The 57671-nt window shown below is 39.4% G+C and carries 53 protein-coding genes and 2 pseudogenes (1 of these 55 running past the window's edge); 23 read left to right on the top strand and 32 right to left on the bottom strand.

Annotated features, from left to right (window positions below):
* The 3 genes from rplC to ACXM0J_RS12875 form a co-directional block, all read right to left on the bottom strand.
* A protein-coding gene (gene rplC / locus ACXM0J_RS12885) for a 50S ribosomal protein L3 (RefSeq protein ID WP_002117051.1) crosses the window boundary here: on the bottom strand, nt 1-245 show its beginning. It extends 394 nt beyond the left edge of the window; the window shows 245 of its 639 coding nt (coding positions 1-245); its start codon is at nt 243-245; its stop codon lies beyond the left edge, outside the window.
* Between the two features lie 58 nt (nt 246-303).
* Nucleotides 304-615, bottom strand: coding sequence for a 30S ribosomal protein S10 (gene rpsJ, locus ACXM0J_RS12880; protein ID WP_000070912.1), 312 nt, complete (start codon nt 613-615; stop codon nt 304-306).
* A gap of 253 nt (nt 616-868) precedes the next feature.
* Entirely contained in the window at nt 869-1597 is a 729-nt protein-coding gene (locus tag ACXM0J_RS12875) for a type 1 glutamine amidotransferase (RefSeq protein WP_044099980.1), read from the bottom strand.
* Nucleotides 1598-1765: 168 nt separating this feature from the next.
* Here ACXM0J_RS12875 and ACXM0J_RS12870 point away from each other — a divergent pair.
* From ACXM0J_RS12870 to ACXM0J_RS12840, 7 genes and pseudogenes are all read left to right on the top strand, one after another.
* A pseudogene (locus tag ACXM0J_RS12870) lies at nt 1766-2956 on the top strand (PLP-dependent transferase).
* Nucleotides 2957-2998: 42 nt separating this feature from the next.
* Nucleotides 2999-4546 carry a helicase HerA-like domain-containing protein gene (locus tag ACXM0J_RS12865; protein WP_086265774.1) on the top strand — a complete coding sequence of 516 codons (1548 nt, stop codon included), beginning with the start codon at nt 2999-3001 and terminating at the stop codon, nt 4544-4546.
* Nucleotides 4536-4687 (top strand): annotated as a pseudogene (locus ACXM0J_RS12860) (hypothetical protein). Before ACXM0J_RS12865 ends, ACXM0J_RS12860 begins: the two are co-directional and overlap by 11 nt.
* A gap of 2 nt (nt 4688-4689) precedes the next feature.
* A complete protein-coding gene (locus tag ACXM0J_RS12855; protein ID WP_014207751.1) occupies nt 4690-5454 on the top strand; it encodes a globin domain-containing protein in 765 nt (254 codons plus the stop codon).
* Between the two features lie 87 nt (nt 5455-5541).
* On the top strand, nt 5542-5979 hold the full coding sequence (locus ACXM0J_RS12850) for an RrF2 family transcriptional regulator (protein WP_086265773.1): 438 nt from the start codon (nt 5542-5544) through the stop codon (nt 5977-5979).
* Between the two features lie 100 nt (nt 5980-6079).
* Nucleotides 6080-6856 (top strand): ribosome biogenesis GTP-binding protein YihA/YsxC, encoded by a 777-nt coding sequence (gene yihA, locus ACXM0J_RS12845; protein ID WP_005067265.1) that lies wholly within the window; start codon nt 6080-6082, stop codon nt 6854-6856.
* Between the two features lie 124 nt (nt 6857-6980).
* Entirely contained in the window at nt 6981-7931 is a 951-nt protein-coding gene (locus ACXM0J_RS12840) for a metal-dependent hydrolase (RefSeq protein ID WP_086265772.1), read from the top strand.
* 45 nt (nt 7932-7976) lie between these two features.
* On the opposite strand, the gene ACXM0J_RS12835 is transcribed toward ACXM0J_RS12840, so the two are convergent.
* Together ACXM0J_RS12835 and ACXM0J_RS12830 are read right to left on the bottom strand one after the other, a co-directional pair.
* On the bottom strand, nt 7977-9242 hold the full coding sequence (locus ACXM0J_RS12835; protein ID WP_086265771.1) for a dicarboxylate/amino acid:cation symporter: 1266 nt from the start codon (nt 9240-9242) through the stop codon (nt 7977-7979).
* Nucleotides 9243-9351: 109 nt separating this feature from the next.
* Complete coding sequence (locus ACXM0J_RS12830; protein WP_002116924.1) at nt 9352-10224, bottom strand: acyl-CoA thioesterase; 873 nt, start codon at nt 10222-10224, stop codon at nt 9352-9354.
* Between the two features lie 276 nt (nt 10225-10500).
* Here ACXM0J_RS12830 and plsB point away from each other — a divergent pair, with 276 nt between their 5' ends.
* On the top strand, nt 10501-13074 hold the full coding sequence (gene plsB, locus ACXM0J_RS12825) for a glycerol-3-phosphate 1-O-acyltransferase PlsB (RefSeq protein WP_086265770.1): 2574 nt from the start codon (nt 10501-10503) through the stop codon (nt 13072-13074).
* A 46-nt stretch (nt 13075-13120) separates the two neighbouring features.
* Here plsB and ACXM0J_RS12820 read toward each other — a convergent pair whose 3' ends face one another.
* Nucleotides 13121-14104 carry a putative solute-binding protein gene (locus tag ACXM0J_RS12820; RefSeq protein ID WP_086265769.1) on the bottom strand — a complete coding sequence of 328 codons (984 nt, stop codon included), beginning with the start codon at nt 14102-14104 and terminating at the stop codon, nt 13121-13123.
* A gap of 79 nt (nt 14105-14183) precedes the next feature.
* Complete coding sequence (locus ACXM0J_RS12815; protein WP_086376071.1) at nt 14184-14999, bottom strand: NAD-dependent epimerase/dehydratase family protein; 816 nt, start codon at nt 14997-14999, stop codon at nt 14184-14186.
* Nucleotides 15000-15019: 20 nt separating this feature from the next.
* Here ACXM0J_RS12815 and recG point away from each other — a divergent pair, with 20 nt between their 5' ends.
* Both recG and ACXM0J_RS12805 read left to right on the top strand, forming a co-directional pair.
* Nucleotides 15020-17065, top strand: a complete 2046-nt coding sequence (recG, locus tag ACXM0J_RS12810; RefSeq protein ID WP_046811835.1) for an ATP-dependent DNA helicase RecG — start codon at nt 15020-15022, stop codon at nt 17063-17065.
* On the top strand, nt 17058-17687 hold the full coding sequence (locus ACXM0J_RS12805; RefSeq protein WP_086265767.1) for a ComF family protein: 630 nt from the start codon (nt 17058-17060) through the stop codon (nt 17685-17687). Before recG ends, ACXM0J_RS12805 begins: the two co-directional genes overlap by 8 nt.
* Nucleotide 17688: 1 nt before the next feature.
* On the opposite strand, the gene ACXM0J_RS12800 is transcribed toward ACXM0J_RS12805, so the two are convergent.
* Together ACXM0J_RS12800 and ACXM0J_RS12795 are read right to left on the bottom strand one after the other, a co-directional pair.
* Nucleotides 17689-18090, bottom strand: coding sequence for an NUDIX hydrolase (locus ACXM0J_RS12800; protein WP_068563866.1), 402 nt, complete (start codon nt 18088-18090; stop codon nt 17689-17691).
* Nucleotides 18091-18104: 14 nt separating this feature from the next.
* Nucleotides 18105-18686, bottom strand: a complete 582-nt coding sequence (locus ACXM0J_RS12795; protein ID WP_068563868.1) for an LOG family protein — start codon at nt 18684-18686, stop codon at nt 18105-18107.
* Between the two features lie 158 nt (nt 18687-18844).
* Here ACXM0J_RS12795 and ACXM0J_RS12790 point away from each other — a divergent pair, with 158 nt between their 5' ends.
* On the top strand, nt 18845-19858 hold the full coding sequence (locus ACXM0J_RS12790; RefSeq protein WP_068563869.1) for a magnesium and cobalt transport protein CorA: 1014 nt from the start codon (nt 18845-18847) through the stop codon (nt 19856-19858).
* 72 nt (nt 19859-19930) lie between these two features.
* Here ACXM0J_RS12790 and ACXM0J_RS12785 read toward each other — a convergent pair whose 3' ends face one another.
* From ACXM0J_RS12785 to dxs, 9 genes are all read right to left on the bottom strand, one after another.
* Nucleotides 19931-20218, bottom strand: a complete 288-nt coding sequence (locus ACXM0J_RS12785; protein ID WP_005078357.1) for an STAS domain-containing protein — start codon at nt 20216-20218, stop codon at nt 19931-19933.
* A gap of 11 nt (nt 20219-20229) precedes the next feature.
* Complete coding sequence (locus tag ACXM0J_RS12780; RefSeq protein WP_002116826.1) at nt 20230-20871, bottom strand: MlaC/ttg2D family ABC transporter substrate-binding protein; 642 nt, start codon at nt 20869-20871, stop codon at nt 20230-20232.
* 26 nt (nt 20872-20897) lie between these two features.
* Entirely contained in the window at nt 20898-21578 is a 681-nt protein-coding gene (gene mlaD / locus ACXM0J_RS12775) for an outer membrane lipid asymmetry maintenance protein MlaD (protein ID WP_005067241.1), read from the bottom strand.
* Complete coding sequence (mlaE, locus tag ACXM0J_RS12770) at nt 21578-22354, bottom strand: lipid asymmetry maintenance ABC transporter permease subunit MlaE (protein WP_002117010.1); 777 nt, start codon at nt 22352-22354, stop codon at nt 21578-21580. The genes mlaD and mlaE overlap by 1 nt, the downstream gene beginning before the upstream one ends.
* Nucleotides 22351-23169 (bottom strand): ABC transporter ATP-binding protein, encoded by an 819-nt coding sequence (locus ACXM0J_RS12765; RefSeq protein WP_002116999.1) that lies wholly within the window; start codon nt 23167-23169, stop codon nt 22351-22353. The genes mlaE and ACXM0J_RS12765 overlap by 4 nt, the downstream gene beginning before the upstream one ends.
* Nucleotides 23170-23259: 90 nt before the next feature.
* Nucleotides 23260-23469 (bottom strand): hypothetical protein, encoded by a 210-nt coding sequence (locus ACXM0J_RS12760; RefSeq protein ID WP_086265766.1) that lies wholly within the window; start codon nt 23467-23469, stop codon nt 23260-23262.
* Nucleotides 23470-23575: 106 nt separating this feature from the next.
* Nucleotides 23576-25411: a DEAD/DEAH box helicase gene (locus tag ACXM0J_RS12755; RefSeq protein ID WP_086265765.1), complete on the bottom strand. Its 1836-nt coding sequence runs from the start codon at nt 25409-25411 to the stop codon at nt 23576-23578.
* A gap of 405 nt (nt 25412-25816) precedes the next feature.
* Nucleotides 25817-26647 (bottom strand): inositol monophosphatase family protein, encoded by an 831-nt coding sequence (locus ACXM0J_RS12750; RefSeq protein WP_005078362.1) that lies wholly within the window; start codon nt 26645-26647, stop codon nt 25817-25819.
* A gap of 121 nt (nt 26648-26768) precedes the next feature.
* Nucleotides 26769-28673 (bottom strand): 1-deoxy-D-xylulose-5-phosphate synthase, encoded by a 1905-nt coding sequence (dxs, locus tag ACXM0J_RS12745; RefSeq protein ID WP_046811839.1) that lies wholly within the window; start codon nt 28671-28673, stop codon nt 26769-26771.
* A 303-nt stretch (nt 28674-28976) separates the two neighbouring features.
* On the opposite strand from dxs, the gene ribA reads away from it, so the two are divergent.
* The 3 genes from ribA (at nt 28977) to aroE (ending at nt 31626) form a co-directional block, all read left to right on the top strand.
* Entirely contained in the window at nt 28977-29579 is a 603-nt protein-coding gene (ribA, locus tag ACXM0J_RS12740) for a GTP cyclohydrolase II (RefSeq protein ID WP_002116908.1), read from the top strand.
* Nucleotides 29580-29707: 128 nt separating this feature from the next.
* The gene (hemF, locus tag ACXM0J_RS12735) at nt 29708-30658 is read left to right on the top strand and encodes an oxygen-dependent coproporphyrinogen oxidase (protein WP_086265764.1); all 951 of its coding nucleotides are present in this window, start codon (nt 29708-29710) and stop codon (nt 30656-30658) included.
* A 179-nt stretch (nt 30659-30837) separates the two neighbouring features.
* Nucleotides 30838-31626, top strand: a complete 789-nt coding sequence (gene aroE, locus ACXM0J_RS12730) for a shikimate dehydrogenase (RefSeq protein WP_086265763.1) — start codon at nt 30838-30840, stop codon at nt 31624-31626.
* Nucleotides 31627-31670: 44 nt separating this feature from the next.
* Here aroE and ACXM0J_RS12725 read toward each other — a convergent pair whose 3' ends face one another.
* Nucleotides 31671-33974, bottom strand: coding sequence for a hypothetical protein (locus ACXM0J_RS12725; RefSeq protein WP_086265762.1), 2304 nt, complete (start codon nt 33972-33974; stop codon nt 31671-31673).
* Between the two features lie 257 nt (nt 33975-34231).
* On the opposite strand from ACXM0J_RS12725, the gene ACXM0J_RS12720 reads away from it, so the two are divergent.
* Nucleotides 34232-36055 carry an acyl-CoA dehydrogenase C-terminal domain-containing protein gene (locus tag ACXM0J_RS12720; RefSeq protein WP_064786488.1) on the top strand — a complete coding sequence of 608 codons (1824 nt, stop codon included), beginning with the start codon at nt 34232-34234 and terminating at the stop codon, nt 36053-36055.
* A 67-nt stretch (nt 36056-36122) separates the two neighbouring features.
* On the opposite strand, the gene ACXM0J_RS12715 is transcribed toward ACXM0J_RS12720, so the two are convergent.
* Nucleotides 36123-36764: a hypothetical protein gene (locus tag ACXM0J_RS12715; protein ID WP_086265783.1), complete on the bottom strand. Its 642-nt coding sequence runs from the start codon at nt 36762-36764 to the stop codon at nt 36123-36125.
* A 248-nt stretch (nt 36765-37012) separates the two neighbouring features.
* Here ACXM0J_RS12715 and ACXM0J_RS12710 point away from each other — a divergent pair, with 248 nt between their 5' ends.
* Complete coding sequence (locus tag ACXM0J_RS12710) at nt 37013-37267, top strand: PspC domain-containing protein (protein ID WP_002116779.1); 255 nt, start codon at nt 37013-37015, stop codon at nt 37265-37267.
* 63 nt (nt 37268-37330) lie between these two features.
* On the opposite strand, the gene ACXM0J_RS12705 is transcribed toward ACXM0J_RS12710, so the two are convergent.
* From ACXM0J_RS12705 to ACXM0J_RS12695, 3 genes are all read right to left on the bottom strand, one after another.
* A complete protein-coding gene (locus ACXM0J_RS12705) occupies nt 37331-38431 on the bottom strand; it encodes an HPP family protein (RefSeq protein WP_086265761.1) in 1101 nt (366 codons plus the stop codon).
* Between the two features lie 132 nt (nt 38432-38563).
* Nucleotides 38564-39361 (bottom strand): TIGR03915 family putative DNA repair protein, encoded by a 798-nt coding sequence (locus ACXM0J_RS12700; RefSeq protein WP_086265760.1) that lies wholly within the window; start codon nt 39359-39361, stop codon nt 38564-38566.
* Between the two features lie 2 nt (nt 39362-39363).
* Nucleotides 39364-40626 carry a putative DNA modification/repair radical SAM protein gene (locus tag ACXM0J_RS12695; protein WP_002116722.1) on the bottom strand — a complete coding sequence of 421 codons (1263 nt, stop codon included), beginning with the start codon at nt 40624-40626 and terminating at the stop codon, nt 39364-39366.
* Between the two features lie 772 nt (nt 40627-41398).
* Here ACXM0J_RS12695 and glyQ point away from each other — a divergent pair.
* The 3 genes from glyQ to ACXM0J_RS12680 all read left to right on the top strand — a co-directional run bounded on the left by glyQ (nt 41399) and on the right by ACXM0J_RS12680 (nt 45499).
* Nucleotides 41399-42376: a glycine--tRNA ligase subunit alpha gene (gene glyQ, locus ACXM0J_RS12690; protein ID WP_086265759.1), complete on the top strand. Its 978-nt coding sequence runs from the start codon at nt 41399-41401 to the stop codon at nt 42374-42376.
* Nucleotides 42376-44445: a glycine--tRNA ligase subunit beta gene (gene glyS / locus ACXM0J_RS12685; RefSeq protein WP_086265758.1), complete on the top strand. Its 2070-nt coding sequence runs from the start codon at nt 42376-42378 to the stop codon at nt 44443-44445. The genes glyQ and glyS overlap by 1 nt, the downstream gene beginning before the upstream one ends.
* Nucleotides 44446-44668: 223 nt before the next feature.
* Nucleotides 44669-45499, top strand: a complete 831-nt coding sequence (locus ACXM0J_RS12680; RefSeq protein WP_000793438.1) for a hypothetical protein — start codon at nt 44669-44671, stop codon at nt 45497-45499.
* 58 nt (nt 45500-45557) lie between these two features.
* Here the strand turns inward: ACXM0J_RS12680 and ACXM0J_RS12675 are convergent, their stop codons facing one another.
* A complete protein-coding gene (locus tag ACXM0J_RS12675; protein ID WP_086265757.1) occupies nt 45558-45842 on the bottom strand; it encodes a YciI family protein in 285 nt (94 codons plus the stop codon).
* A 67-nt stretch (nt 45843-45909) separates the two neighbouring features.
* Entirely contained in the window at nt 45910-46812 is a 903-nt protein-coding gene (locus tag ACXM0J_RS12670) for a DMT family transporter (protein WP_086265756.1), read from the bottom strand.
* A 108-nt stretch (nt 46813-46920) separates the two neighbouring features.
* Here ACXM0J_RS12670 and ACXM0J_RS12665 point away from each other — a divergent pair, with 108 nt between their 5' ends.
* The 3 genes from ACXM0J_RS12665 (at nt 46921) to ACXM0J_RS12655 (ending at nt 48884) form a co-directional block, all read left to right on the top strand.
* Complete coding sequence (locus ACXM0J_RS12665; protein ID WP_086265755.1) at nt 46921-47787, top strand: LysR family transcriptional regulator; 867 nt, start codon at nt 46921-46923, stop codon at nt 47785-47787.
* A gap of 147 nt (nt 47788-47934) precedes the next feature.
* Entirely contained in the window at nt 47935-48354 is a 420-nt protein-coding gene (locus ACXM0J_RS12660) for a hypothetical protein (protein WP_086265754.1), read from the top strand.
* Nucleotides 48355-48449: 95 nt separating this feature from the next.
* Nucleotides 48450-48884, top strand: a complete 435-nt coding sequence (locus ACXM0J_RS12655; protein ID WP_068530122.1) for a hypothetical protein — start codon at nt 48450-48452, stop codon at nt 48882-48884.
* Between the two features lie 100 nt (nt 48885-48984).
* Here ACXM0J_RS12655 and ACXM0J_RS12650 read toward each other — a convergent pair whose 3' ends face one another.
* Nucleotides 48985-50340: a S8 family peptidase gene (locus ACXM0J_RS12650; RefSeq protein ID WP_086265753.1), complete on the bottom strand. Its 1356-nt coding sequence runs from the start codon at nt 50338-50340 to the stop codon at nt 48985-48987.
* 35 nt (nt 50341-50375) lie between these two features.
* Nucleotides 50376-50684 carry a hypothetical protein gene (locus ACXM0J_RS12645; protein WP_046811856.1) on the bottom strand — a complete coding sequence of 103 codons (309 nt, stop codon included), beginning with the start codon at nt 50682-50684 and terminating at the stop codon, nt 50376-50378.
* Between the two features lie 585 nt (nt 50685-51269).
* On the opposite strand from ACXM0J_RS12645, the gene ACXM0J_RS12640 reads away from it, so the two are divergent.
* Nucleotides 51270-52070: a hypothetical protein gene (locus tag ACXM0J_RS12640; protein WP_086265752.1), complete on the top strand. Its 801-nt coding sequence runs from the start codon at nt 51270-51272 to the stop codon at nt 52068-52070.
* A 60-nt stretch (nt 52071-52130) separates the two neighbouring features.
* Here ACXM0J_RS12640 and astE read toward each other — a convergent pair whose 3' ends face one another.
* From astE to ACXM0J_RS12615, 5 genes are all read right to left on the bottom strand, one after another.
* Nucleotides 52131-53105 (bottom strand): succinylglutamate desuccinylase, encoded by a 975-nt coding sequence (astE, locus tag ACXM0J_RS12635; RefSeq protein ID WP_086265751.1) that lies wholly within the window; start codon nt 53103-53105, stop codon nt 52131-52133.
* Nucleotides 53106-53117: 12 nt separating this feature from the next.
* Nucleotides 53118-54461 carry an N-succinylarginine dihydrolase gene (astB, locus tag ACXM0J_RS12630; protein WP_086265750.1) on the bottom strand — a complete coding sequence of 448 codons (1344 nt, stop codon included), beginning with the start codon at nt 54459-54461 and terminating at the stop codon, nt 53118-53120.
* Between the two features lie 18 nt (nt 54462-54479).
* A complete protein-coding gene (astD, locus tag ACXM0J_RS12625) occupies nt 54480-55949 on the bottom strand; it encodes a succinylglutamate-semialdehyde dehydrogenase (RefSeq protein WP_086265749.1) in 1470 nt (489 codons plus the stop codon).
* Nucleotides 55949-56980: an arginine N-succinyltransferase gene (astA, locus tag ACXM0J_RS12620; protein ID WP_002116871.1), complete on the bottom strand. Its 1032-nt coding sequence runs from the start codon at nt 56978-56980 to the stop codon at nt 55949-55951. The genes astD and astA overlap by 1 nt, the downstream gene beginning before the upstream one ends.
* Nucleotides 56981-56998: 18 nt before the next feature.
* A partial coding sequence (locus tag ACXM0J_RS12615) for an aminotransferase class III-fold pyridoxal phosphate-dependent enzyme (RefSeq protein WP_304457360.1) occupies nt 56999-57671 on the bottom strand: 673 nt, incomplete at its 5' end.

Here is a 57671-nt window from a genome sequence, read left to right as displayed (position 1 = left end):
TCTTTAACTAAACGACCAGCAGCAACACCAGCTTTCGCGAAGTGACCTTTCTGAGCGTTAGTTACGCGAGATTCGCGACGTTCACCAGTAGTTACTTGAACAGCTTGATAACCATCAGTTTCAAGTGTTTTGATTTGCGTAATGCGGTTTGGATCGACTTCGATGACTGTAACAGGTACAGAAACACCTGCATCTGTAAAGATGCGAGTCATACCACATTTGCGACCGACTAAACCAATAGCCATGTGCATAAACCTCTAAAAAAGCGGCCTAATTAACTTAGAAGTTAATCAACCGAAAGCCTTAACCCAAAGCGATCTGAACATCAACACCAGCCGCAAGATCTAATTTCATCAATGCATCAACAGTTTTATCTGTAGGTTGAACGATGTCAATCAAACGTTTATAGGTGCGGATTTCGTACTGGTCACGCGCATCTTTGTTAACGTGCGGTGAAGTAAGAACGTTGAAGCGTTCGATGCGAGTAGGCATCGGAATTGGACCACAAACTTGTGCGCCAGTACGCTTAGCGGTTTCTACGATCTCTTGAGCAGATTGATCAATCAGACGATGATCAAAAGACTTCAAACGGATACGAATTCTCTGGTTAGACATACCAGTAAACTCCAAGCCAAACATATAAAGAATCACCCTTGACGCATCTCACCCATTGGTAAGTGTCAAAGGCAGTGAAAATCACTAAGGTCATGATCGATGCCACGACTGTAATGCACATTTACTACTTTCTTCGCAGTAAATGCCCCTCCTTTTGAGGGTCGCCCATTATAACGATTGTTTAAGTCTTATGCAATTCTCTTTTTCTATTTTTTGTTCAAAACACACTTTAACCTAGTATTCTCAACTCACTCTAGGCGTTTATGACAAATTCAATCGCTTTATTTAAGAGTTGATTACCTTGTTCAAATTTTTGTGCTTCTGAATATTGTAGTTCACTCACAGGCTGCACATATTCTCCATTAAAAATAGATAGCTCTTCTTCATTTTCAAGTAAGAGTTCTAAAGCTGCCGGTGTCATTTCTGGATGAAATTGAAAACCCAGCACATTTTTTCCAATTTGATACATCTGATTACGACAAGCTATATTCTCGGCTAAGTGTATGGCACCCTTGGGTATTTCAAATGTTTCGCTATGCCACTGCATCACCTTTATCTTTTCAGGCAATGGAAAACTGTCTTGAGGTAAATTTGCCACCCTCTGAACTGTTGACCAGCCAAGTTCCTGATAGCGGTTTCGACTGACTGCGGCGCCTAGTGCATTAGCAATTAGCTGCCCACCCAAACAGAGACCTATAGCAGGCTTTCCTGCTGCTAAATAACGACGCAACCATCTTTTCTCTATCTTAAGCCATGGATAATTCGCTTCATCATTTACACTCATGGTGCCACCCATGACTAATAATAAGTCAACCTCATCAATTTGTGGTAAAGCTTCTATTTCAAGTGACCGATCAACCGGAAGTGCAAAAAACTCCGTAGAACTAATAGTCGCGTGGTGGGCTTTTAAAAATGAATAACAACTCCCAAAACCCTCACCCGCGATATGTTGAAAATAATGAACTCTTAAATGCGACTTCATGCGCTTAAACCTATTGTTGTTAGAATGTTGTAGTGGTCTTTGCAAAAATAAAGCCAAGTTTTTGTTTTATAGGTCTACTGTAACGAAACCTCTTACAAAACTTTATAAATCTAGCGAAGAGTTTAAATTTCTCTTAATCTAACTTTATCATTTAAAACATAACGCACTATGAAAAAGCATAACGATTTCCAGACTCGCCTCATTCATGCCCCAAGAAAGGCTCCGCAATTCATTGAAACAGTGCAACCTCCCTTATTTCGCGCATCAACCATTATTTTCAAATCAACTTCGCACCTTTTTGATCGCCACTGGACTGACGAATATGACTATAGCTATGGAACACATGGCACCCCCACTACCTTCACCCTAGGCGACAATATTGCGCAAATTGAAGGTGGTTTGCATTGTTTGCTTGCACCGAGTGGCCTATCCGCAATTAATATTGTGAATTCAGCATTTTTAAGCACTAATGATGAAGTATGGGTCCCAGACAATATATATGGACCAAATCTAGAACACTTAACCTATCTACAAAGTCAATATGGCATTATTGTTAAAGTATATAACCCCATTGACGCTGCAAGTTTTCAACCCACCGAAAGAAGTAAACTATTATGGTTGGAGGCTGCAGGTTCGGTTACTTTAGAATTCCCTGATCTTAAAAATCTAGTCAAGAAAGCTAAAAAACATGGGGTATTGACTGCTCTAGATAACACTTGGGGAGCTGGGCTTGCGTTTAATGCTTTTAATTTTTCTGATGAACATCTATCTATCGATTTAACCGTTCACGCACTCACCAAATATCCAAGTGGTGGTGGTGATATATTAATGGGTAGCATTGTAACTCGTGATGAGAAGCTTCATCATCGCCTATTCCGTACCCATGCTATTTTAGGTATTGCAGTTTCAGGAGATGATGCGGCTCAAGTTCAGCGCAGTCTTGCTCATATGTCTTTACGCTATGAACAACAATCAGCCAATGCTTAAACTTTACTTAAGTGGCTAAAGGACCAACGCCAATTTGCACAAGTTCTACACCCAAGTGATAAATCCTCACCAGGTCATCAATACTGGCAAGAAATATGCACAACTGGTCAAAGTGCAGGCTTAGTGAGTATTATTTTTAAACCTGAATATGACATTACAGCAGTACGTCGTTTCTGCGATGCATTAGAGTTATTTAAGCTCGGCTTTAGCTGGGGTGGTCCCGTTAGCCTGATTATGCTTTATGATTTAAAAATGATGAGAAAACTTAAGAATACACATTTACAACAAGGTTTATTGGTTCGATTCTGTATAGGACTAGAAGATCCGCAAGATTTGATACAAGATATCGAAAATGCACTGAAACAACTGTAAAACGACAACATTATAGTGACTCAAACCATAGGATAAAAATATATGGGTACACCGATTGTTATTGCTAAAAATATTAATGACACATCAAAAGAAATTGTTTTACTTCCCCAGTTTGCTAACCGTCATGGACTTATTGCAGGCGCCACAGGTACAGGTAAAACAGTTACGTTAAAAGTTCTAGCAGAGAGTTTCTCTCGAATCGGTGTGCCGGTATTTCTTGCCGATGCTAAAGGCGATGTTTCGAGTCTCGCAAAAGCTGGTGAAGCTTCCGATAAATTTAATGAACGCTTAAAACTTTTACAAATTGATAGTGTTCCATTCGCAGCGAACCCAGTTGTTTTTTGGGATTTATTTGGTCAGCAAGGTCATCCTATCCGAACCACCATTTCAGAAATAGGGCCAATTTTATTAGCACGCATACTCAACTTAAATGATACCCAAGAAGGTGTTTTATCTGCTGTATTCCGTATTGCAGATGACCAAGGGTTACTTTTAGTCGACTTTAAAGATTTAAAAGCCATGATCACTTTTGTGAGTGAACATGCAGCTGAGTTTAAAGCCGAGTATGGCAATTTATCTCCAGCCAGCCTAGGCGCCATTCAACGCAACTTAATCGCTCTTGCCGACCAAGGTGGAGAACAGTTCTTTGGGGAACCAGCTTTAAATATTCTGGATTTTATCCAAACCGATGCAAACGGACACGGCTATATCAATATTCTTGCTGCCGACAAGCTCATGAATACGCCTAAGTTATATGCCACTTTCCTCTTATGGATGCTTTCAGAGCTATTTGAACAGCTACCAGAAGTCGGTGATATGGATAAGCCTAAACTCGTGTTTTTCTTTGATGAAGCTCACTTGTTATTTGATAATGCCAGCCAAGCACTCCAAGACAAGATTGAACAAGTGGTACGTTTAATCCGCTCCAAAGGGGTGGGTATCTACTTTATTACTCAAAACCCACTCGACTTACCTGAAAGCGTTCTTGGTCAACTTGGTAATCGCGTTCAACATGCATTACGTGCATTCACCCCTAAAGATCAAAAAGCTGTAAAAACCGCAGCAGACACTTTCCGTGCTAATTCAGAGTTTAAAGTTGATGAAGCTATTACCCAACTTGGTGTTGGTGAGGCATTAATTAGCTGTCTAGATGAACAAGGTACCCCACAGATTGTAGAACGTGGCTGGGTCATGCCTCCCTACTCTTCATTTACACCGATCACTCCAGAAGAGCGTCAGACTTTAATCTCGCAAAGTATTATTGCTGGCGTTTATGAACAAGCTGTAGATCGTGATAGTGCCTATGAAATGCTACAGAATAAAGTTGCTGAACGAGAACAGCAGCAGCAAGACGCCGAACTTGCAAAACAGCAAGCTAAAGAACAAGAAACTTTAGCAAAACAGCAAGCTAAAGAGCAGGAACGTTTGGCACGTGAGCAATTAAAAGAGGAAGAAAGAGCAGCCCGTGAACGAGCCAAACTCACACAAGACATTGTTGGAACTTTTGCCAAAAGTGCTGCACGCAGTTTAGGAGGAAGTACTGGCCAAAAACTCGTAAGAGGCTTACTTGGCTCTTTATTTGGTAAATAAAAATATTAAAAAATTGCGTTAACTTTAGGGGATTTTATATCCCCTAATTTTTTTATGGTTTTTATAAAGAAAGTTATTGCCATTCATTTTTTAAAGATGTATTTTAAATACATCTTAAATAGCCAGATAAATAAGGTCTAGCAATGACTCCACAACAAATTGAACTTGTTAAATCTACTGTACCGGTTTTACGTGAACACGGCGTTACGCTGACTACATACTTCTATAAGCGCATGCTGAATAACAATCCAGAATTAAAAAATGTTTTCAATTTAGATGACCAAACCAGCTTACGTCAGCCACGTGCTCTTGCAGCTGCTGTGCTTGCTTATGCAGAAAATATTGAGAACCCCACTGTTCTAGCTAAAGCTGTTGAACGTATCACCACTAAACACGTGAGCTTAGATATCCAACCAGACCAATATGCAATTGTTGGAGACAACTTGCTTCATTCAATTAGTGAAGTACTCAACGTGCCATTCGAATCAGAGCTTATCGAAGCTTGGAAGCAAGCATACTTACAGTTAGCTGATATTTTGATTGGTGTTGAAAAACAAAAATATGAGCAACTTGAAAGCTTAAAAGGTGGATGGGCTGGCTGGCGTTCATTTGAAATTACTCAAATTGATCCCCTGGAATCTGGCAAACGCTTCACTTTAAAAGCAACTGACCATGAAGACGTACTGACTAGCCCAGCAAATGCCTTTATTTCAGTTAAAGTACAAGTTCCCGAACAACAACTTGAACAACCGAAAGCGTTTAAATTTACTGAAGCTCAAGAAGATAACTCATATCATTTTGAAGTGCAGCCTGAAGAAAATCATACTGAGTTTTCGGTTGCTAATATTTTACTTGAGCATTATAGAGTGGGTGATCAAGTACAGGTTTCAGCCCCTTTAACGCTGTAATGTAAAAACCTCTTGCCTGAAAGTTTTATTATTTAGACTTTCAGGCTAAGATGATCATCCTTTTAATCTCTTCCATTTTTGGTGATCATGCAGCTTAATAAATTTACCGATTATGCATTACGACTCTTAATGTATGTTGCACGCCCAAGTGATGCACCTTACACGATTGCAGAAATCGCGAAAGATTTGCATGTTTCACAAAACCATCTAGTTAAAGTTGTTCACTTCATGGGCAAGCAAGAATGGATTATTACCATTCGAGGAAAAGGCGGAGGAATTCGCTTAAATCCAAATGCACTTAACTCAAATTTAGGTTCAATCGTTCGGATATTACAGGGCGACAATCAAATCGTTGAATGTAATACGCCACCTTGCGTATTACGCAGTCACTGTGGTTTAAAAGGTATTTTAGATCAGGCTTTAGAGAGTTTTTATCAAAGCCTAGATCAATACACACTCGGAGAAGTTTTGCAGCAATCAAAATCCGCTCCTGCCAACTCCCCTATTGCATTTTTACAAATCTAACCTCTATTACTTTTAATAACTAGATTTATTGAAAATTAGCAAGAATACCCAAGCTCCTTTATACTAGGCGCGAGCCCTCTCATTTAAAAAGTTATTTTTTATGCGTCGTAGTGAAAAATCGAAAGACACCAAAGCCAGACTCGCACCCAAGCAAAAGATCAGCTATGAAAAGAAACCAGATCCAGCGATCACAGCATACGCTGTGCAATCACTCAACTGGTTACGCCAAGCTGAGTTTCTAATGAGTGCACCTAAATTGGCACTTTGTGTTGAAGATAGTGGCTACGAGATCGCTTTTGCAGGACGCTCAAATGCCGGTAAGTCTAGTGCTATCAATGCACTAACCAACAAAAAACAGTTAGCGCGCGCCTCTAAAAAACCTGGCCGCACTCAAATGATTAACTTCTTTAGTCTAGGCAACCCCGATCAACGTTTAGTCGATCTTCCTGGCTATGGCTATGCAGCCGTACCTGAAGATATGAAACGAGTATGGCAAAAAGAATTAGAGAACTATTTAATCCATCGTAAAAGCTTACAAGGCTTAGTATTACTTATGGATATTCGCCATCCTCTACAGCATTTCGACATGATGATGCTAGAGTGGGCTTATTCACGTCATCTCTTTGTTCATATTCTCCTCACAAAAGCTGACAAACTTAATCGTGGCCCTGCAAACAAAGTGCTATTAGAAGTTAAGCAACAGCTGAAAAAAATGAAGCTTGATTTCTCAATTCAACTTTTCTCATCACTTAACAAATTAGGTTTAGAAGAGCTAGCAAGTGTTATGGCTGGACGCCTGCATTTTACACTTGATCAGGAACCGGAATTTGACGTTGACGCGATCCCTGAAGCAAGCGATGAGGATGCTGAAGAGTAAATCGTCAAAGCAGATACAATTTCTTTATTAAATTTATTTTCAAATTGGCCCCTATTGCTAAACACAAATGTAGGGGCTTTTTTTATACTCGTTATAACTTCATCGAGTTAAAAATCAGGACTAAATGATGAAATTGTTATCTTTTTTGAAGAACAAAGCTTTAGGTTCTTCTATTGACTATAAAATTCTTCCACGTAAAGTAAAATTTGACTGGAAAGATACCCCTGTTGACTGGATTCCAAATCAGCCTTTCGCAAGTTATTTTATTAATGAAATTAATAATATCTTGCCTGCCGGAGAATTCTGGTTCTGCCGTTTGTACAATAAGGTTTTACCTCAAATTAAAGACGAAAAACTTAAACAGGATGTCCAAGCATTTATCCGTCAGGAAGCTATGCACGCCAACGCCCATACATCTGCTAATAAAGAATATTTAAGTGCACGCAATATTGATATCCAGCGAAATCTGGACATTATGAATTATCTATTTACCACTGCCTTAGCAGATAAACCATTCGACAAAGAAGTCCCTCAATTTCTACAAGGGCAATGGGACCTTTTCCGTTTAGGCGTTATTGCAACTGTTGAGCATATGACCTGTGTATTAGGGAAATATGCACTCTATAACAAGCGCTGGGAAGAATTAGGCGCTGACCCTGAAATGGTCGATCTGGTTAAATGGCATGGTTCAGAAGAAATTGAACACCGTACAGTTGCTTTTGATTTATACCGCCATTTGGGTGGTGGTTATATTCCACGCTACTATTTAAGCCTCGCAGTAATTGTACTAGTGCTTGGATTATGGGTAGATGGCGCTGCACATATTATGAAACAAGATCCACGTTTTGTAGATGCGGCTAAATCTAGATTTTTCCCAGTATGGGTTGCAGTAGAATGGTATAAAATTAGCCGAAAAGATAATCAGATTTTACCAAATCCAATCTGGCTTATTGCCCAACAAATTGATTACCTCATGCCTTGGTATGATCCAGTAAAAGAAGGTAGCACTGAAGATGCGGTAAATTATTTATCACAATCTCCAGCAGCAAAAAGAGCTGAATTACAAGCGGCTTAAAAATAAAAAAGCAGGATTTAAAATCCTGCTTTTTTATTTAGGAGATTAGACACTCATATCTTTATCTTTTGTATAACGGTCAACAACCACGCTAATCATCATATCACCCTGCACATTTACCACTGTTCTTACTGTATCCAATAGGCGGTCAATCGGAAGTAAAATTGCAATTGCTTCAGCCGGTAAACCTACAGACTGTAAAACCATAATCATGGTAACCATACCAGCACTCGGAATTCCAGGTGCTCCTAGTGATGCAATCATTGCTGTTAAGCACACAATAATTTGTTGTGTCAGATTTAAGTCTAGCCCCACCAAATTTGCGACAAACAATGCAGCGGCTGCTTCATATAAAGCCGTACCATCCATATTAAGCTGTGTGCCTAAAGGAATCACAAAACCAGCTGTTTGCGGACGAACACCTAAGTTTTCCTGTGCGCATTTCATACTAAGTGGCATCGTGGCAGAACTAGAACTGGTTGCGAATGCTGTAATTAGCGCTGTACGTGTTCCTTTGAAAAAAGTCCAAGGACTCATGCGGCCAAAAATCCAAAGTAGTAACGGTAAAACAACAGCACCATGAAAAATGGTAGTCCCTGTCACTACAACAGCAAACTCAGCCAAACGACTTAGTACCGAAATATCTTCCGTTGCCATTAACTTTGCTAATAAAGCAAAAATACCCAAAGGTGCTAGCTTCATTACCCAGCCGACTAGCATCATCATCATTTCAAAAAATTGATGACTCAATACGCGAATACTTTTAAAACGCTCACCGCCATGGACTAAAGCAACACCAACAAATAGTGCAAACACCACAACAGCTAAAACGTTACCATCGCTAAATGCTTTAAATGGGTTAATTAATGTATTTTGAATAAAATTAGTGAAAAAACTTGCAGGATTTAAACTATCTGGTGCCTGATAGTTTTGCATAGACGTTTGGAAAATAGAGATATCTATACCACGCCCTACTTCAAATAGATGAGCACAACTTATACCTAAAATTAAAGCCAATGTTGTTGTGGTCAAACAACATAAAAAGGTAATTTTCCAGACTGGACCTAACTGCCCTCCCGCCTGCAAATTAGAGACCCCCACAACAATCGAGCTAAAAATTAAAGGCACCAACAACATTTTAAGCAGCCCAATAAAGACACTACTTAATATGCCTAACCCATATAAACTATGTTTTACAAACGCAGTATCGGGATACAACGTTAATATAAAACCAAAGGCTAAGCCTAAAATGGCCGCAATAAGAATTTGTGTGTTTAAGTTCATATCAGCATTATTTTTTTCAGTTGGCAATCCTTTTGCAAATATGACATGAGCTCGCTATTCATACGAGCAATTTTTTGTCACATCGTTTCAATTAAAAATAAAAAAGCCATCTGATGAGATGGCTTTATAAATAAGTTTATTGCGTTTCAATTTCCCGCAAACGAATTAAACCCTCTTGTACGGTACTGCATACCAACTGACCATTTTGCCACATACGTCCAAAGTTTAAACCGCGAGAAGCTGCGCTGACTGTTGCTTCCATATCGTAAAGCATCCATTCGTCAGCACGCAGCGGGCGATGGAAATAAATTGCATGATCAATACTTGCACACTGCAAACTTGGAGAAATATAGCTTAAACCATGCGGTCTTAAAGCGGTTGTCATTAAGGTAAAGTCTGAATAAAACGCAACAATCGCTTGATGTAGAGCAATATCATCTAATTGTTTTGGAATACGGTCATGTGTGCGGATATAGTGCGCATTATACGGCGCTTCAGGTTGAGGCTGAAACGGATTTACTGGATCAATTGGGCGGATTTCTACATGGCGCTCACGCATGAAACTAGCACGAACATTTTCAGGTACGAAGTTTAAAATACCTTCTTTGAGCTCATTTTCAGATTTAAGAGTCTCTGGTGCTGGATATTCTGGTTCTTGATGTTGATAGTTCAAGCCTTCTTCGGGGTTAGCAAAAGAAACCATCGCCGAAAAGATAACTCGTCCATGCTGAATTGCACGAACCTGACGACTTACGAAACTCTTCCCATCACGTAAACGGTCTACTTCATAAATAATTGGGGCATTAATATCGCCGCCATATAAAAAATATGCATGCAAAGAATGCGCTGGACGATCGGTTGTATAAGATGCCGCACGTAAAGCCTGACCCAAAACCTGCCCACCAAAGACACGTTTACCGACAAGATTACGACTTATGCCACGGTAAATATTTTCTTCCAACTTTTCTAAAGTAAGAAGATCTACTAGTTCTTGGGTTAACGCATTCATGAGAGATACCTTCATATTTCAGGTAAAAAATCGTATTAAAGTACAGATGTGTAGAATCTATTGTGCCATAAAAAACTATTTGAACATGGAACAATCAGTCAACTTCTGATGAAGATTGCTCATATAACAGCTAAAAATACGATTTTTAACGATAAAATATGCCAAAAGCATTATAATTTATAAGAAAGTAGCATATTGTTTTTTTTAATAAATGCCGCAAAATAATTACCCTCTGCATTTGGTGCTGGGATTTGTCTTTAAGAAGTAGGAGTTCTTATGTCCAAGAGTGGGTTTGGTCAAATGTATCGTCGGCTTTCGAGTAAACTACTTGACCTCGTGGTAACACCACATGTTCTTGGGGAAGTTCCTACTGAACCAGTATCAGAAACAACAGAAACAGAACCAAAAACTGACCGCCAAAAAGTGGTTTGTTACGTCTTACAAAACCACTCTCGAAGCAATGCTCTGGTGGTTGATGGAGAAACGCGTCGTTTAAATTTAAAGCCTGCGTTAGATCCATTAGTTGTTGGCACTCATCAGGAAAAAGCATCAGTTTTATTTTTACAGCACAATGATGAAAATAATTTACTGAATCCGCCTCCTCATGCTTTTCCACCACGCTTATTAAAACTGATTGAAGTTTTACAAGAAAATCCTGAACTCGATATAGAGCTTGTTCCAGTTACAGTTTTATGGGGCCGTTCGCCAGATAAAGAAGATTCTTGGTTTAAATTATTATTTTCAGACACATGGGCAACACCAAGCACAGTTAAGCAGCTGGTTAATATTGGTTTGCATGGTCGTCAGTCTTATTTAGAGTTTCATGAACCACAATCGCTACGTGAATTGGTTGAATATGCACAGCAGCATTATCCAAATCTTTCACCAGCAACTTATATTGTAAGTACATTAAATGATTATTTAGACCGTCAGCGTGAAGTCGTGTTAGGCCCCGACTTGTCGGATCGCCGCAATGTCATGCAATCGGTTGTTAAATCTCGTGATGTGCAAGAAGCAATCCGCCGTGAAAGTATTCGCGGAAAAGTGAGCATGCTTGAAGCTGAACGCCGTGCGATTGGCTATGTGAATGAAATCGTATCGGATTATTCACACTCAGCAGTGCGCTTTGCCGATCTTGCCTTAACACGCCTATGGACCCAGCTTTATGACGGCGTAGAAGTGCATAACTTTAGTACCGTTCGTGAACTGGCTAAAGACTATGAAGTTGTCTATACGCCTTGTCATCGCAGTCATATTGACTATTTACTATTGTCATATGTGATCTATAAGCGTGGCTTAATGGTTCCGTATATTGCTGCGGGTGACAACTTAAACTTACCTTTTGTTGGACAGCTTCTACGTGGTGGCGGTGCATTCTTCATTCGCCGCTCTTTCCGTGGAAATGGACTCTACACTACTGTATTTAAAGAATATCTATATAGTATTTTGTCACGCAACACGCCACTTGAATACTTTATTGAAGGTGGACGCTCACGTACTGGACGCTTATTACCGCCTAAAACCGGTATGCTTGCCATGACAGTTCACAGCCATTTACGTGGCCGTGCTAAACCGATCGTTTTCTTACCAACTTATATTGGTTATGAACGACTCATGGAAGGCTCAACTTACGTAGGCGAAATGCAAGGCAAGCCAAAAGAAGCCGAATCTATTTTTGGTATTGTGAAAACCTTACGAAAAATTGAACGTATTTTTGGTAAAGTCCACGTGAACTTTGGTGAACCTGTTTTCCTTGATGATCTGCTTAAGCAACATAATGCAGAAAACGTTTATATCGAGAAAAATGACGACCCAATTCCTCAAGCTGTTTCAGATGCAGTAAATAGCTCTGCACATGCAATTTTAGAAAACATTAACCGAGCTGTGGTGATTAACCCCGTCTCTTTACTTTCTATTATTTTGCTTGCAACTCCAAAGCATACGCTTGATGAAGAAATTTGTATTAAGCAACTTGAAGCTTACCGCAACTTGGCATCAAACTTCCCATATGACCAACGTATGGAAGTAACACCACTTTCTGGTAAAGAAATTATTGCGTATGGTTTAAAGCTTAAACTCATTAAACGCGTTCAGCATGCACTGGGCGATATTATTGCGATTGAAGATAACCAAGCTGTTCTTCTGACTTACTTCCGTAATAATATCTTGCACGCCTTTGTTTTACCTTCTCTAGTAGCATCACTTGTTGAACACAATGGGAAAATCAGTCGTTCAGATTTAACTAATGTCATCTATACGCTCTATCCATTCTTGAAAGCTGAGTTATTCCTTAAATGGAAGAGCAGCGAGCTTAAAGCACAAGTTGAGCAATATGCAGATGCTCTAGTTCAATCTAACCTTATTCAACAAGACGATGAAGGTAACTTGATTAGCTCTGCGCCAAATACAGAAGAGCATAATCAGCTTGTCGTTTTAGCAACACCAGTTAAGCAAAGTCTTGAGCGTTACTACATGACGCTTGCGCTCATTACTCAACGTGGTTCTGGTAATATTTCTGCTAAACAAGTTGAAGAATTAAGTCATTTACTCGGACAACGTTTATCAGTTCTATATGAATTTAATTCGCCAGAGTTCTTCGATAAAGCTTTATTCCAAAGCTTCTTAAAAGTACTTACACAACAAAATTACATTCGTACCAATGACCAAGGCCAAATTGAGTTTGATGATAATTTCCGTCAAATGGCTGCTGGCGCACAGTTGGTGCTTGATGAAGTAACCTTGCAAATGTTGCAGCACATCACCACCTTTACTGACGAAGAATTGAAAGATGCTCTTGAAGCAATGGCATCTCAACAAGCTAAACGCCGTTTAAAACGTAAAAAAGCTTAAAGTCTTTAGTCAAAATAAAAGGCAACTTCGGTTGCCTTTTATTTTATTAGCGAATTGGACATTCAAAATAACGTGGATCGTCCATACAACGTAATCGCTTCATAAGCTGAACAAAATAAGCATCATAGTAGCCTGAAAGAACATACTGATTACGTATTTTGGCAACCATTACATCATAACTTTGCTTTTCATAAAAAGAGACATCCACCCAATAATAAGCAGGTAAATGATTCTCCCATTGTGTCGCACGATTCGTCAGCAATTGGCTATTATGGACAAACCATCCTCGGATTTTTCGGCCAAAATTAGCAGGATAAGCTTGCGGTTTAATAATTAAATTGACACCGAAATATGCCAAAGGAAAATTGATGACTTGAGTATCTGATCCAAATTCTTTTTGTAAGTTATATGGCAACAACCCATACACTGGTGCAGGAACAATATCGATTTTATTTTGCTTAAACTGCGCAATCGCGTTTGATAAATCAACATAAACTGGCTGAGCACCTACACTTCGTACCAATGCTTGTTGTGGTGGATTATTAGGTAGCACCCCAATACGTTGATTTCTTAATTGAGCGACTCTAGAGAGCTTCTTATTTTTTAGAACCATGTAAGCAGTTCCAATTGGAATCATTCCTACAGCTTCATAATTCTTAGAAACCAGCCTTTTCTCAATTGTAGGGTGATTTAAAAGCTGCAAAAAGCTTTTGGCCGTACGATTATTAGGAATAAGCCCTATACCCGCGGTACTTCCCATAAACTGGTTATAACGATAAGTATTGAAATTGGATGCAGCCAAACCTGAACATTTCCCATCATCAAAAGCTTGTATGGCCTGCTGTTCTTTTTGATAGGTAACCACTTTAAATTTGACTTGATATTGCTGGGCATATAGCCGAATGTCATTTAAACGGCGAGTAATATCCCCTTGGGACCCGATAGGATCATATGCACACCACACCTGATCCTCGGCCCAACTCGCAGCAGCTGTTCCGCTCAAAATAAGAGCTAAACAAATTTTTTTCATTTTCAAACTTTTTATCTTTATCGGCAATTTGACTGCCTCATCAGGTATTTATGTTCTTATTTAAAGTTTAATCAAAATTTTATTTAGCGCTATGAACATTTAAACATAATAAATAGTCATTAAAGCAAATTGGGTGTTCTAACTGAAAACCTATTGTACATAAATGTTTTGCATAAATTCTTTTACCTGAAATTTGGTTTGATTCTAAAGTTAATTCTGGCAATCCCAATTGTTTTTGAAACCATGCGATAACTTCATGCAAAGGTAATGGTTGATTATTAGTCACGATATAGCTTGCTTGATGACTTTCATAATCAGGCATAAAAGCCAAAAATCTTGCTAAATCATCAATATGTATTCGATTGCTATAATGTATATTTGGATAACTTTGACTATTTTCAGCCATTTTCTTTAAACGGGCAATGGAAGTTCCATAAATACCTGTAGGGCGAACAATTACAGATTGAGTTGGATAGTACTTTTGCCAGAGTAGCTCCATATTACGCAATATATGGCCTTGTGCATCATTTGGATGAATTTCACTAAAATCATCAATAATCTCCCCTGCATTTTCACCATATACCCGCGTAGAAGAGACAACGATTATTTTTTTTACTGGATGTATTTTTAATGCTTCTCGAATCGGTTCAACACTATCAACATAAGTTTGCTGATAGCCCTCAACCGTACTCTCATTTGGAGAAAGTAAAATATATACAACATCTACAGGTTCAATTTTACTTAAATCGAGCGTAAAAATATCCTGAACAAGATGTGTTGCGTAACTATCCGTTTTTACACTACGGCTGATTGTGGTAATTTGATGTTCTTTCTCAAATAGTTGTTTAGCAACACGCTGAGATGTTTTACCATAACCGATAAATAATATATGCATAGAAAACTCGTTGAGGGGACATGACTTCAGTCCATCAGTTACAAGGCGTTGGATCGGCTTCAGCAGCCCTGCTCGAAAAACTAAATATTTTTACCACAGATGATTTACTGTTTCATCTGCCACGTGATTATGAAGACCGCAGTACGATTATTCCAATGAATCAACTTGTGGTTGGGCGGAGCTATTTACTCGAAGGAGAAGTCAAATCAATTGATTTCCCCCCGGGAAAAAGAAAATCTATGGCAGCCTTGGTGCAAGATGAATTCGGTAAAGTCACCTTACGCTTCTATCATATTTATAAAAACCTGACTGATAAAATAAAACCCGGTCATCGCTTACGCATTTTTGGTGAAGTCCGTGTAGGTGCTCGCGGCCTTGAGATGTATCATCCTGAAATTCAGCTCATTCATGAACATACACCTCTACCAAAAACTCAGCTTACAGCAATTTATCCAAGTACGGATGGGTTAACTCAACCTAAATTACGCGAATACGTTAAACAAGCTTTAAAGCATCATAGTGACGCCTTACCAGAGCTACTCCCGAAACAATATACCAATGGCTATGCGCTTAAAGAGGCTTTGTATTACATTCATGAGCCTCCTGTGGATGCCAACATGCTGCAATTGGCTCAAGGCTCGCACCCTGCACAGCAACGACTTATTTTTGAAGAGTTGGTTGCACACCAAATCAGTTTACTTAATCGCCGTGCTTATATTCGCCAAATTGCATCACCTGCATTTTCAAGCAGTAAAGTATTAGCTAAAAAACTATTAGAAGCTTTACCATTTCAAATGACCAATGCACAAAAACGTGTATCTAAAGAAATTTTAAATGACTTAAAACAACACCAACCTATGCTACGCCTAGTACAAGGCGACGTAGGTGCTGGAAAGACCCTTGTTGCAGCTGTAGCCGCTTGTCATGCTTTAGAAGCAGATTGGCAGGTTGCATTAATGGCTCCGACTGAAATTCTTGCAGAACAGCATTATTTAAACTTTAAACGTTGGTTTGAACCATTAGGTGTAACCGTGGCATGGTTATCTGGCAAACAAAAAGGTAAAGCCCGTGCCCAAGCAGAACAACAGATTAAAGAAGGCCACGCGGAACTTATTGTCGGTACACATGCCTTATTTCAAGATAATGTTGGCTTCGCTAAATTAGGGCTAGTGATTATTGATGAACAACATCGCTTTGGTGTAGATCAACGCTTAGCTTTACGTAATAAAGGTGCTGAGCAGTTCACCCCACATCAACTCGTAATGACAGCCACGCCTATTCCAAGAACTCTAGCAATGAGTGCTTATGGCGATTTAGACACATCCATAATTGATGAGTTACCTCCGGGCCGCACTCCAATTCAAACTGTTACAATTCCGCTTGATCGTCGTGAGGAAGTACTCCAACGTATTGCTTCGAATTGTAGAGATGGGAAACAGGCCTATTGGGTATGTACATTAGTTGAACAGTCTGAAACTTTAGATGCTCAAGCAGCAGAAGCAACTTACCAAGAGATGAAAGAGCGTTTCCCCGAACTCAATATTGGTTTGGTACATGGCAAAATGAAAGCCGATGAAAAGCAAGCCGTCATGCAAGCATTTAAAAATAATGAATTACAGCTTCTTATCGCAACAACAGTGATTGAAGTTGGAGTAGACGTTCCTAACTCTTCCATTATGGTCATTGAAAATGCCGAGCGTTTAGGGCTTTCTCAGCTACACCAATTACGTGGCCGCGTAGGTCGAGGTGCTCAAGCTAGTTTTTGCGTACTTTTATATAAAACGCCTCTCTCGCAAAATGGACAAGAGAGACTTTCTATTTTAAGAGAAAGTAATGATGGTTTTGTAATTGCGGAAAAAGATCTGGAATTACGTGGGCCGGGTGAATTACTAGGAACTAAACAAACTGGGGATATGGGATTTAGAGTGGCTCGATTAGAGCGAGATGATCACCTACTGAGTCAGGCTCACTATGTAGCACAGCAAGTTTTAAAAGATTATCCAGAACAGGCAGATGCTCTGTTAAAACGTTGGCTTCCTGAGGCGCCTCGCTACGCGTATGTTTAATTTTTTAAACTTCCAACCTCTTATTCAGTTATTTTCACCTTGCTCATTGTGCGAGTTAGGCATGCGAGAAAAATCATCGCTCTGTAAAGACTGTTGGGAACAGCTACCTTGGCTTAAACAAACGATTCAACGTAATAATCAATCTGTTCTTGTGGCCTGTAATTATGCTTATCCAATTAACCGGATCATTCAGCAGTTTAAATATGAACAAAAGTTACATTATCAGATCTTATTAGGTGAAATTTTAAAACAATTAAAATTTCCCAAGGTACAAGCGATCGTACCCATGCCTATTTCCAATCAACGTTTAATTGAGCGTGGTTTCAATCAATCTTTGCTACTTGCCAATATCTTAAGCAAACACTTAAAAATACCTGTTTGGCAACCAATTCAACGCTTAAATGAACACGCTCAAAAAGGACTTTCTCGACTAGAACGCTTTGAAAATATCGAACAACAATTTTTACCCCATCATCAAGAGAAACGACGTTATCGCCGTGTTCTTATTATTGATGACGTGATAACCACGGGAAGCTCTGTAAATGCGCTCAGTCAAGCACTTAAACAATTAGGCTGCACATCCATTCATACGGCGTGCCTAGCAGCAACGCCGAAGAGTTAAGCTATTGCAGTGTAGATAAATACTCTTCACACCAAGGAATGACAATTTCTCGGGTCAATGGTGCAAGTTGAGTTTCAGAATCATTTAAATCTATCCACTTCATTTCTGCAATTTCGGCTGCAATTTTAGGGGCCTGATCAAGCTGAACAAGATATAAATGACTCATCAAAATATGATCTGGCTCATTGGCAGCTGCTGTTTCGAAATGACCAATAAATTGCTCAATCACACAAGAGCTACCGACTTCTTCCAAAATTTCTCGCTGCATGGTGATCTCTGGTGCCTCATTAGGTTCAAGCTTGCCACCCACTTGCATAAAAGCATGTGTATTATGTTTTCTTACAAGCAACAACTGATTTTGCTCATTTAAGATCACTGCGGCAGCGACCGTAATTGTTTTCACCTATTTAACCTCGTTTATGGTTGAACATCTGCATTTGTCCATTTTGGAGCAGGAGCCTGATATTGCTCAAACTGTTGAAGAATATCTTCAATTTTGTCTGAGGCGATCAATTTATCAACGAACCGTGCTTGGCTGAATCCATTATCCACCGTGCCTTGAATCATTTTAAGTAAATCTTCATAAAAGCCCGCTACATTTAAGAAAGCACATGGCTTTTGATGAATACCTAATTGTGCCCAGGTCCATTGTTCAAAGATTTCTTCCAATGTACCAGCACCCCCAGGCAAAGCAATAAAGCCATCTGAAAGATCCGCCATCTTGGTTTTACGCTCATGCATATTTTCAACCACATATAATCTGGTTAAACCCGGATGAGCTAACTCACGATCAACTAAAGCACGAGGGATCACGCCAATGACTTGTCCACCTGCTTGTAAGGCGCTATCGGCAACTACACCCATTAGGCCTGAGCGACCACCACCATAAACTAAGGTTTTACCTTGTTTTGCAATAGCCTCGCCTGTAGCTTGGGCAATTTTTTGGAAAATTGGGTCTGAACCAAGAGATGAACCACAGAAAATACAAATTGATTTCATAGTGTAAAAAACCGTTTTATTGAACTGTCATGCTGACAAACTAAACTATCGATAGAGTTTTTTTTTGCAAAATAGCGTATTGGCAAGTGTTTTTCGGCAAATCCTTGTCTAAAATACACCCATCCATTTCCATCAGACTGCGTGAGGAAAAAAGACACATGCTTGAAGCCTTTTATGCCACAGAACGCGGAAGTCTGGAAGATGCCACCATCAATGGTGGATTTGATCTACATCCCGAATTAGTCTGGGTTGATCTTATTGCACCTTCGCAAGAAGAGCAACAATGGGTATTAGATGCCTATGACCAAAATTTACCAACACTAAAGTCGCTTGAAGACATTTCATCTTCTGCACGATTTTACCGTGATGATGACGGTATTTTGCACATCAGTACTTATTTTTTAACGAAAAATAAAAATTATCAGGTGGACGGTGACGCAGAAGACTCATCACATATTTTAGCAATGGTGCAAACGGTCGCTTTCATTTTGCATAAAGACCGCCTCTTTACGATGCGCGGAGAAAAATTAGTTGCCTTTCGCGCCTTTCGGGCACGCGCTCGTCGAAATGACTATGACATGGACTATAAAGATCCAACGTGGATTTTATTAGGCCTTCTTGAAGCAAAACTCGATGAGCTTGCGGATATCTTAGAAGATATCCACAAAGATTTAGAAAAATACTCCACAGAGGTTCTTAATAACCACCAACGTGAAAAAATTCTAGATCTCGATGACATGATTACGCGCCTAGCTCAACAAGAAGATATGCTAGGAAAAGCACAGCTTTGTCTCATTGATTTACGACGAGTACTTACTTTTTTATCGCGTCCGCGAGCATTAGGCAGTCATATCTATGATGCTGACATTCGAGAGCTCAGCGAAGATGTGCGTTCACTGGTAGAACATGATGCGTTCTTATTCCAAAAAGTACGATTCTTACTTGATACGACGTCCGGATTCATTAACACCGAACAGAATGACACGATTCGTCGATTCTCGATCTTACCAAGCATGTTAGCTCCTCCGATGCTTATCGCCAGTATTTACGGCATGAACACTGATGTATTACCTTTTGCACATGGTACGACCAGTTTCTTCGTTGTTTTACTCATTATTATGGGTTTCTTTATTGGGCCGATCATTTATTTCCGCTGGAAAAAATGGATCTAAGCTTTGTAATAAAATGCTAATTTCGAGCATAAAAAAGCACCTAAATATAGGTGCTTTTTTACATCTAAAACATCAGATCATTTGCAGGTCGTCCTGCAAATGACAGGCTTGAATGATCTTCAGCATTTTTTCAGGGACATTTTTAAAATGCAAACCAGTATTTTTGGGAGTCTCTCGTAACCATTGAACTAAAACAGCCAAGGCCAAGGTACTACCATGCTCAAGCTCAGTTAAATCCACCACAAGTGGGAAGCTTTGCTGCTTCTTTATGATAGCCAAACCTGCTTGATACTGTTGTTCCGCATTTTCAAAATCAATTTTTCCCGAAACAACCAATTGTTGGTTGAGATACTGAACCACACGTCACCTACTTATTTCTTTTTGTTTTGATTAACAGCCGCGTCTGCATCAGGTTGGAACGTAGCAATTGCTTTATTTAAATCACCGCCATTGCGTTTCACTGTTGCAGCAAACTGATTACGGAACTGTAATCCTAGATCAATACCAGAGACATTGATATTACGGATTTTCCATTGAGTGCCTTTGTCAGCTAACTGGAAAGAAACAGGAATTTTTTCACCATTGTGATTAAAGTCCAATGTCACTACAGGGTTTTTACCCGCAGTTGCCTTATAAGGACGCATGGTATAGCTTTGATTTGTATATTTAGCAAATGCGCTACCGTAATTTTCAATTAATGTATTACGGAAGTTTGTTTCAAACTGAGCACGCTGTGCAGCTGTACTATACTGATTCGTCGCATAAGTACCCATCACAATACGAGTGAACGCTTGTGAATCAACATACGGGTCTAAGTTCTGACGTACAATTGATTTTACTAAAGCAGGATTGTTCTGCAACTTAGCATGATCTGCTTTTAAACGAGCGATCAAGCCATCAGCAACACGCTTAATAAAATCAGGTGGTGCTTCTGAAGGTGCAGCAAAAGCTGTACCTGCAATCATAGTAGACAAAAGACTTGCTGTCAGGGTTTGTTTAAACAACGTATTCACCTGGAACCACTCCTTCAAATAAACTCTTACTCAACAAATGACGGCTGTGCACTGCTGTCGGTACTTGCAGGAGCTTTTTCTTCTGCTGAGGATGAACCAGCGGCAACTTTACCTGCGCCACCACCAGTAATAAATTTACTAATTAAATCTTCTAAATCCATGGTTCCTTGGGTATTTGAAATTGTATCGCCACGTTTAAGATAGTTTAAACCACCACCTGGAACGACTTTCAAATATTTCTCACCCAATAAACCATTGGTTGCAACCATTATATAAGCATCTTCATCAATACTGGTGATGGAGGACATGTTACTGATCAGTTGCTGTTCCATTGCTTTTTGTTGCTCTGGAGAAGCCTGCGTATAATCAGAACTATAACGTAGTTCATCTAAAGCATTTTTTTGAACTTCTTTTAGCTGCTCAGCATTAAAACTTGTCAATTTTCCATCTAAACCAAAGGTTACCGTAGCCAAACGCGTAACTGGATCAAGGGTAATTGAATCAACACGACCAATTGTGACACCGCTCATCGTTACTTTAGCACGAGGCTTTAAACCATTGACGTTATCAAACTGAGCCTTCATGGTATAACTATCATTTAAATTAGTACCTACAAGGCCACTAACTTTCATGGCTAAAAAGAACAAGGCAATACCGAAGATAATAACAAAGATACCTACGGCCAGCTCACTACTACGTGATTTCATTAAATCCCTCCGAACATGACCGCAGTCAACACGAAATCAAAACCTAAAACACATAATGAAGAATATACAACTGTTCTTGTCATTGCAGTTGCGATTCCTTCTGGAGTTGGATCACACGCATATCCTTGATATACCGCAATCCATGTACATAACAAAGCAAACACAATACTTTTGATAATGCCATTTACGACATCATGCCCAAATTGCACATTGTTTTGCATTCCGCTCCAGAATGAGCCTTCATCGACGCCAAGAAAATCGACACCTACCATTTTACCGCCCACAATACCAATCGCAGCAAAAATGACAGTTAGCATCGGTAAACTGACCACTCCCGCCCAAAGACGCGGTGATACGATTTGTTTTAATGGGTCAACCCCGATCATTTCCATGCTGGCAAGTTGCTCACTTTGCTTCATTGAACCAATTTCTGCTGTTAATGCAGAACCTGCTCGGCCAGCAAATAATAAGGCAGCAACCACAGGTGCCAATTCACGCAGCAATGTTAAAGACACCATTGTGCCTAGCATTGATTCACTGCCGACGTTCACTAAAATTGAGTATCCTTGTAAACCCAGTACCAAACCAATGAATAGGCCCGACACAGTGATAATTAACAAAGACATCACCCCTACCCGATGCATTTGGTAAATAAATCGTCCAAAACCACCAGATGAAGGAAAAGAAAAAACAATTTGTAAGAGCATTAGTGCCGCAACACCAATCCCTCGAATCCGCTCAATAACGAGTCTACCTAACCAGGCAATCGTATTCATGGACGAACCTCGTTATCTAAATAGGCTTGATGACTAAATTGGTATTCAACTGGTCCTTCTGCCGAACCTGTTAAGAATTGGCGCACAAATGGAGAAGCATATGCCTGTAATTCTTCTGGTGTTCCTTCCCCCTGAATTTTTCCTTCTGCTACAACATAAATGTAGTCAGCAATAGAAAGGGTTTCGGGAACGTCATGCGAAACAATAATTGTGGTTAAATCTAAAGCTTCTCGCAATGAACGGATTAAACGTGTCAAAACACCTTTTACAATAGGGTCTTGCCCTGCAAACGGTTCATCGTACATGATTAAATCGGGGTCAAGCGCGATCGCACGTGCCAAAGCGACACGACGGTTCATACCGCCTGAGAGTTCTGTAGGCATTAATTGCTCAGAACCACGCAAGCCTACGGATTCAAGTTTTAATGCAACCAGTTCAGCAATTAGATTTTCAGGAAGCTTGGTATGTGCTCGAATTGGAAATGCTACATTTTCATAGACAGACATATCCGTAAATAAAGCACCGCTCTGAAATAACATTCCCATACGTGCACGGGCTGAAAAAAGTTCCTGACGAGACATTTTTGCAATATCTTTACCGTCGAGCAAAACTTCGCCCTGATCAGGAACTAACTGTCCACCGATCAGACGTAATAATGTTGTTTTACCTGTACCAGAAGGTCCCATAATAGCCGTAATCTGGCCACGACGTATATTTAAACTAATATTGTCATAAATGACGCGTTCCCCTCGATTAAAACTCAAATTTTTCACTTCAATAAGTGGTTGAGTCGAGAGAGGAGTTTTATTATTCATAATGGCAATCGTTCCTGCACTTTTATGCACGCATACTATAACACTGAAAATTGGCAAACTTGTTGTTATTTTGACAAAAGCAAAACTGACTTAATTGGTAGAAATAGAAGAGGTATGTTCGTAAAAAGAGGTTAATTCAGAAATTTGAAACTGCTCAATAGAACTTCCAGTTATAAAAGCATAGGCAAAATAAACCCCATTACACAAAACAAGTGCAATAAAAAGATAAGGCAAGCCGTGCTGAACTAATAAGTTCTTCAACTGTGCCATTATTGTTTGTTTTCGCTTACTTTTACTCATTATTTAATAAAAAATTGAACCAATTCACACTTTGTTATTTTATAACAAAACTGAAAAATAAGAAAGGCCAGTATTTCTACTGGCCTTTCTTTAAACAACCTATTGATTAACGGTCGAATTTACGACGCGGTTTGTCATCAAAGCTACGACGCGGACGATCTTCACCACCGAAGCTACGCTTTGGACGATCTTCGCCACCAAACGCTGGACGCTCACCACGTGGTTTATCATCAAAGCTACGACGCGGTTTATCGTTGAAACCACCTTCGCGGCGTGGACGATCTGAGTTGAACTCACGACGTGGACGATCTTCGCCACCAAATGATGGACGTTCACCACGTGGTTTGTCATCAAAGCTACGACGCGGACGATCTTCACCACCGAAAGTACGTTTTGGACGGTCACCAAAACCATTTTCACGACGTGGTTTGTAATCTACACGGTTACCACGGTTGTCATCATTTGAGTCAAAACGCGGTTTATCGTTGAAACCACCTTCGCGACGCGGACGATCTGAGTTGAACTCACGACGTGGGCGATCTGAATTGAACTCGCGACGTGGACGATCTTCGCCACCAAATGATGGACGTTCACCACGTGGTTTGTCATCAAAGCTACGACGTGGACGGTCATCACGACCACCTTCACGGCGTTTGAAGTTGCTTTCGCCTTCAAAACGACGACCACCGCCAAAACCGCCACCACGACGACCATCACGACCACCGTTGCCGCCACGACCACGACCACCGCCATCACGACCTGAACGAGCAGGAGGTGGAGATGGCTCTAAGCCTTCAATTTCAGAAACACTTAAACGTGCATCTAAATAGTCTTCAAGCGCACGGATTTTACCGCGTTCACGATAAGTCGCTAAAGTAATTGCTTGACCTGTACGACCAGCACGACCTGTACGACCAATACGGTGTACATAGTCTTCATGTTTCATTGGTAAACCGAAGTTAATTACGTGAGAAATTGTCGGTACATCAAGACCACGTGCAGCAACATCTGTCGCTACCAAGATTTTTGCACGGCCTTCACGAATACTACGTAAACGACGGTTACGAACTGTTTGTGGCATTGCACCGTGAAGTGCAACTACAGAATGACCTGCTTCTGCAAGTTCTTCAGCCAACATATCTGTATCTTCTTGAGTGCTCGCGAATACAACCGCTTGATCAAGAGTTTCATCAGCCAACCAGTGAGTCAGAAGTTTCTTCTTGTGTTCGAAACCATCTGTCCAGTGTAAAGTTTGGGTGATGTCAGTGTTTGTACTGTGACCTGTTTCAATAGCAATACGCTCAGGTTCATTCATCATGCGCTCAGCAAGACGAATAATACGGTCAGCGAAAGTTGCAGAGAACATTAATGTTTGACGACGGTTACCAGCTAAATCGCTGATTGCTTCTAAATCTTCAGAGAAGCCGAGGTCTAACATACGGTCAGCTTCGTCAACGATTAAAGCTTCAACTTTATCTAACTTTAATTGACGACGGTTTACTAAATCTAATAAACGACCTGGAGTCGCAACAATAACTTGCGCGCCTTTAAGTTGTTGGATTTGCTTACCAAAAGGCATACCACCCATGATTGCAGCAATACGAACACCTTTCATGTGACGTACGAAAGCAATCGCATCTTGGCTAACTTGTTGAGCCAATTCACGTGTTGGGCATAAAACTAAAATATTAGGTTGAGTCACAGCTTTCATACGTTCTTTGAACGGAACAAAAGTTTCTTGACCAGCTAAATTATGTAATGTCGGTAATAAAAATGCCGCAGTTTTACCAGAACCAGTCTGGCTAGATACTAGAAGGTCTTTTCCTTCTAAAGCTGCAGGAATAGATTGTTCTTGCACAGGAGTCGGGGTAGTAAAACCTAAACCTTCAAGCGCTTGTTGTAAGGTTTCATGCAAAGAAAATTCGGCAAAAGTTTTGCTCATAGAGAGTTTCACCCTAGTGGGTGCTCCATTTTTAATAAATACAAAATAGACATCGGCACAAAGCGGCAAAGCAAAGTTAGCTGAAACGTTTTTTCAGCAGCAATCCGAGTAACGACGATGTGGACTAAACGCACGCTTGATTACGGCCGAACCTGAAGAATCGCTGAGCGATCGGGGCGCAAGAAATGGTCCTCTCTATGGACAGCGTGCGCTTACAATGAATAGAACAGAATGTTCAGGTAATGAACGGAAATTTAAGTGCGTGGGCGGATTATAGCAGAAAGAAATTAAAAGTCATGTGTTTTAATCAACTTTCTTCATATTTATTGAACTCAGTAACATTTACCCATGGCTAAAAAAATAAAACCCTCTGATAATAGAGGGTTTTATTTATAAATAATTAAATTATTTTGCGGCTTGAGCCCAAGCTGGAACTACAGTTTGCATTAAAGGTTTTAGCATTTTTAGTGAACTTGCAAGCACTTGACCATTTTCAAGAGATTCGTTACCACCGCGTGCATCAACCACTACACCGCCTGCTTCTTTAATAATAAGCTCACCAGCAGCGATATCCCATGGTTTTAAACCAAGCTCAAAGAAACCATCAAAACGGCCAGCAGCAACATATGCTAAATCTAGGGCAGCTGAACCACCACGACGAATTTGTGCGCCTGCTTGAGTAACCGCTAATAATGAAGCAAAGTGTTGTTCTGCATAAGATACGATCTCACCAGCACGTTTAGCGCGGTAAGGATGGCCTACTGCCAAGAATGTATTTTCTAAAGTATCTTTTACATTTACACGAATACGGCGTTGGTTCATGACCGCACCGCGACCGCGACTTGCAGAGAATAATTCGTCACGTACTGGGTCGTAGATTACGCCGTGTTGAGTAACGCCTTTATGCTGAACTGCAATAGAGATACAGAAATGAGGGAAACCATTAATAAAGTTTTGCGTGCCATCAAGTGGGTCAATTACCCAGCACCAGTCTGCATCGTGGCCTTTACCTTCTTGCAAACCGAACTCTTCACCTAAGAAGCTATGGTTTTTATAACTTTTACGTAATGTATCAATCGTCAATTGTTCCAAATAACGATCTACACGTGTTACCGGGCCATCAATGCCTTTCTCTTCAACTTGCAAATCGAGTTTATGACGATTTTGATGCGCTTTTAAAAGCTCTTGACCAACTGTTTGAGCCGCACGCGCAGCCATAACCACCATAGGTTCCATTGAACACCCACTACAATACAAATTTGAAGATTTTGACAAAGAATAATGCATAAAAGCGCATACATTTTAGCAAATGAATGCGCTTTAGGGGAAAAAATGTTTCAAAAATTTTATTAAAGGCTTAAACCACCTGATTTAGCTTAAGCCAAGCTCGTTCAATTGAGTTCAAAATACCTTTAGCATCTAGCCCGCAATCTTGTAGCATTTGACCATGTGACGCTTGCTGCAAGAACAAATCTGGTAGACCTAAATTAATGATAGGTTTAACAATTTGTTCTTGTGCCATGAACTCATTTACTGCACTGCCTGCACCACCCATAATCGCGTGTTCTTCAACAGTTACAAATAATTGTGTATGTTCAGCCAAATCACGAATAATTTTTTCATCAAGTGGTTTCACAAAACGCATATTTACAACACGCACACCAACATCATGTTTTTGTGAAAATTGCTCAGCAGCTTCTATGGCAACCATAACGCGACTACCAAACGCTAAAATCGTAATCTGCTCATCACAAGCAGGTTTAATTTCAGCAACTATTTCTGCCTTACCTAATTCAATAGCAGTTAGCTCTTGCTGAATTTCAACGCCTACCCCAGCACCACGAGGGTAACGTACTGCTGCTGGCCCATTATAAGCATAGGCAGTATGCAACATCTGGCGGCATTCATTTTCATCTTTTGGTGCCATGATGACCATGTTCGGAACTGTACGCATATATGCATAGTCATATGCACCAGCATGAGTTGGTCCATCTTCACCAACCAAACCAGCACGGTCAATACCGAAAGTTACATCAAGATTTTGTAATGCAACATCATGAATAAGTTGGTCGTAACCACGTTGCAAGAATGTTGAATAGATTGCAACAACAGGTTTTAAACCTTCACAAGCCATTCCTGCTGCAAGTGTTACCGCATGCTGTTCAGCAATTGCAACATCGAAGAAACGTTTTGGAAATTCTTTAGCAAACTTAACCATGCCCGAGCCTTCGCACATAGCTGGAGTAATCGCTAATAAACGTTCATCCTGTGCAGCTTCGTCACACAACCATTGACCAAATACATCAGAATATTTTGGTGGCGTTTTACCTACTGAAGTCGCATTAATTTTGCCAATTGCATGATAGGTAATTGGGTCAGCTTCTGCCGGAGTAAAGCCTTTACCTTTTTTAGTATAGACGTGGACTAAGCGTGGACCTTTACGCTTTTTCAATGCATTAAATACTTGAACGAGTTGATTTACATCATGTCCATCAAAAGGACCGAAGTAGTCAAAACCAATCGCTTTAAATAAATTATCGGCCGCATCTGTTGCCGATTGATGTAAACGAGAGTTGTACGTCCATTTCGGATGCGGCTGTACATAAGCCTCGCCATGTTCATCGACATTAACTAAATGACCTTTTTCCCAAATTGCAGCTAAATGCTTAGCAAAACCACCTGTACTGCAAGAAATCGACATGTCATTGTCATTAAGTACAACAATTAAATCAGCATCGTGTGCCACAGCATCGTTCATGGCTTCAAATGCCATACCTGCTGTCATTGCACCATCACCCACAATACAAACCACTTCACATGGGTCATTTTGATAGCGACGTGCTAAAGACATTCCTAAACCTGCCGAAATTGCAGTTGATGAATGCCCTACGCCAAAAGTATCAAAAACTGATTCTTCTCTAGCTGGAAATGCTGCCAAACCGTTCTTAGCACGGATTGTTGTCATTTGCTCACGGCGACCAGTCAAGACTTTATGTGGGTACGCCTGATGACCTACATCCCAAACTAATCGGTCATTTGGAGTATTAAAGCAATAATGCAGCGCAACCGTCAGCTCAACCACGCCGAGGTTAGCACCGAAATGGCCACCACTCTGGCCTGCTGCATATAAAATATATTGACGCAACTCATCAGCCACTTGAACCAATTGGCTATGCTCGAGCTGACGTAATTGTTGAGGATGATCAATTGCATCTAACAATGGCGTAACAGGGCGTTGAGTTGGAATTTCGGTATACAACATATGTGGCAAAGCCTTTATAAGCCTGGCAAATCCTAAGCTGGGTCAAAATGGGTCGATCATACAATCGAATGAAGTCACCTTCAATCAGCCACATTTGCGAACGAGGTCATGCAAAGCAGTCTCTCATACAGTATGGGTATGGTTGGCAGATTATCCTGAATAATCTGACTATTTATCAACTATTATCGTCTTCTTTATACAAAAAAGAAAACCTTAGTGCTCAAAATGATTATGACAATTCGACCAATCTCCCAGCATTACGCTATACTTTAAACCGTTTTCGGTTAAAAGATGAGTTAATCTGTGCCTATAGAGTTCATTGCAACATCAAAACTCCCGACTGCTTTTGGTGAATTCAATATTTCTGTGTTTCAAGATCCAGTATCAGGTGAAGAACATGTGGCACTGTCTAAAGGGTTAGAAAATCCACCCACAGGCCCTGTTTTAGTACGTGTTCATTCAGAATGCTTAACAGGTGATGCTTTTGCGTCATTAAAATGTGACTGCGGCCCTCAATTACAGGCAACTCAAAAGCTCATTAACGAAGCAGGTCAAGGCGTTATTTTATATTTACGCCAAGAAGGCCGTGGTATTGGGCTTACGAATAAAATTCGTGCGTATGCCTTACAAGATCAAGGTCATGACACGGTAGATGCAAATTTACTTTTAAATTTGCCAGCTGATGCGCGCCGTTATGACATGTGTAGCATTATGCTCGATCACTTAAAAGTAAAAGAAGTTAAGTTAATTACTAACAATCCTTTGAAAATTCAGGCACTCAAGGATCAAGGTATTAATGTGGTTGGTCGTGTTCCTTTAACGGTTGGACGTAATCCTTTTAATGAACAATATTTAAAAACTAAACGTGAACGCATGGATCACCTTTATCAAAAAGATGATTTCTAAAACAAAATTATAAACTTAAAAATAATTGGAAGGGATTTTTAAGACATTTCTTAAAAATCCCTTACTTTTTTTATGGTTTTGTGTTTTGATGTATCTATCTCCTATCTCAATCATCTTTGAGGGTCACTATGCAACATCCGACTTCAACAGATATTCAACGTGTCCGCGAATTTCTCCTCGATTTACAAGCCCGTATTTGTGCTGGTTTAGAACAACAAGAAAAAGCTGGCGGTGGTACGGGTGAATTCATTATTGATGATTGGGAACGTCCAGAAGGTGGTGGTGGTCGTTCACGAGTTTTACAAAATGGCACCGTGATTGAAAAAGGTGGTGTGATGTTTTCTCACATCAACATTAGTAAACTGCCCGCTTCTGCTACAGAAAGACATCCTCAAATTGCTGGTGCTAAAGCACAAGCGCTTGGTGTGTCATTAGTCATTCACCCTAAAAACCCGAATATTCCAACCTCCCATGCCAATGTACGTTTATTCGTTGCAGAGCCTGAAGGACAAGATCCAATTTGGTGGTTTGGCGGTGGTTTTGACTTAACACCGTTCTATCCAGATGAACAGGATGTTATCGACTGGCATCAAGCCGCATATGACCTATGCCAGCCTTTTGGTGACAATGTCTACGCTGAACATAAAAAATGGTGTGATGACTATTTCTATCTAAAACATCGAGATGAACAGCGTGGTGTCGGTGGTTTATTCTTTGATGATTTAAATTGCTGGGATTTCGAAACCTGCTTTAAATATATCCAAGCTGTAGGCAATAGTTATTTAAATGCCATTCTGCCAATTTTTGAAAAACATCGTGAACAGCCTTATACCGAAGCTCAACGAGAGTTCCAGCTTTACCGTCGTGGTCGTTATGTCGAATATAATTTAGTCTATGACCGCGGAACATTGTTTGGCTTACAAACAGGTGGACGTATTGAGTCTATTTTAGTCAGCCTGCCTAATCTTGCAGCTTGGTCATATCGTCCAGAATGGGATGAAGACTCACCAGAGAAACGTTTAACCGACTATTACTTAAAACCACGTGATTGGTTAAACCTAAAAGAAAAAGTTGCTTAATTTTTTGCTTTTCGGAGATTCTTTGGCTTCCACCCTAAAGAATCTCCTTTTTTATTTTCAATTTTCTGAATCTCATTCAAATATTTTTTCTTATTAAAATTTGGCTTATAGTGAGGCCTGCTGAAAATTCAGTACAGACTTTATCTGCCTCATGCCATTTTAAAATTTTGGATATAAGAATGACCAAACAGTTTGCAGTAATTGGCAACCCCATCGAACAATCACGCTCTCCTGAATTGCATCATGCTTTCGCTCAAAAAACAGGTGTTGACCTAGACTACCAAAAACGTCTCGCGCCTCTTGATGGTTTTGAGCCGAGTATGCGTAGTTTCTTTGAAAATGGCGGGAGTGGCATGAACGTTACCGTACCGTTCAAAGAACAGGCGTTTGCTTTGTGTGATGTGCTGACTGAACGTGCTCAAATTGCCAAAGCTGTAAATACACTTTGGATGGAAAATGGCAAATTGCATGGTGACAATACAGATGGCCAAGGCTTAGTTGCCGCAATTCAAGCTTTAGATTGGAACCTAGAAAATACAACTATTTTAATTTTAGGTGCTGGTGGTGCAACTCGTGGTGTTATTTACCCGCTTGTGCAGGCTGGCGCTAAAAAGATTGTGATTGCAAACCGGACTATTGCTCGTGCTGATCAACTTGTAGATGACTTAAAAGCAGCAGTCCCACAAGCTCAATTACAAGCAATTTCTCTAAATGAGCTAGAAGGGAAATTTGATATTGTAATTAATGCAACTTCTGCAAGCCTATCTGGTGATGCATTACAACTACCAGAAAATTTAGAGTTCAAATATGCCTATGAGATGGCCTACGGCAAGCCATCTAGCTTTCTTGATCAAGCCAAACAGCGCAATGTACCTTATGCGGAAGGTTTTGGCATGCTCGTTGGTCAGGCCATTGAAGCTTTCTATATTTGGAATGGCGTAAAGCCAGAATTAAAAGATTTTCTATAAGTCAAAAAAGAACCTACTTAAGTAGGTTCTTTTTATCTCAGCTATTATTTTTTAGCTGCAACCATCTGTTTATAAACATCTCGGAAAATCTCATAATCAATAAATTCATTATGTTCAGGTTTTAAATTCTGAATTGTTTTTTCCGTAAGTTGCTGTTTGCGAGCAGCGACATAAACTTTACCTAAAATATCAGCTGTTTCTGACAACAAATGTTTTTCTTCATCAGAAGTACCATTTTGTTTTTCAAACTCTAATTGATACTGTTTTGAGAAAAGCTGTTCAGGTTGCTTATATTGTTTCTGTAGTTTTTGCCATGCTTCACGCCCAGCTTCACCTTGTATTGTTGTGATCACAATATGGTCCACAGCTCGGCCTAAGTCATTATCAAATTGGTCTTCTTGCTCAAGATGATGCTTTTTCTGCAACGCCTCAATACGTTCTAAAGCTTTACCTTGTGGGTTATAGGTTTCCTCTTCAGAGAACCAGTAAGCATAAACCTCGGCAATTTCTTGCAACTGTTGAACTGAATAATAATTAATATATGACGGTTTTTCGGCAGTTAATTTTGCAATAAACACAGCCTTATAAGTTTTGTCATAAGTATGCGTTGCATCATAAGTTTTATCTGCAAGCACAGCCAGATTTGCATCTAAATCTTGCACATCGCTATGGATGCCCACAGGATGCTCTGAAACATCACTTTGCCCAAGCTTTTCGCCAAAACCTTTAATAAAGTTTTCAAGCATAGAACCTTTACTTGCTTCAGCTACAGACTTAGCTTGTTTAAGCTGCTGCTGATCAATTGAAGTCGCTTTCCCATAATTGAGAATTTGCATATCTGCTTTAATATTAAAGCGGTGCTTAAACTCAGCTGGCGTATAATCGACATCGTAGTCCATATTAACTGCACGGCCTTTGTCATCTAAAGCTACATCAATTGTGATAGGGTTTCTTTGCTTCGGTAAAGCTTGTTCAATTTCGTCCTTATGTTTTAACCAAAGAGTTTTAAATGCTTCATCATTAATAAACTGGTTTTGGTTATAAGCTTCAAAAGTTTGCTTTAAAGCGTCCTGACGAGACTTGATTTGCGCTTTTTGGATACTTGTATCGCTCTGATCTAGCACATCAATACCGTAGATCTGACAATAATTAATATCACCTAAAGCGACTGGTTTTTTAAGTGATTTTAATTCAATACATTGATCTTCAGACAGTGCAACTACTTCTTCATTTTCTGAAGTTTGTTCAGCCTCTGCTACAGCCACATCACCCGCCTCTTCACTAGAAGCAGATTCTACTTCTTCATCTTCAGAAGTAGAGGTATTACCTAAATGAGCATTAACAAGTGAGTACAACTGTTGACTAACAGCAGCGGCATCATCAGAAGAAACTTTTTGTTTTTCTTTACCAGCAATGCCTTTTTTCGCATCAGAAGAAGCAATCTCTGCGGCAAGCGTTTCAGCAAGTTTTTCCTCATCAACACCTAAAACAATTTTTTGAAGATATTTTTCATTGACTTGCCCGTACAAATCTACTTCTAAAAGCAATTGCTCAACCGTCGTTTTTAAACGAATTTTTTCAACCGCACCCGCTTTACGATCAGCCTCAGTCAACGATACACGTTGTAAGTTTTGCGGTTCAGCTAATCGGTATGAAACAGCACTTGAAGCTTTAAGATATTCAATAAACTTTTTCATATCGACATTTTTAAAGAAGGCTTTATATTTTGAGAAATCAATATAGGCCAAATTATTTTGATTATCTTTATTGACCAGATATGGCATCAAACCAAAATAATTTATGTAAAACTTATAATTCTCAAGGTCAAGCACCATTGGCAATTTTGCCTGAACTAAAAGTGTCGGTTTTTCATATTTGGCAGTTAAATTAAATGAACCCATTTTTTGACGATAATGTATTGAGCCGTCATAACTAAACTGCAAATCATTTAACAAATTAAATAATACGGCATTAATTTTTTCAGAACGTGCAGATGAAGTCAGTCCCAAATCACCTTGTTCATTTGCAATCGCTGCATATAAGGTTTGTTTCTGCGCCCGACTTAAGGCAACTTTTTGCTCACGTAAATATTGATCAACTTTCTTCTGTAATTCAGCATCTAACTTAGAAGTATTCTCAGCTTTTACATTTTGTTTTAGTTGTGAGGGATCAACGGTAATTTTAAAGTTTCCGCGATAATCATAACTCGGGTATTCATACATCGCATTAACACTTTGAATAGCTTTTTGCTCTAAACTCGCAGATGCCACCTGTGGACGCACGTTGTGTTGTGTACATGCGGTCAAGCCCAAACTAAATAAACATAAACTGAGATATTTTAAATGCATAACCTTTTTTAAAACCTTATCGCTTTATCTTTTTAACAAAACTTGCTAAAAATAAGAAAATTAGTTGTTTTTTCACATAAAAGTATAAGTCCCGACTTTAGCAGAAATTATAATTTCAGGTGTATTTATTTTCGACAAAATTCGCTTTTCTGACATTTCTTTCGGGTGCGATTAACATTGTATTTTTATCATGCGAGTGAATAATCAAATCATCGATTCAGATAATCCCACAATGATTCAAAATTAGGATTAAAGCCATGCCAGCATATAAAGCTCCGCTACACGATATCCGCTTCTTAATGAATGAAGTACTAGACTATCCTGCCCACTACAAAACTTTATCGAACGGTGAAAATGCAGATCCTGATACAGTAGATATGATTCTTGAAGGTGCGGCAGATTATTGTGAAAACGTATTGTCGCCACTTAACCAATCTGGTGATGAAGAAGGTTGCCATTTTGACAACGGCGAAGTAACTACTCCTAAAGGCTTTAAAGAAGCTTATGACCAATTCGTAATGGGCGGTTGGCAAGGTCTTTCTTACCCAGAAGAATTTGGTGGTCAAGGCCTTCCAATGTCTTTAAATCTGATTAAATCAGAGATGATGGGTACTGCAAACTGGTCATTTACCATGTACCCAGGTTTAAGCTCTGGTTGTATGAATACTATTTTGCAATTCGGTACTGATGAGCAAAAACAAACATATATGCCTAAGCTTGTTGAAGGTACTTGGAGCGGCACAATGTGCTTAACCGAACCTCAATGTGGTACAGACTTAGGACAGGTAAAAACTAAAGCTGAACCTCAAGCAGATGGTACTTATAAAATCACTGGTACAAAAATCTTCATTTCTGCTGGTGAACACGATCTAACTGAAAACATCATTCACATCGTACTCGCACGTCTTCCAGATGCACCTGCTGGTACTCGTGGTATCTCATTATTCATCGTACCAAAATTCATGCCTACAGCTGATGGAGGTGTTGGTGAGCGTAATACAGTGGCTTGTGGTTCAATCGAACACAAAATGGGAATCCGTGCATCTGCAACTGCGGTACTCAACTTTGATAATGCAACTGGTTATTTAATCGGTGAAGTGAACAAAGGCCTACATGCAATGTTTACCTTCATGAATACAGCACGTATTGGTACTGCTGTTCAAGGTATTGCACACGCTGAGTTATCGTTCCAAGGCGCATTACCATATGCCAAAGATCGTATGTCAATGCGTGCGCTTTCTGGTAAAAAAGATCCAGATAAAGTTGCTGATGCAATTATTCACCATGCAGACGTACGCCGTATGTTGTTAACTCAAAAAGCAATCGCTGAAGGCGGTCGTTCTATGATTTACTACGCTGCTCAAATCGCTGACAAAATGACAGACGCTTTAGCACGTGGTGATCAAGCTGCTTTTGAAGACTACGATGATAAACTTGGTTTCTATACACCAATTTTAAAAGGTTTCTTAACTGAACTTGGTTTAGAAGCTGCTAACCACGGTATGCAAGTTTACGGTGGCCATGGCTACATTAAAGAATGGGGTATGGAGCAAATTGCACGTGATGCACGTATTGCGACCTTGTATGAAGGAACAACTGGCGTTCAAGCACTCGACTTGATTGGCCGTAAAGTGTTGTTAAGTTCAAAAGGTAAAGTAGTTCGTGAATACACTGCTGAAATCTTAAAATTCTGTGCTGCACATGCACGTAATAAATATTTACGTCGTTTTGCTTGGGACTTAACTAAACTTTGTGCTCAGTGGAACACTTTAACAGTTCGTATCATGCTTGCTGCACGTAAAGACCGTGACATCGTATCTTCTGCTTCTGTAGATTTCTTGATGTTCTCAGGCTACGTGATGATGGCTTATTTCTGGGCTCAACAAGCTGTGGTTGCTTCTGAGAAATTAGAAGCAGGTAACGGCCAAGAAACTGCTGAATTCTATAAAGCAAAAATCAAAGTTGCTGATTTCTACTTCGACCGTTTATTACCGCGTGCTCAAGGTCATGCAGAATCAATGGTGACTACATCTCGCACATTAACATCATTACCAGTGGAACACTTTAGCTTCGATTACTAATCATTGTTAAATAGTGAAACGAAAAAGAGCGCAATATAAATTGCGCTCTTTTCATATAAAGAGGTATCTATTCTTTAGTTAAAACATAAGCCTGATTTGGAACAAAATAGTTTTGCTCTAAAAACTCACGATTTTTTCCATAGTCGCTATACAGTAATTTTTCTAAATTCGTGACCAATTTTTTATTTGAATCAAGATTAAAATAAAAATTAACTTTAGATAATGGACATTGAATTGTTAGCTCGCGCTCTTTTTCATCTACTTTCCAATTTAGAGTAGGACATAACTGATTTACAGCGGCACTTTTAGCACCGTCCTTACTTCCCACACGACCAAAATGGACAACATTCCAATAAGCTGACCCATTTGGTAATAAATTTAAAATGTATTCTGCTTCGCCTGATTCACAATCAGCAAAAGCATCCTCGCATGAAATACGAGTGTGATATCGCCCTACATATTGCAATGAAGTTGCATTTAATTTTTGGGTTTGATCTGAGGTATCTTCAGGTAAAAAAGTTCGTCCAGCGACATAATCCAATGTTTTTATAGACGTACTACTTTTTATTAAGTTTTCTTCATGATTAGAACTTGTAGTTGAGTGATCTTTTGAATTGGTATGGTTTATATCGCAAGCACTGAGTGTCATGCACATCGCAGCCACTACAACCACATGCTTAACTGAAAAACGAGACCACTTCAAAGACATATACATTATTCACAGATAACAGCTACAGCTACATTTACGATTCAAATCAAGTATTAGCTGATTGCCGCTTTAAACTCTTAAGCCCTGAAAGGGTGCATTTTAGTAGATGTTAGTTTCGTTCATTTCAATCCTTTACATATTTTAACTATTTTACTTTTTAAAGGACTTTAAACCCGTTATTTCGTCTCCATATTTTTATTAAGCAAGAGTAATAGCTTCTTGTAACTTTTATCTTTAAGGAGAATTAGATGGCCAGTTCTGGTTTATATCGCTCGAACCGACACAGCATGATCGCCGGTGTAATGGGTGGTATTGCTGAACGTTTTGGTTGGAACGTAACTTTACTACGTGTCATTTTTGTTTTGATCTCAATTATGAGTGCTGCCTTTCCAGGAATTTTAGTTTATCTGGTTTTATGGTTAGTGATTCCTAAAAAACAGCCAGAACATATTGAAGGCTATCGACAATCCGTCCGAACAGTAAATGAAGAACAAGTACGTTAATTCATAACTTTGGTCGCTACGGTTGCATCCCCTAATCAACCGTAGCTTTTTTTATTCTAGAAATTATAGCTTTCGATTTAACTGTTGCTGCAATGCAGCAATCATATCTGCACGGCTAATCATTCCTATAAGCTTACGATCTTCAACAACAGGAATGTAATTAAAAGACTTTTCAACAAAGTATGGCACCAAATCTTGAATAGGTTGAGTTGGCAGTACGGTAACCACCCTACGGCTCATAATTTGTTTTACATAATGCTGCCAAGAATTCCTTGGGTCGGCTGCACCTTTAAACCACTCTACGACTTCATATAACGCTAAAGTTCCGACCAAATGGTTTTCTGCATTTACTACAGGTAGGCTCATTAAGTTCACTTGTTTAAACTTATCGAGTGCCTGATGAATATCATCATCTTCATGTAGTTTAATCACATCACGACTCATAATATCCTGACAGATATATTGATTTACCATACGCTCATTGGCATGTTCCTGAGCTTCTAAAATGATTTTTTCTAAATCATATTGGCTAATATCTAAAAGTTCAGTGTGATGCCCTAATGCATACTCAATATCTTTCGGCTGAATCGATACTTTTTGAGTTGGCGTTGGGTCCTTACTTCGCTCATTTAAATGCGCGGTAACCGGATAATGTCGCCCAATCAATCGATTAAAGAAAACAGCAAACCCAAGTAGAAGTAACGAATTGAGTAAAACTGGATAAAAAATAAAGTAAAAGCCCAACTTATGAATTGTGGCTCCACCTAGTACTGCTGTAATCGCAACCGCTCCACTCGGTGGGTGCAAAGAGTCAGTGGTCATCATTAAAAATATGGCAAAACCTACCGCGACACTAAAAGCTGTAGTTAAATCAGGAATCCACTGTGCACAGGCTACACCAATAATTCCGGCTAACGTATTACCAACAATCACATTCCATGGTTGGGCCAAAGGACTAGTCGGCACAGCAAACAATAGAACAGATGAGGCACCCATTGGGGCGATGTACCATGCATTAATTCCACCCAGAACATACCAGCTAATTAAGGAGGAAATTGCTAAACCACACAAAGCTCCAATTCCGCAAAGTAATCGTTCTTTTAATGGTAGAACCTTAAAATTTGGCTTTAAAATCTGTAACCATTCTGGCTGTATAACACTCACAGTACACCTTAGGGGATATGCCGTTATTTATAACGGGCAAAAGTATACGCCCAAAGACACATAAAGTGCATTTAAATTATACCTTTTAACTATCAGAAAACTTATTAAACCTATTCTTACTATTCTAATACTTTAATATTCAATCAATTTTTCATTTAAATAACGCCAATAACGCTTCGGCAAATATTGCACATGAAGTTTTATATTTTGCCGTTCAGTAATATTTACGCTCTTAAAATAATCCTTCCAAAGCTGATCATATAAAACTTCCTGCTCATCAAGCTCAAGCTGAAAGCTTTGGCTCATTCCATTTTTTAAATTACGATCAACATCCGAGGCTTCTAATGAAACTTCATGTATTTCACGTAAATCATAATAGATTCCAAACTTGCGTTGTTCATCATAAATAAGCCAACGTTGATCTTGATAACGCCGTTTAAAATGAGGCTGAATAAGCGGTAAAACATTAAAATCGGGACGTACTAAACTTAAAAAAAGCTCATCTTTAGTTTTCTTAAACCGAATAAAAGCTTCCATCCGATGCTTCTCTCGCCCGACCTTTTTCGTCCACTGCGCAATCGCTAAAACACTAGGATTTGAATAATCTTTTTCAATGGAAACATGGCTAGTAAACACATAGATACAATAATCAAATAAGTGCTGATAGGCGTCTAAAGATTCAGATAAAGAGGCAAAATAAAATTGTTTTAACGAAGATGGTGAAAGCTTTTTTTGTAGCGCTGACCACACACGCTCAGCATGCTGCTCGTTATTTGCAACCTCAATTTTATCGGCAAATAAGCCATGTTGAGCTACATTATTCAAACAGAGCCTGACCTGTAATTCTTTAAATTGAAATGCACGAAAAACACAGCTCAGCAGCCCAACCATTGAACCATCAAAATAGTAAGCCACTTCATCATTAAACATTGCTAAAACCCAAGGCTTAATTGTGGCGAGAGTTGCTGCACATATTTCGAAGATCCCTGCGTTAAAATCTGCTGCCGAATAAAACTTGATGATAGTTCTTTTTGGAATTTTGGACTGTCTTCGCAGCGAATAAAGAATTTTGCACGCTGATAGGCTACGCCGAGTTTTTTTAATAAATCGATATGGATTTTTCCAAAACGACGAGCCTGTACAATTTTCTTGGCCGATTTCACCCCAATGCCCGGCACACGCAAAATCATTTGATAATCGGCACGATTTAAATCTACTGGAAACTTTTCAGGATGCCTTAAAGCCCAGCTTAATTTCGGGTCTACATCAAGGTCTAAGTTTGGGTGTTTTTCATTGACAATTTCATTAACTTCAAAACCGTAAAAACGCATTAGCCAATCGCTTTGATAGAGTCGGTTTTCCCGTAGTAATGGCGGTGCAGAACCCACTGCTGGCAAGTAATTATTTTCGGTATTAATTGGGATATAACCAGAAAAATAGACGCGTTTGAGTTTAAATTCTTTGTAATGCTTGTCTGCCATAAACAAGACATCTTGGTCTGACTCTTGATGGGCCCCCACTACCATTTGTGTGGTCTGCCCTGCTGGCACATACTTTGGGACATGCTTAATGATTTGTCGCTCATCTTTAAGCTGAATCAGCCTGTCACGCACTAATCCTAAATCTTTTTGCACTTCCTGATGTGATTTTTCTGGGGCAAAAGTTTTTAGCCCAATTTCGGTCGGCATCTCTAAATTAATACTCATGCGGTCAGCATATAAACCTGCTTCATGAATCAGTTCAGGCGATGCTCCTGGAATCGTTTTTAGGTGAATATAGCCATTAAAGTTTTCTTCAAGGCGCAGCTTCTTTACGACTTGAAGCATACGCTCCATCGTATGATCTGCCGATTTAAAAATGCCAGAGCTTAAAAATAAGCCTTCAATATAATTACGGCGGTAAAAATTAATGGTTAAGTCTACGACTTCTTGTACGGTAAATGCTGCACGCTGGACATCATTAGAACGGCGTGAAACACAATAGGCGCAGTCAAAAATACATACATTACTAAATAGAATTTTTAAGAGAGATACACAGCGGCCATCTTCAGTATAGCTATGACAAATACCCGAATGGCTGGCATCACCTAGACCTTTATCTTTGTTTTTACGGTCACTGCCACTTGATGAACAAGACACATCATATTTAGCAGCATCGGCAAGAATCTGTAGTTTTTCTCGAATGCGATCAGACATATCAAACGACTCATTTATGGCATCGTTTAAAAAATATCATTTTGCATTCTTAAATTTAATCCAGTGAAGTACGCTCGGCGTCATAAGGTGACGTGACAATCCCCCGAAAAATAAAACGGAATATCGCAATTGAGCAGATAAGCTGTGATATAAAAAGAGGTTCGCTTTTTTGTATGGGTACAACACCAATGCTGAATCCCATTTTTTCTTTTTTTAAACTTCTCATTCGTAATTTAAATGTAAATGAAGATCAAATTTGGAGATGTTTGTCATTGACTACACCTCTCTATGCTTCCATCACTATTTATATCTTTTTTCTTATTTTTATGTTTTACCCCAACATTATTAGATTTGAACTGCCTGATTTTAAATTCATCTTTCAATTCGGATTATTTATTGGATTCTTACTCCTTATCTACTACATCTTCGTATTTTTTCCTGCCATTTTTGTTCAACTTAAATTACATAGGTATCATCGTATTAATTTTTTTACCGTCATTCTAAGCGCGCTGTTTCTTACGTACGTCATTCCAACCTTACTTATGTTGATATTCGCACCACTAGAACAGTTTGAATTCTTTGTGATTGAATTCTTCTATGTATTAGGTCCATTTTCGTTGATCTATGCTGTCATCTATTGGATATTACTGCTCAGAGCAGATCTCAAACAGCATTTAAAAAACGGGACGTAATTCCCCAACTAGCCTTTGCCACTCACCACCAAAATCCTTATACTTAACCACAATTTTTGTTTGATTCCAGTGGATGCACCATGAGTCGTGCTATATCGCATATTGATACATTTCAGGGTTTAATTCTTGCCCTACAAAACTATTGGGCCGAACAAGGCTGCGTCGTACTACAACCGTACGACATGGAAATGGGCGCTGGAACATTCCACACCGCAACATTCTTACGTGCTTTAGGGCCTGAAACTTGGAATGCTGCATACGTTCAACCTTCACGTCGTCCAAAAGATGGCCGCTATGGTGAAAACCCGAACCGTTTGCAACACTACTACCAGTTCCAAGTGGTACTTAAGCCAAATCCAGACAACATCCAACAGCTTTATCTCGATTCTTTAAAAGCAATCGGGATTGATACGCTTACTCACGACATCCGTTTCGTAGAAGACAACTGGGAATCTCCAACGCTAGGTGCTTGGGGCTTAGGTTGGGAAGTTTGGCTTAACGGTATGGAAGTAACTCAGTTCACTTACTTCCAACAAGTCGGTGGTGTCGAATGTTACCCAGTAACAGGCGAAATCACTTACGGTTTAGAACGTCTTGCAATGTACCTTCAAGGTGTTGACTCGGTTTATGACCTTGTTTGGACCAAAGGCCAATTTGGTACTGTAACTTACGGTGACGTATTCCATCAAAATGAAGTTGAACAATCGACTTATAATTTTGAATACGCTCCAGTTGAAAAGCTATTTGAACTGTTTGATTTTTACGAATCAGAAGCAAACCGTTTAATTGAAGCAAAACTTTCTCTTCCTGCTTATGAGCAAGTCGTTAAAGCTTCTCATACCTTTAACTTGCTTGATGCACGTGGTGCAATTTCTGTGACTGAGCGTCAACGTTACATTTTACGTGTACGTACTTTAGCGCGTGCTATTGCACAAAGTTATGTACAAGCGCGTGCAGAACTTGGCTTCCCAATGGCAGAATCACACCTACGTGATGAAGTATTGGCACAGCTAAAAGCACAAGCTGAAAGTGAAGCAGCAAAGGCGGAGAAAAACTAATGAGCAAACATACTGTTTTATTCGAACTTGGCTGTGAAGAGCTTCCACCAAAAAGCTTAAAAACTTTACGTGATGCATTACAGGCAGAAACGGTAAAAGGCTTAAAAGATGCTGGTTTAAACTTCGCATCAATTGAAGCTTATGCAGCTCCACGTCGTTTAGCGCTCAAAATTGTCGACATCGATGCTGCACAAGCTGATACACAAAAACGTTTTGACGGCCCTGCAGTTCAAGCAGCTTACGATGCAGAAGGCAACCCGACTAAAGCACTCGAAGGCTTTATGCGTGGTCAAGGAATTACTGTAGACCAGCTTTCTACTTTCCAAGCTGGTAAAGTTGAAAAAGTTTGCTATTTAAAAGATGTGAAAGGTCAAAGTCTTGACGCTTTACTTCCACAAATTTTACAAACTGCATTAGACAATTTACCAATTGCTAAGCGTATGCGTTCTGCTGCAAGCCGTACCGAGTTTGTGCGTCCGGTTAAATGGGTTCTTTTACTCAAAGACGACCAAATTGTTGACGCAACTATTCAAGATCACAAAGCTGGTAATGTGACTTATGGTCACCGTTTCCACGCACCAGAAGCAGTGACTTTAGCGCATGCAAATGACTATTTAGCTGCTTTAGAAAAAGCTTACGTTGTTGCGAACTTTGAAAAACGTCAAGCAACCATTCAAGAACAAGTGAAAAAGTTAGCTGATGAAGTTAACGCGACTGCGATTGTTCCAACTGACTTACTTGATGAAGTAACAAGCCTCGTTGAATGGCCTGTAGCTTTACGTGCAACTTTTGAAGAACGCTACTTAGCTGTTCCTCAAGAAGCTCTTATTACGACAATGCAAGACAACCAGAAGTATTTCTGTTTGATCAATGCAGAAGGTAAATTACAGCCTTACTTTATTACTGTTTCAAATATTGAGTCTAAAGATCCGACTCAAATTATTGAAGGTAACGAAAAAGTTGTTCGCCCTCGTTTGTCTGATGCTGAGTTCTTCTTCTTACAAGATCAAAAGCAACCGCTTGCATCTCGTAAAGAAAAATTAGCAAACATGGTATTCCAAGCACAGCTTGGTACGCTTTGGGACAAATCAACACGTATTGCAAAACTTGCGGTTGCATTATCTTCAATCACTGGTGCAAACCCAGCCGATGCTGAAAAAGCTGCATTACTTGCTAAATGCGACTTAACCTCTGAGCTTGTTGGTGAATTCCCAGAACTTCAAGGTATTGCGGGTACTTACTACGCACGTATTGAAGGTGAAAACACTGAAGTTTCAGAAGCTTTAGGTGAGCAATATTTACCAAAATTTGCTGGTGATGTTTTACCTAAAACCAAAACAGGTACAACCATTGCCCTTGCTGACCGTTTAGATACGCTTGTTGGTATTTTCGGTATTGGACAAGCGCCTACAGGTTCTAAAGACCCGTTTGCACTTCGTCGTTCAGCAATTGGTATCTTACGTTTAATCATTGAAAATGAATTAGATGTAACAATTGAAGAGTTAGTGAATCTTGCACTTCAAGGTTATGGCGATATCGTTAAAGACCACGACAAAACTCGCGCTGACGCGGTTGCATTCTTGGAAGGTCGTTACCGTGCTAAGTATGAAGACCAAGGTGTTGCTGTTGACGTACTTCAAGCGGTTCAAGCACTTGCACCAAAATCTCCACTCGATTTTGACAAGCGTGTAAATGCTGTTAACCACTTCCGTACATTACCTGAAGCTGCTGCACTTGCTGCTGCGAACAAACGTGTTGCTAATATTCTTGCAAAAGAAGCAGCATCAGAAGGTTCTGTAGTTGAAGCGAACTTGGTTGAAGATGCTGAAAAAGCATTATTTGCCGAGCTTCAAGCAGTGACTCCTGTGGTTGAACCATTACTTGCAGCAAAAGACTACACTGCCGCACTCTCTAAGCTTGCAGCACTTCGCGCACCGATTGATGCATTCTTTGATTGTGTAATGGTAATGGCAGATGATGCTGACCTGAAAGCAAACCGTTTACGTTTATTGGCTCAGTTGCGTAGCTTGTTTACTGCAGTGGCTGATGTGAGTGTGTTGCAGGGTTAAAATTATATAAAAATTAATTTTTGTATAATTAAGCTTTAATAAAAACCATGTTTTCACTCTAGTTGGAAACATGGTTTTTTATTGAAGAATTTCATTCAATATAATTATAAATGATTATTTTACATCCAATTAATAAATAAGAATTATTTACTTCCTTCACTTTTTATCCACAATTCAATAAACTAAAACAAATAATTACCAAACTTAACAAAGTACCATTGCAATGAAAAACTTAAATTTATTACTCATATCGACATTATTATTTACTGGATGTGCCACGACTAAATCGATTCAATATCCAGCTGCGGGTAAACAAACCTCTCTTTCCGTTTCTTCAGAACAATTATCTTCAATGACTGAATCAGGTGCAGGTGATTACTTTATAAAAGACAGCCAAATATTAGTTGGTGATTCAAGTAATGCTTCTGCCAGCCCAGTTTCTGGAATGTTTGGTCTTATTGGGGTAGGTGTTGCAATGGCAATTGATAAAAATGCAAATAGTTCAGCCATTGAAAAAAGCTCTCTCAATCAGCCTATTAAATTTGACCAGTTAATACATCAAAAAATTACTGACTCCCTCACCCAAAATAAAGCTGATCCTACAATCAAATTACTAGATTTAAATCAGGCATCTGAAGTTAAAATTGTGCCTTATTCACGTCTTTCTTTCCGTGAAAAGCCAATTGTAAAAGTAAATTTTGGTTTAAAGACCCAATTTAAAAATGCGGCAGACAATAATGCAGATACAAAACGCTTATATCACTATGTAAGTAAGGATCGTATTTCTTTAGCTGAATGGGAAGCTCAAAATAATTTATTATTTATGAAAAAAGCAGATCAAGCATTTAGCGCTCTTAGCCAAGTATTCACTTTAGATTTACAACATCAATTAAATTTAAAAGCATTTGATGAGAGCAAGCAAAAGAACTGTAAAACTAATGCAGATACATCCTTAGTTTCTTTTATCCAAACTCCTGACAATTTATGTGTTGGTGTAGTTAAAACAAATAAAGGAGATGTATTCGAAAATAGTATTTATATTGTTGAGCAATAATAAATATTAACCAAATACATTGGAGAACTACTTAAATTTAAGTTGTTCTCTAATGTAATCAAACAAATGCTTTAATTTCTTCTAAACTTTTCGATGGTTCAAACCACATAAAATCATAATTGGCCACATCATGAATATAAAACGGATCATTTTTCATGATTTCTTCAGCTTCTTGAACCGAAGAGCTTAAAACTAAAATTACCCCGCCTACTCTATTTTCTCGACGTCCCGATGCCAGAAATTTCTTCTGCTCATAGTAATGATCTAAAAAAGCAATATGCTCTTTGAGTACAGCATCAACTTCGGCTAATGTTTTTTTATAAGTCAGGGTAACAACAATCATCTCATTCTCTTAAAGTAAGCAGCACATGACATAACATCAATCTACAGATCCTTTAATTATCTATAGCTTATTCGATAGTACGCCTATTCCCCCAATTCATCCATACCAAGCTCCCCACAATAATCACTCCACCTAACAGCACCATCATTGATGGTTTTTCATTTAAGAAAACAACGGCTAAACTCATCGCGACAATCGGCGAACAATATAAAAAATTCGATGCAATCGTTAACGGCATATTTTTAAGTACATAGCCCCAAAGTACATACGCCATCGCACTTGGGAAAATACCCAATAAGACAACCGACATATTGGCTTGCCAAGTGGCATGTAAAATCTCATCAGGCAAATGAGCACTATAAAAAAGTAAAGGAATGGTTCCGAACCAGATGATGTAGCACATCATGCTCAAAGCATCATAATTTAAAGCAAATTTTTTATATAAATTAAAGTACAGACCCCATGCAATTGCAGCTAAAACAATCAACAAACTATAAGGGCTCGGTACACCAAAACCATGGTCACCACTGACTACCAAAATGGCGCCACAAAGACCGAGCAAAATACATAACCATTGTTTAAACCGAATTTGCTCTTTAAAAACTAAAGCTGAAATAATAAAGGTAAATAACGGAATAGACTGACTTAAAATGCTGGAGGCAACCGCAGTCACATATTGTTGCCCTGTATTTATCAGCAAATGATGCAGTGTTACGGAGAAAAATCCTAACACCCCAAGCGCAGGAGCATCTTTCCACTTTAAAGGCTGAATGCCTTTTTTTATGACCAAAAGCAGCAAAAAAAACGATGCAATCAAAAAGCGAAGTAAGGCAATGTGCTGCGGGGTATATGAATGCAAAGCACTATGCACACCAATAGGTGAATAGCCCCAGCAAAAGACTGTCACAGCAATACATAAATAGAGCTTAAATGCGGGAGGCTGAGTTTCGGCAGCAAGAGAAATTGCCATGTTAAATCTGCACTAATGAAATGGAACCCTTTCATCATATGCGCATGGATAATTCAATAAAATTAACTTATATTGAGTTTAATATTCATTAAAAGTGAATGATAAAACATGGATATCGCTCAATTAAAGATGTTCCAAACCGTGGTTGAATGCGGAACAATGGCAAAGGCATCAATGCAACTGCACTGTGTACCCTCCAACATTACGACACGGATTAAACAACTCGAAGAAGAGCTTGGTGCACCTTTATTTTATCGTGAAGGTAAAGCTTTAAAACTCACTCCATCAGGAGAAATTTTCCTAGATTATTGCCATAAAATTTTAGCGCTATGCGATGAAGCGAAACGAAGCATTCATCCAGATGCCCCACCTTCTGGTCCATTAAAAATTGGAGCAATTGAATCTTCTGCTACCACTCGTCTGCCAAACTTACTTGCGAAATATCATCAACGTTTTCCAGAAGTTTCTATTCAAATTATTACTGGCACATGGAAACAGTTACTAGTCGATATTTCTCAACATAAACTTGATGGTGCAATTGTTGCGGGTAATATTGAGTTTCCAATGCTCAATCAACTCAGTATTTACCAAGAAGATATGGTCTTAATTGCATCTCACTCTTTGGGAGAGATTCATTGCCAAGAAGATTTGATTGGTAAAGAAATTTTTATGTGGACTGAAGGCTGTCCTTACCGCGCAGCTCTCGAAGAATGGCTTAAGCTTAAAAACATCTCTCTTCCCATCACCAGCATTACCAGCTATGCCACGATTATTGGCTGTGTCAGTGCAGGCTCAGGGGTAGCTTTAGTGCCTAAAAGTATTTATGAGCAATATAAGAATTTGGCTCATATCCAAAGTTATAAATTTGAATATCTTGCCTTTATGCAAAATCACTTTTTCTGGCACAAAAATGTGAGCAACCATAAAGCCAGAGACATGTTTATAGAATTGATTAAGACTGAATTTAGTTTATGAATCATTGCAATGATTCGTTTAGCGCTATTAAATGATGATTTATCGTAATCAAATCGTATGGGTTTTATCTCATTGCAGTACAAGCTTTATTTTTAACAGTAAGATCACCACTTCATGTTTTGATTCTGGTTGGGGAGATTGATCCATATGAAAACCTTACAAGTGTTATGCGTTGCAAGTTCTATATTGGCTTCATCAACCTTATTTGCAGAAACAACACAGCCACAGCAAGTTGTTGAAACGACACCTAAAACACAACCTTATGGTGACAATCCTAGCTTAGGGCGCGTACTGTTGTATAAAACAGGCAAAGGTATACAAAATTTAGGAAACTCTATTCAAGGTGCTTCTGAAAAAACATCGAATAAAATTAGTGAGAAATGGCAAAATACCAAAGAATTCACTGCTGAAAAAGCAGAAGTGGTTCAACAAAAAGCAAATACCGCCAAAGTATTTACCGAACAGAAAATAGAGCAAGCCAAACAAAATATTACCAGTAGCCGAAATGGTGAAAATATTCCGATCGAGCAAGGTGAATTAAGTAAATCGAGCACAACAGCTAACTAATTTTTTGGATAGCGCGATAACTTCGCGCTCTTATAAACACAGATATTCATCTAGAAATAATGTCATTAACTATAAGAAAGTTGGGAATCTGCCTTATGAATAGTCAAAAACTCCTCTTTACAACACTATGCTGCTTAGCATTAACTGCATGTGCGACCTCTACACCTCCTTCTTCATCTTATTCTCAGGCACAAGTTTTAGAACAAGATACAAATATCGAGGCTTATCCCTCTACCACAGGTAATGTAGCCAAACTCATTAAACAAGATAAACAGGCTTGTATGATTGAATTTACTGGCTATTTAGGGGGCGGACATGTAACTGAGCACTGGACTTTTAATAATAATGGTCTGATTTCAGCGACCTCATCGACTATGCAGTATCCTGATGAATCAGGCATATTAAATCAGGCAACCAACTCTACAACCAAAAGTTCAACGACATTTAATATTCAAGATCCAGAAATTCAGAATAATTTCAAGAAACTCCAAAACAACTTTAATCCAGCAAATCTAGCAAAGTGTAATTAATACTTTTACATAAAAAGCCCGTTGCAGAAGTTACCCTTTGCAACGGGTTATAGCCATTTATAAATTTCTTGGACCTAATTTAAAATTATAAATAAGCTATTTAATTAATAGTCAAACCATTTGTTGCTGCCAGTAAATCAATACGAGGGAAAACCAATCCCGTTCTTGGGTCAGTAATTGGTTTACCTGTCGTTTTTAAACGACTAATCGTTTGATCAATACTTTCTGTCGGACTCACACTATTCGCTCGTAATAAAGCAATCGCGCCAGCTACATGCGGTGTCGCTTGAGATGTACCACCCATGGTGTAACCACCCGCCGTGATCATTGCTCCCGGTGCCAATAAGGTCACAAGACTACCACCATTACTAAAGCACGCTACCTTATCTGCCGCTGTGGTTGGGTCCGAACATTTCACAGGGTTCCCCCATGACACACCACCAATATTACTATCATAAACAGCACCTACTCTTACTGCACCAGCTACACAAGCAGGAGATGAGATGCCATCTGAAAATGCATCATTACCTGAAGCGACTACAGGCACCACACCAGCAGCTCGTGCATTGGCAAATGCCGTTCCATAACTGCTATCACTACACTCAGAGGTATATTTAACACCCGGTACGCCAAGGCTCAAGTTAACTGCTTTAATATTATAGGTTTGTGCATTATTTACAGCCCAGTTAATCCCTGCGAGGATATCACTATCATAAGCTGTGCTTACCCATTTACCTTGGGATCTCACTTTTCTAAAGACATCAATGCCTATAATTTTGGTCTTGGTAGCAACCTTAGATACGATCCCTGAAACATTACTACCATGCCCATCATCATCTAAAGCGCCATCATCTGGTGCACTATCAAATGAATAAACCACTCGACATGTGTTTGATGGTGTATTTACTGCCGTACAGCCAAAATCAGAGTGAAGATAATTCACACCTGTATCAATCACCGCCACACTAGAGCCTTCGCCCGTAAAACCATTGGTATTGGCTTGTGGTTGATTAATTAAAGGTAAACTTTCATTGGTCGTAGTCTGGTTAATACGGTTCGGATAAACCGCTTTAACATTTGGATCATTTAATAAAGTCACCAAAGCTTCGCGATTACTAATTCGATAGAAAGCTAAAGGCAAATTATTGTAGTCCCGAAGTACTTGTACACCACCAGCACGGTTAAACCTTGCCTGTATATTCTTTTTATTTGTTGCAATATAACTCCGCCGTTCTAAACCGGAAGGCACACTCACCGAAGGAATATTGTATTCGACGATTAAATCATTCGAATCATTATTAACCAAGGCATCCAAATCGATTTTGCCCTGAAATACTTTTTGTTTTGCTGCTTGATTTAACCGCTGTTTAGCACCTTTAGAGTCCAAAGGAAGAGCGGATGCAGTTGTACTTAATATTGTACATAGACCTAATAGAAATAACGTTTTACTTTGCATTATTTTTCTCCGTAGTTTTTCAACTAACAATTTGCTTATTTCGCTTTTATTTCATTTGCTGGATCTTTTTCTGGATCAATCGGTTGAATAGAAAGATCACTTTTTGTGTCATAAAAAGGGACGGTATCAGCTGATACCGATTGAGGATGAGTTGAATGTTGAGATAGATTTTTAGGTTGAGTAGGCTCCTTAAGTTTAGAAAGAAAGGACGCGGTGTCTGGTTGTGGCGAATTCGACTCATGTAAAGCAGAATTGAACACATCAGATGCACCACTTGTTGGCTTAAGATAGAGAACAACGGCGACCAAGCCGACCAATACAAGAAGGGAAGCAATAATTTTCATCTGTCATATCTCTGTTTTTTTGTTTATAGATATCTATTTTTATTTTTGATTATTCGAAATAAAGTGCCATTTCTTTCAATATATTTCATGTGAAATTTCTATTTCATGAAATATACAAACCTGAGAAAAGCCAAAGTACCTTTTCTCGAATAAGCAAAAATACAGTTCTGCCCTTACATTTATATTTCTGGCAGAAGATGGTTCAAAAAAGTGCTAAAAAAGCACTCCATTCTCATAATAAGCAATAATTATGCCGTTTCCTCTAATAAATAATTAGATTCACATCACATTTAAAGATATAAAGAACAAGTCAGGAAAAAACGAAAGAGAAAAAATTAAAGGATATTTTTTAAAAAAGGAAAGACAAGCGAGCTTAATTAGAATATCTAACAAATAAATGTTCTTTTTCACTTTATTATTAATTTTTATTAATCTTCACAATTTATCCCTAGTCTGTTTACTCAACGTAACACTGTTGTAACATTTTGATGAAGTTAGTTCCCAAGCCCATATTTCCTTGGCTATGATTCGTTTGCGTTTATGAAATACCTCACTAAAAGGGTATATTCTTTGAAGGATATCGCAATGAAAATGATGAAAACAGCTATCGTTACTGCAAGTGTTCTTGCTTCTGCCTCTATTTTTGCACAAAGTGCGGGCGTTAATGCAGGTGCTTCTGCTCAAGTAAATGTACAACCGGGTGGTCTTGTTAGTGGCGTAGCCAATACAGTCAAAAATACTGCACATACTGTGGGTAGCACAGCAAAGCATGCTGGTCATGTAGCGGCTGACACTACAGTTAAAGCTACAAAAAAAACAACAGGAAAAGTGACTGAACTTTCTTCTAAAGCTGCAAATGGTACTAAACATTTTGCTGCCGAAGCTGCGACAGGTACTAAAAATGTAGCAACTAAAGCTGCAAACGGTACTAAACATTTTGCTACCGAAGCAGTAACAAGTACTAAAAATGTAGCGACTAAAGCTGCAAACGGTACTAAAAATCTAGCAGTTGAAGCGAAAGCTGATACAAAAGCAAGTGTTGATGCTGTAAAAGCTAAAGTTGCAGAAAAACAAGCAGACCAAAAAGAATTTACTGCTGAAAAACAAGCTAATGCTCAAGCACATGTAGATACTGTAAAAACTCGTGTAGCTCAAAACCAAGCCGAGCAAAAAGAGTTTGTAGCTGACACAAAAGCAGATGCTCAAGCGAAGTTAAATGCAGCTCAACCAGCACATGCAATTAATGCTCAAACTGGTTTAAATGTTGGTGTTAACGTTGGTCCTGTTGGAGTTAACACAAATGCAAATATAAACGCTGGTGCTCAAGCATCTACACAAAAAGCTGAAAAGAAATCTTGGGTTAAAGGTCTTTTCGGTAATAACTAATCCGTTATAAATAAAAAAGGGCAATTAATTGCCCTTTTTTATTTCTCAAAAAACAAGTATTCAATTCGCTTCAGTTAAAACTAAGCCCGCACGCAAACCAAGCTTCACATTTGGATTTGGAAATAAAATCCAGACCTGATCTTGCTCAACCACATAATTACCAGAAGGTTGAGTTGCAATGATTTCACCTTTGGTAAAAGTCGAAAAATTCGGAGCTTCAGCAGATAAATTCATCTGGAAGTCTTCATCTTTTTTAATTAAAGAATCAGACACCTTAAAGACTCGAATTTTTGTTTTATTGCGTAGCGGTAAGGCTTGCTCAGAAACTACATTACGAATAACTTCATCAATTGCAGCAAATTGGCTCAAGTCATTTTGCCCAAATGGTAAGGCTTTGCCTAACTCTAAAGTTGCGCTCGCCGCTTTAAAATTCTCACTCGTAAAATGTGTAAACGTTTTACCTACTGCATTGTGATAAACCAAAGCATCTAAATCGGCTGCTTCAAGACTTGCTGTTAAATCAGCATCATAGCCATGCGTTTGATAGGGAAATAAAGCAAACGTTGGTAACAATGAAGCACGAATTGCTGTATGTAAATCATAGTGATAGCGTTTAGCGTCACTTGCACTTTCTTGAAAGAAAGTCGTGACAACTTGCTCTAAAACTTCAGCACGCTTTGATTCTTCAGTCACGGGTAGAGTTTTATACCCGCCACAAAACATTCGATTTACATCATCATACACATAGCGTTTGCCTTGACGCATTGCATAGGGGTTAGCCAATACAAGCAGCAACCTCACAGCAAGGTTTAAACGCCCTGCAAATAAATCCGTGCAAAGATGAGATAACAATTCAATTGGTGCTGTTTCATTACCATGCACTCCAGCTGACAGTACGACAGCTTTGTCGTACTGTGCGTTTGGGGTGCATTCAAGAAGTCCTTCACCCAACCAACGCCAAGAAAAATTATTTTGTTTTCCTTCGCGAGTTGTAGGCTGCTCACCTTGTAAGGTTAATGCTAGAAAATCTTGCATGTCACCTCCTCATTATTTTTGGAAAGGATAAACCGAACCCAAACCTAAAATTTTGGTCAGTTCGTCAAGTGCCATACGGCTTTCCATTAACAAATGTGGATCAGCCAAATCTTCTTGTGCTAAACGATCACGATAGTGTTTATCTACCCATTGATTGAGTGTGCCAAACAATTGATCATTCATTAGAACTTTTGGATTTACGGCATTTAACTCAGTTTCGTTCAAAGCTACGCGTAAACGTAGACAAGCTGGACCACCACCGTTACGCATACTTTCACGTAAGTCATATACCTGAATAGCATCAATTGGCGTGCCCATTTGAATCATGTCATTTAAATAGCCCCACACTGCTGCATTTTGACGAGACTCTTCCGGTACAACAATAGTCATTCCACCATCTGGACGAGTCAAAATTTGGCTATTAAATAAATAGGTTGCTACGGCATCGTCTACAGTAACGCGGTTTTCAGGCACTTCAATCGAAATAAAGTCTTCACCGATGCTTGCCATTTTTTTACGAATTTCAGCAAAAGCCTGATCTTGATTTAAAAAGGCATGTTGGTGATGGAATAAAACCTGTTGGTTACTTACCGCGATCACATCGTTATGGAAAACGCCCTGATCAATTACATCCGGATTTTGCTGAACAAAAACGGTATGTGCATCATCTAAACGGTGCAAACGTGCAATTGCTTCACTTGCCTCGCGCGTTTGTCGAGCCGGATAGCGTTTTGGTCCCGGCAAGCCATTATTTAAATGTTGTTGACCATAAACAAACACCTGAACACCGCGCTTAGCATAATCACCCCCTAAGCGGTTATGATTGGCTGCACCTTCGTCACCAAACAAAGCCACTTGTGGCAATGCTTCGTGATGTACAAAGTGGCGTTCATTTTTAAAGATGGCTTGTAAAACTTGGCTTGTAGTTTCAGCTTCAATTGAACGGTGAAACTTATTGTTCAGGTTCGCTGCTGTGAAATGCACACGCTCATCTTGGCTATCTGCCGAAGGTGAAACAGTAGCCGCATTGGCAGTCCACATTGGAGAAGCTGAACTTAAAGATGACAATAGTTCAGGTGAATGACGCATTGCTTGAGCAACAACGCTAATGTCATCACCTGTAAAACCTAAACGGCGTAACATTGGAACATGTGGACGCTCATGCGGAGCAAGTACACCTTGTTTCATTCCCATGTCAGCCAAGGCTTTCATCTTTAGCAAACCTTGTTTAGCTGCTAATTTTGGATTCGAGGTATTATTACGGTTTTTTGTCGATGCTTCATTACCAAACGACAAACCCGCGTAGTGATGTGTTGGTCCCACTAAACCATCGAAATTTACTTCATATCCTTTCATTTTTTCTTTCCCTAGTGTTTAAGGCAACACAATCCCTGGAGATAATTTTTCTGGTAAGGTTAAGCTGTCACTTTCAAGTGATGCCATTGGCCAAGCACAATAGTCGGCAGCGTAAAAAGCACTCGCGCGGTGATTACCTGATGCCCCTACACCACCAAATGGTGCAGCACTTGAAGCCCCAGTTAATGGCTTGTTCCAATTCACAATACCGGCACGTGCTTCAATGAGTAAGTCATCAAACAGTTCGCGTTTTGGTGAAACCAAACCAACTGACAAGCCAAAACGAGTTGCGTTAGCAATTTTTAATGCTTCATCAAAGTTGTCATAACGTTGAATAGTCGTAAGCGGACCAAAATATTCTTCATCTGGAATATCTTTCACGCCTGTTACATCAACAATACCCGGAGTAAGTAGAGAGCTGTCTTCTTGAGGACGTGTCATTGGCAACAAGCTTTTTGCACCCAGCTCAAGTAATTTTTGCTGAGCATGCATCATGTTTGTTGCAGCAACTGACGAGATTACCCCACCCATAAATGGTTGTTGTTCATCGTTCCAACGGCCAACTTTTAGGTTTTTAGCAACCTCAACAAAACGTTGAATAAATGCATCACCTTCAGCACCATTTTTTACCAAGATACGGCGTGCACATGTACAACGCTGACCTGCCGAAACAAAAGCAGATTGAATAGCAAGATTAACTACTGCATCAACATCGATAATTTCATCAATAATCAATGCATTATTGCCACCCATTTCAAGCGCAAGAATTTTTTCAGGTGCACCTGCCATTTGCTTATGCAAGTGATAACCAGTGTTTGCACTTCCGGTAAACAATAAACCATCAATTTCATGTGAAGCAGCTAGCGCTTCACCCGTGGTACGTCCACCTTGCACCAAATTCATCACACCATTTGGCAGACCAGCTTGCTGCCAAAGTTTTACAGTTTCTTCAGCAGTCCATGGCGTTAATTCACTTGGTTTAAATACAACTGTGTTGCCAGCAAGTAATGCAGGAACAATATGCCCATTTGGTAGATGGCCCGGGAAGTTATATGGACCAAAAACCGCAAGTACACCATGCGGACGATGACGTAAAGATGCTACACCATCGGCCATTTCAGTTGAGCTTTCGCCTGTACGTTGGTGGTAAGCACGAATCGAAATCGCAACCTTGCCAATCATTGATTGAACTTCAGTTAACGTTTCCCAAAATGGCTTACTGGTTTCTTGGCTAATGACTTCTGCTAAATACTTTTTATTTTCTTCAAGCAAAGCGGCAAATTTTTCAACAATCGCTACACGTTCTGCAAGTGGTAAACGCGCCCAAGCTGGAAACGCAGTACGCGCTGCCTGACAAGCTTGCTCAACATCAGCAGCAGTAGCCTCGGCACCTGACCATACAGTTTGGTTATCAACTGGATTTGTTTTTTCAAATGTTGCACCGCTGCCTTGTAACCAGACACCGTTTATAAATAAAGAGTTTGACATCAGGATACTTCCATTGGATTTAGTGATAACACACGAACAACGTGACCTTCTTGTACACCGAGTTTTTCAGCTTGTTCATGTGTTAAATTTATTGTGTTATCAACAAGATCAAGCTTTAACAACATTGCCTTATAGTCATGATAATTATCATTGGCAATGAGATATTGGGTCTTACCGACCGCAGCTTCACTTGTAATTTTGACGTTTAGTAACTGACTTTCTTTTACTGCTCGCAATTCATCAATATTGGCTTCAATGGTTGGACCCGCATCAAAAATATCGACATATCCTTGATAGCGTAAGCCTTCCGACTCAAGCACATGATAAGCAGGTAAAGTTTGTGGATGCATTTTTCCAATTACCTCTTGCGCATCTTTTGGCAAGAGATCTACATAGACTGGGAAACGTGGCATAAGCTCTGCAATAAACACTTTTTGCCCAATTCCACTTAAATAGTCTGCTGTTGAAAAATCCATATTAAAGAAATGGTGACCAATCGCATCCCAAAATGGAGAACATCCATTTTCGTCTGAGAAACCCCGCATTTCAGCAATTAACTTTTTCTCGAAATATTGCTTAAACGCAGCGATAAACATAAAACGGATTTTCGATAAGAATTTACCGTTTTGGTTTTCACGACGCTCTGGATCTAAAAATAATGTACAGAGTTCACTACTACCTGTTCTGTCATTACTTAAAAATAAAGTAGGTAATGACTTATACACATTTAATGCTTTTGAAGCGTGTACTTGAGTACCAACATGAAAGTTGTACCAAGGTTCAATGAGTCCAACAGCAACTTCAATTGCACTTAACCCAATAACACGTTGAGCTTCTGTATCTTCAAGAACAAACAGATAACCTTGTTCACTTTTATGGACATTGCCATTTAAAGTATTGCGAGTACGTGAAATTCGAGCCGAAAGTGTATCCATATTTTGTGGCAAGGAAGTCAGGCCTACACCCGACTTACCTGCTAATTTATAAATATCTTCAAGGTCTCGAAACTCGGCATGACGGACGATCATCATGGCTAGCTTTCCTTTTTTTTATTTAGCCAACTTTGCCAATGCGCGTTTTAAACGAGCAATTCCTTCATCAATATCTTGTTCAGGAATAATTAGAGACGGTGTAAAACGAACCACGTTAGGTCCTGCGATTAAAGCAAGTAAACCTTCTTCACCTGCCCATGTGGTAATGTCTTTCGCTTTCCCTGCATACTCAGCTTTTAATACACAACCAATGAGTAAGCCTTGACCACGAATTTCTTCAAAAATCGGGTACTCAGCATTTAATTTATTTAATGCGTCGATGAAATATTGATGACGATGTTTTACACCCTCAAGCACTTCAGGTGTATTAATAAACTCAAATACTGCACCTGCAACCGCACTTGCTAACGGGTTACCACCATAAGTTGTACCATGTGTACCGACTGAAAAATGCGGAGCAAACTTATCGGTTGTTAGCATTGCACCTACTGGGAAACCACCACCTAGTGCTTTTGCAGTCGTTAATACATCTGGAATAACACCAGAGTTCATGTAGGCATACAGTGCACCTGTACGGCCAACACCGGTTTGTACTTCATCAAAAATAAGTAAGGCACCAAACTCATCACACAGTGCACGTAAACCCTTTAAAAATTCGATGTCAGCAGGAATAACGCCGCCTTCACCTTGGATTGGCTCAACAATCACGGCACAAGTTTGTTCATTAATG

It is taken from the genome of Acinetobacter sp. GRABPA_MV_2 (assembly GCF_056725885.1).
Note: the sequence above shows the minus strand (reverse complement) of the source record. Positions and strands in the feature narration are given on the sequence as shown.

What these genes read in the sequence shown, in the direction of transcription:
- ACXM0J_RS12655 (WP_068530122.1), top strand. Translation starts at nt 48,450, where the DNA reads ATGAATAGTCAAAAACTCCTCTTTACAACACTATGCTGCTTAGCATTA.
- ACXM0J_RS12640 (WP_086265752.1), top strand. Translation starts at nt 51,270, where the DNA reads ATGAAAATGATGAAAACAGCTATCGTTACTGCAAGTGTTCTTGCTTCT.
- mlaE (WP_002117010.1), bottom strand. Translation starts at nt 22,354, where the DNA reads ATGAATACGATTGCCTGGTTAGGTAGACTCGTTATTGAGCGGATTCGA.
- ACXM0J_RS12760 (WP_086265766.1), bottom strand. Translation starts at nt 23,469, where the DNA reads ATGAGTAAAAGTAAGCGAAAACAAACAATAATGGCACAGTTGAAGAAC.
- ACXM0J_RS12805 (WP_086265767.1), top strand. Translation starts at nt 17,058, where the DNA reads ATGTTTAATTTTTTAAACTTCCAACCTCTTATTCAGTTATTTTCACCT.
- ACXM0J_RS12750 (WP_005078362.1), bottom strand. Translation starts at nt 26,647, where the DNA reads ATGGAACCTATGGTGGTTATGGCTGCGCGTGCGGCTCAAACAGTTGGT.
- ACXM0J_RS12700 (WP_086265760.1), bottom strand. Translation starts at nt 39,361, where the DNA reads ATGTTTAATGATGAAGTGGCTTACTATTTTGATGGTTCAATGGTTGGG.
- ACXM0J_RS12675 (WP_086265757.1), bottom strand. Translation starts at nt 45,842, where the DNA reads ATGATTGTTGTTACCCTGACTTATAAAAAAACATTAGCCGAAGTTGAT.
- recG (WP_046811835.1), top strand. Translation starts at nt 15,020, where the DNA reads ATGACTTCAGTCCATCAGTTACAAGGCGTTGGATCGGCTTCAGCAGCC.
- ACXM0J_RS12715 (WP_086265783.1), bottom strand. Translation starts at nt 36,764, where the DNA reads ATGTCTTTGAAGTGGTCTCGTTTTTCAGTTAAGCATGTGGTTGTAGTG.
- ACXM0J_RS12680 (WP_000793438.1), top strand. Translation starts at nt 44,669, where the DNA reads ATGAAAAACTTAAATTTATTACTCATATCGACATTATTATTTACTGGA.
- ACXM0J_RS12795 (WP_068563868.1), bottom strand. Translation starts at nt 18,686, where the DNA reads ATGAAATCAATTTGTATTTTCTGTGGTTCATCTCTTGGTTCAGACCCA.
- ACXM0J_RS12855 (WP_014207751.1), top strand. Translation starts at nt 4,690, where the DNA reads ATGACTCCACAACAAATTGAACTTGTTAAATCTACTGTACCGGTTTTA.
- ACXM0J_RS12850 (WP_086265773.1), top strand. Translation starts at nt 5,542, where the DNA reads ATGCAGCTTAATAAATTTACCGATTATGCATTACGACTCTTAATGTAT.
- hemF (WP_086265764.1), top strand. Translation starts at nt 29,708, where the DNA reads ATGCAACATCCGACTTCAACAGATATTCAACGTGTCCGCGAATTTCTC.
- ACXM0J_RS12840 (WP_086265772.1), top strand. Translation starts at nt 6,981, where the DNA reads ATGATGAAATTGTTATCTTTTTTGAAGAACAAAGCTTTAGGTTCTTCT.
- ACXM0J_RS12720 (WP_064786488.1), top strand. Translation starts at nt 34,232, where the DNA reads ATGCCAGCATATAAAGCTCCGCTACACGATATCCGCTTCTTAATGAAT.
- yihA (WP_005067265.1), top strand. Translation starts at nt 6,080, where the DNA reads ATGCGTCGTAGTGAAAAATCGAAAGACACCAAAGCCAGACTCGCACCC.
- ACXM0J_RS12755 (WP_086265765.1), bottom strand. Translation starts at nt 25,411, where the DNA reads ATGAGCAAAACTTTTGCCGAATTTTCTTTGCATGAAACCTTACAACAA.
- ACXM0J_RS12710 (WP_002116779.1), top strand. Translation starts at nt 37,013, where the DNA reads ATGGCCAGTTCTGGTTTATATCGCTCGAACCGACACAGCATGATCGCC.
- astA (WP_002116871.1), bottom strand. Translation starts at nt 56,980, where the DNA reads ATGATGATCGTCCGTCATGCCGAGTTTCGAGACCTTGAAGATATTTAT.
- ACXM0J_RS12765 (WP_002116999.1), bottom strand. Translation starts at nt 23,169, where the DNA reads ATGAATAATAAAACTCCTCTCTCGACTCAACCACTTATTGAAGTGAAA.
- ACXM0J_RS12875 (WP_044099980.1), bottom strand. Translation starts at nt 1,597, where the DNA reads ATGAAGTCGCATTTAAGAGTTCATTATTTTCAACATATCGCGGGTGAG.
- astE (WP_086265751.1), bottom strand. Translation starts at nt 53,105, where the DNA reads ATGCAAGATTTTCTAGCATTAACCTTACAAGGTGAGCAGCCTACAACT.
- ACXM0J_RS12660 (WP_086265754.1), top strand. Translation starts at nt 47,935, where the DNA reads ATGAAAACCTTACAAGTGTTATGCGTTGCAAGTTCTATATTGGCTTCA.
- plsB (WP_086265770.1), top strand. Translation starts at nt 10,501, where the DNA reads ATGTCCAAGAGTGGGTTTGGTCAAATGTATCGTCGGCTTTCGAGTAAA.
- dxs (WP_046811839.1), bottom strand. Translation starts at nt 28,673, where the DNA reads ATGTTGTATACCGAAATTCCAACTCAACGCCCTGTTACGCCATTGTTA.
- ACXM0J_RS12670 (WP_086265756.1), bottom strand. Translation starts at nt 46,812, where the DNA reads ATGGCAATTTCTCTTGCTGCCGAAACTCAGCCTCCCGCATTTAAGCTC.
- aroE (WP_086265763.1), top strand. Translation starts at nt 30,838, where the DNA reads ATGACCAAACAGTTTGCAGTAATTGGCAACCCCATCGAACAATCACGC.
- ACXM0J_RS12645 (WP_046811856.1), bottom strand. Translation starts at nt 50,684, where the DNA reads ATGAAAATTATTGCTTCCCTTCTTGTATTGGTCGGCTTGGTCGCCGTT.
- astB (WP_086265750.1), bottom strand. Translation starts at nt 54,461, where the DNA reads ATGAAAGGATATGAAGTAAATTTCGATGGTTTAGTGGGACCAACACAT.
- ACXM0J_RS12725 (WP_086265762.1), bottom strand. Translation starts at nt 33,974, where the DNA reads ATGCATTTAAAATATCTCAGTTTATGTTTATTTAGTTTGGGCTTGACC.
- glyQ (WP_086265759.1), top strand. Translation starts at nt 41,399, where the DNA reads ATGAGTCGTGCTATATCGCATATTGATACATTTCAGGGTTTAATTCTT.
- ACXM0J_RS12665 (WP_086265755.1), top strand. Translation starts at nt 46,921, where the DNA reads ATGGATATCGCTCAATTAAAGATGTTCCAAACCGTGGTTGAATGCGGA.
- ACXM0J_RS12820 (WP_086265769.1), bottom strand. Translation starts at nt 14,104, where the DNA reads ATGAAAAAAATTTGTTTAGCTCTTATTTTGAGCGGAACAGCTGCTGCG.
- ACXM0J_RS12865 (WP_086265774.1), top strand. Translation starts at nt 2,999, where the DNA reads ATGGGTACACCGATTGTTATTGCTAAAAATATTAATGACACATCAAAA.
- mlaD (WP_005067241.1), bottom strand. Translation starts at nt 21,578, where the DNA reads ATGAAATCACGTAGTAGTGAGCTGGCCGTAGGTATCTTTGTTATTATC.
- ACXM0J_RS12815 (WP_086376071.1), bottom strand. Translation starts at nt 14,999, where the DNA reads ATGCATATATTATTTATCGGTTATGGTAAAACATCTCAGCGTGTTGCT.
- astD (WP_086265749.1), bottom strand. Translation starts at nt 55,949, where the DNA reads ATGTCAAACTCTTTATTTATAAACGGTGTCTGGTTACAAGGCAGCGGT.
- rpsJ (WP_000070912.1), bottom strand. Translation starts at nt 615, where the DNA reads ATGTCTAACCAGAGAATTCGTATCCGTTTGAAGTCTTTTGATCATCGT.
- ACXM0J_RS12830 (WP_002116924.1), bottom strand. Translation starts at nt 10,224, where the DNA reads ATGAATGCGTTAACCCAAGAACTAGTAGATCTTCTTACTTTAGAAAAG.
- glyS (WP_086265758.1), top strand. Translation starts at nt 42,376, where the DNA reads ATGAGCAAACATACTGTTTTATTCGAACTTGGCTGTGAAGAGCTTCCA.
- ACXM0J_RS12650 (WP_086265753.1), bottom strand. Translation starts at nt 50,340, where the DNA reads ATGCAAAGTAAAACGTTATTTCTATTAGGTCTATGTACAATATTAAGT.
- ACXM0J_RS12695 (WP_002116722.1), bottom strand. Translation starts at nt 40,626, where the DNA reads ATGTCTGATCGCATTCGAGAAAAACTACAGATTCTTGCCGATGCTGCT.
- ACXM0J_RS12790 (WP_068563869.1), top strand. Translation starts at nt 18,845, where the DNA reads ATGCTTGAAGCCTTTTATGCCACAGAACGCGGAAGTCTGGAAGATGCC.